We start from the raw sequence: 55744 nt of genomic DNA, 5'->3' as shown, positions 1-55744 counted from the left end.
GCCACCTGTCACCGCCAGGGCCATGCGCGCGCCTTTACGCGCGTCGGAGCGATAGCCCCAGAAGCCGATCAGCAGGAACGACGACAAACTGGTCAGTTCCCAGAACACCAGCATCAGCAGCAGGTTCTCGGACAGCACCACGCCGAGCATCGCGCCCATGAACAGCAACAGGAAAGCGAAGAAGCGCCCCATGGGCTCTTCCTTCGACAGGTAATAGCGGGCGTAGAGGATGACCAGCAGGCCGATGCCGAGAATCAGCAGGGCGAACAGGTAGCCCAGACCGTCAAGGCGCAAGCTGAAACTGAGGCCGAACCCCGGCAGCCAGGGTTGGACGAATGTCAGGGTGTGGCCGGCGAAGACGCTGTCGGTCTGGGCCAGCAGCAGAATGAGGCCGGTCAGTGGCACCAGCGCGGCAACACCCGCGCACACGGAACGGCCAAGGCGCTCGGCCAGTGGTGGAAATAGCGCCCCGAGAAAAGGCAGCGCGACAATGAGCGCCAGGATCATCCATATCTCCCCTAGGTCAGCGCCATTTCCTTCCAAGTTACGGAAATGGCAAGCGAAAAACCCAGCGATTATCCATTACTATCGATTCGCCGCGATAGATTGAATTATTTCAAAACGCTAGCAATGCCGGAAAGCGCCCAGACCAGAAGGCGACAGGCCAATGGCACTGTCGCCTTCTTTTTTCGGGACTTGACAGGAACGAACAAGCTGTCCCGATTGGGACAGCTTAGCTTCAGTGGGCGACGCGGCTGGTGCCGTTGACCGTCAAGATTCGCACGCGCTCGCCAACGCGGAAGATTTCGTTGGGCTGGACTTCCTGGACATAGGCACGCATCGAGCCATCGTCTTCACGTACGGTGATTTCTACACCCTGGGTACGGGTAATGCCTTCTTCAGCCGCAGCACCCAACAGGCCACCCGCGACTGCGCCAATCACCGCTGCAACCGCGCTGCCGCGGCCACCGCCGATGGTGCTGCCGCCAATGCCGCCGACCACCGCACCGGCACCGGCGCCGATGGGCGTCTTGGTACCTTCGATCTTCACCGGGCGCAGGGATTCGATCATGCCCATGCGCACGGTCTGCACTTGCCGGGCCTCGTCACGGGAATAGGTGTCACCGGTCAGGCTCGACTGACAGCCACCCAATGCCAGTGCCACTGCCGTGAAAGAGGCGACCAGCAGGACGGGTTTACGCATAGCATTTCCTCCAGGATTGAGTACCTATCCATTAGACTCCGCGCCGCGGAGGCTGTCACTCGAACAGGCAAACTACTCAGGGTTCGTTCAGCCGGAATTCAGTTTTCTGACAGCAGCCTGGGAATATTCCCAAGCCCCATGTAACCCAAGGTTAGCCCATGGACTACTTCATCATCGTGATCACCACCGCCGCCGGGCTGTACTTCCATTGGTGGCTCTATGTGCGCATCAAGCGCTGGATGGATCGCGACCTCGCATTGTCCCTGGCTGAAGGCGACAAGGCCAAGCAGGCCTTTATGCTGGAGCAACTGGCGCTGGCGCGTGAGGCCGGTATCAAGCGGCGCCAGCTTCCGGATTGGCTGCGCCAGGCGGCCGATCGCTACCAGGCGCAGGACTGAGCCTGTTCAGGGGGCCAGGCGCTCACGCACCCAGGCACCGTCGACAAGTCGATAGTTGAGGCGGTCGTGCAGGCGACTTGGCCGCCCCTGCCAGAACTCGATGCGCTCAGGTAGCAGGCGATAGCCGCCCCAATGCGGCGGACAACTGGGCGCCGTGTCGAGGAAACGTTGTTCAGTCTGCGCCAACAGTGACTCAAGCTCGACACGATCGGTGATCACCCGGCTCTGCGGCGAAGCCCAGGCCCCCAGACGGCTACCCAGCGGGCGCACCTGGTAATAGGCGTCGGATTCAGCCGGAGTCACCCGCTCTACCCTTCCCTCGATGCGCACCTGGCGCTCCAGGGCCGGCCAGAAAAAGGTCATGGCAGCGAAGGGGTTGGCCGAGAGCTGCTCGCCCTTGGCGCTATCGTAATTGCTGAAGAAGGTGAAGCCACGCTCATCCAGGCCCTTGAGCAGCAACACTCGGCAATGAGGTCGGGCTTCGGCATCCACCGTGGCGAGGGTCATGGCATTGGGCTCGACTGGCAGTTGCTCGGTCTTCACCGCATCGCCGAACCAGCTCTGGAACAGGCTGAAAGGCTCGGCGGGAGCCTGCTCCTCGCTGAGCCCGTCACGGGTGTAGTCACGGCGCATATCGGCCAGGGTCTGGGTCATGATTGGCGGTCCTGTGTCCGGAAAGCCAATAGCTTACCCAAGCCTGGCCTACTTGGTTTGATCTGCCGCAACTACCTGCTCGGCCTTGCCCGACTGCTCCGGCTTGGCCGGCGTGTTGTACTGGGCGAGCAGCGCAACCAGTGTGGCTTGCGGCGTCAGGACCATCTCGACACGACGATTGAGCGAACGACCTTGCTGGCTGTCATTGGCCGCGCGCGGCATATCCGAACCCAGTCCCTTGAGGGAGAGGCGATCACGCTGCAGGCCGCTCAGGCGGAAGATTGCGGCCACGGACTGGGCACGCTCCTGACTGATCTTGCGGTTGGTCTCATCCTTGCCGGAGGTATCGGCGTGGCCGAGCACCAGCACCGCGGTCTTGGGATCACCTTCCACCAGCTTGGCCACTCTGGTAATCGGGCCCAGGGTAATGGGCAGGAGCATGCTCGGGCGATCCGGATTGAACGATGGGTCCACCGGCAGGATCACCACCAGCACGTTCTCGCGGCGCTCCACCTCCAGCTTGCTGTCTTTCGCGGCTGCACGCAGGCGCGGTTCGTACTGGTCGAGCCATGCCTGGGTGGCCTTGACGTCCACCTTGGCCACCTTCGGTGCCTTGGCTTTTGCATCACCGCCAAACGGCCACCACCCGTGGCTGGCAGAAGCAACCTTCTCGGGTTGGGCGGGGGCTTCGGCCTTCTGGGGGCCAAGCATGCTGCAGCCGGACGCAGATATGCAGAGGATCAAGGTGGAGATCTTGAACAGCTTCATGGGCAGGATTCCGTAGTCGCTGAAGGCCGCACGCCAACACCGGGGTGATGGCGATTTAATTTCACAATCTGGCTTAAATTCTGGCGGCAAGCCTTTAATCAGCAAAGAAAAAAACAGTCTATCTGACGAGTGGCTCAGCCCAGGCAGTCCTTGACCACCCGCGCCAGCTTCTGCGCGCGAGGGTCCATCAGCACATAGGGGCCGAGAGTATTGGTGACGAAGCCGAACGCCAGTTCGCGCTCCGGATCAGCGAAGCCGGTGGAGCCACCCGCACCGGGATGGCCGAAGGCGTAACGGCCCAGGCCGTAAGTGGCGTTGGCCACGTCCGGCTGGTCGAGCATGCAGCCGAGGCCGAAACGGGTGGCAGTCAGCAGGGTCAGGTCTTCGCCCTGGCTGTGTTCCCGAGTCAGCTCGGAGAGCAATTCCGAGTCCAGCAACTGACCGTCCAGCAAGGCGGCGTAGAAGCCAGCCAAGCTGCGCGCATTGCCGTGGCCATTGGCCGCCGGCTGCTGCATGCGCCGCCATTCCGGCTTGTTGGTGCTGGTCATGATGGACGGGGGATTGGTGAAGGCGCGGGTACTGAGTGAATTCGGCTCGGTCATCATGCACTTGAGCAGCCGCTGCGCTGCCGCGTCGCCCAGGTTGCCCTTGGCGCGGGCGATGTGGGCCACGCGGTGGAATTCCTCATCAGCCAGGCCGATGTGGAAATCCAGTCCCAAGGGTTTGGCGACACGCGCCACGATGGATTCCCCCGGACCACGGCCATCGGCACGACGAATCAGCTCGCCTACCAGCCAACCGTAGGTGATGGGTGCATAACCGTGTGCTTGTCCCGGCGTCCACCAGGGCTCTTCAGCAGCCAGGGCGGCGGTCATCGCGTCCCAGTCGTAGAGTGCTTCAGCCGGCAGCGCCGTTCGAATCGCCGGCAAGCCGGAGCGATGACAGAGCAGCTGACGCACACTGATGCCTTCCTTGCCGGCGGCGGCGAACTCGGGCCAATAGCGCGCCACTGGGGCGTCCAGGTCCAGTTTGCCCTCCCCTACCAACTGCAGCAGGGTCACTGACGCAAAGGTCTTGGTGCAAGAGAACAGGTTGAGGATTGTGTCGCTGTGCCAGGCTTCCTGGCCATCCTTGTCGGCCACACCTGCCCAGACGTCGAGTACCGTCTCCCCCCCCACCTGCACACAAAGGGCGGCACCGCGCTCCTGCGGGTCAGCGAAGAGTTCGGCGAACGCGTCTCTCGCCGCCTCGAAGCGCAAGTCGAAATAGCCCTGGGTCTGCACCGGGTTGCTCCTGAAAAACTAATGGAGGCGTCATTGTTCCAGCCTTGCCGCCCCTTGTGAATCGTGCCGAAGACGGGTCGCCCATCAGGGCTTCCCGGCTTCCTCCTGCTGGGGCGCCGCCGGCTGGGCGGGCTCCTCGGCCTTGGGTTGATCCGCCGGTGCGTCCTTGGGTTGACTGGCCTCTTTCACTGGCGCGGCCGGTTTCTGCGTTGCCGCAGGCTTGGCCGGCTCCTTCGGCTCTACCAGCTTGTTGATATCAGCTGCCAGGCCCAGGTTGGCCCTGCGCACTGCATCGACAAATCCCTGCCAGGGACGGTCGGTGATGGCGACGAGCCCCAGGTGACCGTTCTCGCCATCGAGCAGGCGACCTGTAGCAGGCTGATCGAGGTACTGGAACCAGTGAGCGCCGACAATCAGCGGTTCCTCGGCGGCCTTTTTCAGGTAGTTGGCATAGGCCGCGCCGCGTTCTTCTTCCTTGTAGACCTCCGAAACGCCACCCCAGAACGGGCCGCGGTCACGGGAGCCGAAGTGGAATTCGGTGATCATCAGCGGCTTGTCCAGACGACGCAGCAGGTCCATGTCCAGGCCATGCTGCGGCTCGCGGGTGTAGCGGTTGAAACTGATGACATCGCAGTACTGCGCGCAGGACTCGATGGCCTCAGGCACGGTGGCAGCGAAGCGCCCCCCCAGCAGCATGTGATTGGGCGCATGCCACTTCATCGAGTCGGCGATGGTCTTGAAGTAGGTGTCGGCATAGAAGCGCTGGAAACGCTGGAAGTCTTCCTCGATGGCCGGGTGCTCGGGATTCGGCAACGGCGGTTCGAAACCCGGGTCCTCCATCAGCTCCCATGCTTGCAGCTCGATGCCCCAGGCCTTGGAGAGACCCGCCTGATTGCGGTACTTGTCGCGCAATTGCTTGAGGAAGGCGCGTTTGGCGGGCACGTCGGTGGTCAGGCGCAGGGTGCCATAGGCCAGGGCGTAGCGGGCTTTCGGGTCTTCACCGTGGCCGCCCCAAGCCAGTTCGTTATCGGCAAAGAAGCCAAGCAGCCAGGGGTCGTCACGGTGGTCCCGGGCGGCAATGGCAATGGCTCGCTCCGCCGCCATGGCAAAGCGCGGGTCGAAGGGATCGGGCATGCCGCCCCACCAATCGAAACCGGTCTTGATGGTGGCGTAGTCACCATGAATGGAGAGCGGCAAGGTGTAGGGCATGCGCTGGCTGTTGTTGAAGGCCGGATCACTCCAGTTGCCGACAGTATTGAAGCCCCAGGCCTTGAGACGGTCGAGACTGTGGCTGATCCAACGCTGAGGATCATTGCCGCCATAGGTGCGCTCGACGTTCGCGCCATAGAAATCGTACCAACGCCCCTGGTTGAAGGCGCGGCCCTTGTTGGCGTCGGTTTCGGCGCGGTCGTCCCCCTTGCCGAAGTGAGTGGCGAGGGGCTCGTTGTCCTTGGGCAGCGCCTTGAACATGGCTTCGCGGCCCTCGACGTAGGTCTGACTCAGGCCGGGGGTCACCGCGTTCACGCCCAGGGAGAAGAACGGATGGCCTTCCGGCGTCACCAGAAACCAGCGGCCATTGCGCTTCTCCGGCCGGAAAAAGCCGCTGGCTTCGAAGGTTTCACCGCCCAGCCAACCGCCATAGACATCCTGCTGCGGAAGCTTGGCCGTCCAGCCGGCGAGTTGCTTCGCCTCGTCCTCGGCGCCCTTCTTCAGTTGCTCGTCATTCTTCACCTTGCCCGGCCAATCAGCGCGGGCGTACTGGCCATAGGCGTCCATCAGGCCGTCATAGAGGGCATCCTGCTGGTCGTCCTCCACCGTGCCGAAGCGTCCAAGCAGCACGTTCTGGGCGGCGTTCGGCTGGTTCAGGGAAAGGGTCACGGACGCGACCTTGCTGCGATCCAACTCACCATTGACCAACGTGGCAGGCAGCGAGCGCTGGCCGTCGCGGGTCCAGGGCACTGGAGGTGCTGCGCGCATGCCATGGGCATTGGGCGAAGTGGCGGTCAGGGGCACCAGCAGGGTCTGCGCCGGGCCGGCCGGCAGCGCCACCTGGGTGGTCAGGACCTTGCCGTCGGTGCTCTCGATGGCAACGTCCAGGGTGATCGCCCAGTCTTGCGCACTCTGGATACGCAGGCTCATGGCCTCAGCCTTGGACCAGTCCCAGCTGCCGCTCTGCGGAGTCAGGCGCAGGCTGGGCTTCTCGGCGACGTTGAAAGTGAGCCGGCGCAGGATCTCACCATCGGCGGTCGATTCGGCGGTGACGCTCGGCAGGCTGGCGTCCTGGGTGGTCACCTGCACGGCGTCCAGCGGACGGACAAAATTGAACAGGGTCTCTGCCTGGGCAGCCAGGGGGATTCCCGACAGCCCGAGAAGGATGGCCAGCACAAGGGGGTGTTTGGATGTCGAAAGCATCGGACCGGAGTTCCCAAGAGAATGCAGTGCATAGACCGCAGTAAGTTCGTCTCTCGCCATGGGTGCGACAATACGAAGCGGGCGAGGCGGATGCCACGGGGCACCCGCAAAACCCCGGCATCATCGCAGATGGGGGGAGCACAGCGTCAAGGGCGCGCTGTCGAGCTCAGAGCGCTCAGGCGATCTCGCGACGAAACGGCGGCAAGGCATCCAGGATGGCGCGACCGTAACGCTGGGTGACCACTCGACGATCCAGCAGGGTGATAGTGCCGCGGTCTGCCTCGGTACGCAGCAGTCGACCGCATGCCTGTACCAGGCGCAACGAGGCATCGGGCACGGCGATCTCCATGAAGGGGTTGCCGCCTCGAGCCTCGATCCAGTCGGACAGCGCCGCTTCCACCGGATCGTCCGGCACGGCGAAGGGAATCTTGGCGATCACCACGTGCTCGCAATAGGCGCCCGGCAAGTCGACGCCCTCGGCGAAGCTGGCCAAGCCGAAGAGCACGCTGGGCTCGCCATCGTCCACCCGAGCCTTGTGTTTGTTCAGCGTTTCCTGCTTGGACAGGTTGCCCTGGATCAGCACGCGCTTTCGCCAGTCACGCTCAAGGCCTTCGAACACGTCCTGCATCTGCCGGCGCGAGGCGAACAGCACCAGGGTGCCGCGCGCACCCTCTACCAGGCCAGGCAGCTCACGGACGATAGCCGCGGTGTGGACAGCGGCATCGCGGGGGTCGGCCTTGAGATCAGGCACCCGCAGCAAACCGGCATCGGCATGATGGAACGGGCTCGGCACAACGGCGGTGACGGCAACCTTGGGCAGCCCGGCGCGCATGCGGAAGCGGTCGAATTTGCCCAGGGCGGTCAGGGTGGCGGAGGTTACCAAGGCACCGTAGGCCACGTTCCACAGGTTTCGACGCAGGGTCTCCGCCGCCAGGATCGGGCTGGCGTTGACCTCGATATCATGCAATGCACCGCTCTCGGCCAGAGTCAGCCAGCGCGCCATCGGCGGGCTGTCTTCCGGGTCTTCGGCGGTGAAGGCGGTCCACAGCTCCCAGTTGCCCTGGGCGCGGGATAGCAAGCTGCCGAACAGCGGATACCACTCCTCGGCCTGGTGGCTGGCGATGCCGATGCTGGCTTCACCGTCCATGGCTTCCTTGAGCAGTTCGGTGAGCCGCGTAAAGACGTCGTGCAGCCTGGAGAAGCCCTTCTTCAACTCGATGCCCAGTTCCCGCAGGTGCTCGGGTACGACGCCAGCCTCGAATCGGTGCCGCGGGCGGTCGCGACCTTCCATGTCCTCACCGGCACGGAAGTCGGCGATTTCCTCGCAGGCGTTGAACATGAACTGCTGGTGGGTACGGATCTCCCGCGCCAGTTCCGGCAGGCCTTCCATCAGGCGGCCGAAGTCACCCGGCAAGGGGTTCTGCGCCAACAGCTTGGTCAGGTTCTTGGCTACTTGCTCCAGCCAGTCGGCGGTGGAGCGCAGGCGGGTGTAATGGGCGAAGTGGCCAATGGCCTTGTCCGGCAGGTGGTGGCCTTCGTCGAATACATAAAGCGTGTCGCGCGGGTCCGGCAGCACGGCACCGCCGCCCAGGGCCAGGTCCGCCAGCACCATGTCGTGGTTGGTGACGATCACATCCACCTTGGTCATGCCTTCCCGCGCCTTATAGAAGGCGCATTGCTGAAAGTTCGGGCAATGGCGCTTGGTGCATTGGCTATGGTCAGTGGTGACACGGGCCCAATCCGGGTCCTCGATGGCTTCAGGCCAGGAATCGCGATCACCGTCCCAGCGATTGCCGGCGAGGCGCTCGATCATCTGGTTGAGCAGCTTCTGGCCCTTCTCATCGACGTCGATCCTGAAACCTTCGTCTTCGAACAACTGCGCCGTGGCGCTCTGCGCCTGGCCTTCCTGGAGCAGCATGTCGAGCTTGGACAGGCAGAGGTAGCGACCACGGCCCTTGGCCAGGGCGAAGCTGAAGTTGAGGCCGCTGTTGCGCATCAGGTCGGGCAGGTCCTTGTGGACGATCTGCTCCTGCAGGGCCACGGTGGCGGTGGCAATCACCAGGCGCTTGCCCGCAGCCTTGGCGGCAGGAATGGTCGCCAGGCTGTAGGCCACCGTCTTGCCGGTACCCGTCCCCGCCTCCACCGCTACCACGGCGGGCTCGCCCTCGCGATGCCCTTCGTCGTCGACGGGGATAGCGCCCAGCACCTTGGCCACCTCGGCGATCATCAGGCGCTGGCCATAGCGGGCCTTGAGCCCCTTGGCTTCGAGAAAACGGCTGTAGGCGCCCTGGATCTGGGACTTGAGTTCGGTGCTGAGCATGGACAGTGATGAAGGCGGGAGCTGGATAAATTTTCAGTACTTTAACAGGGCAGCTATGATAGCGCGCCTTATTTTGCCCGCCGAATGGAGTTCACCGGATGACTGCCCACGCTGCCCTTTATGCCCTGCACCTGCTGGCCGCCCTGATCTGGGTCGGCGGCATGTTTTTCGCCTGGATGATATTGCGGCCATCCGCCGTCACCACCCTGGAGCCCCCAGCCCGGCTACGCCTGTGGCTGGAAGTGTTCCGCCGCTTCTTCCAATGGGTATGGCCGGCGGTACTGGTACTGCCCTTTACCGGGGTCGGTATGCTGCACCTGTCGTACGCCAGCATGGAAGCGGCGCCGCGCTACGTGCACATGATGATCGGTTTGTACGTGGCGATGCTGGCGCTGTTCCTGCGGGTCAGCGCCCTGCTGCTGCCGCAGCTGCGCACGGCGGTGAATGCCGAGAACTGGCCGGAGGGTGGTGCGGTGCTGGGTCGCATCCGCCGGGTGGTGGGGTTCAATCTGCTGATCGGGCTGGCGCTGGTGACGATTGTCGCCATCCGCCCCAGCTTCTGAATTCCGGCGCACGTCCCTGTGCGCCATCTCTCGTTCAGAAACGTACGACCTTGAGGCTGCCAGTGGCGCCGGCAGCACCGGGGTGGCCGGACTGCCCGGCGCGTCCACTCCTGGCGCCGTCAGCCTTGTACAGCAGACAGCCCTTGCTGGCACCGCCATGCCCACCCGCGCCCCCTTCGCCCGGCGCACCACCGGCGCCGCCTTCCAGTCGGACGCGCACCTGCTCCACCGGGAAGGTTTCAGGCACTTCCAGACGCACCTGGCCACCGGCGCCACCCGTTTCACCATTCTCGCCGGGCTGGCCATCCCAGCCACGCTCTGCCTGGCCCCACAGACAACCGGCCGCATCTCCATTGGCGCCATCCAGCCCCGGACGACCGGGCGCGCCTATGCCGCCACGCACGTCCAGGGTGATCTCGTCCACTCGGACATCCACCAGGCGCAAATCGAGGTTACGGCCAGCGCTGGCCGGCCTGTTCATGCTGCCGGCCGCACCCGATGCCGTGATATGGCTACCCGTACCGATCTCTCCTCGCTGCACTTCCAGGCGGAACGCCTGCGCGGATGGTGCGATGCCGAGACGCGCGTCACGCCCCATGCGCAGTTCACCGATCTTCAGTTCGGTGACACCGGCCGGGATCAGCAGCGTAGCGTGGTCGGCAACCTCGACCTGATCGAGGCTGAGACTGCCTACTCTCTGCGGTAGCTTGAGGAAGTTGTGGGCATCCACTTTCACCTGGCCCTGGGCCAAAGCCATCGGCGCGACAAGGGCCGCCAGCAGGCAAAACTTACGCATGAACGGCCTCCTTGGCGGCGTGACGTGGAATGCTGAGCAGGTGAAAAACTCCGAACAGGAGCAGTTGCATGCGATCCAGCCAGGGACTGGCTCGGCCACGAAGCAGCGAATTGAACAGCATGATTTCCAGCAGGTGTACCAGGATCAACAACCCCCCAGCACCGTTTAGCAGCATCTCGAACGGCCTGGCGAAAGGTGAGATCAGATTGGCAATCACCACCAGCCAGAACAACAGGGCAACCAGCTTGCCCAGCCCCATGATTAGACGCATGCCTTCCCCCTAGCATTGTTTTAGTTTTGCGGAACATACGCCGAAGGCCGGCGGCGCACCAGAGCGTCGCCGGGATAAGCGTGGGGCTGGGGCCGGCCCCTAGGTTTCGGGCGTAAGCGTCATTCAGCGATCAACATGGATTTCCACCCTGCGATTCTGCGCACGTCCGGCATCCGTTCCGTTGTCTGCCACCGGCCGGCTTTCGCCCATGCCCTCAGCCGTCAACTTGCCGGCCGGTACGCCCTCGCTCGCCAGGAAGTCCGCCACACTCTGTGCCCGGCGCTCGGACAATCCCTGGTTGTAAGCGTCGGACCCGGTGCTGTCGGTGTGGCCTACCACCTTGACGCTAAGCAGATTGGCACCGGTCAGGCGGTTGGCAATGGCCACCAGTTGCTCCTTGGCTGTGGAGGTCAGCTCGGCGGAATCGAACGCGAAGAGCACATTGCCCATGTCGCTGAGAACGATCACTTCATCCTGGGGTGGCGGGGCTTCGACAGGCGCTTGCGGGTAGGTCCGTTCCGGGCAACCGCGAGAGTCGACAGTCAAACCGGATGGTGTGTTTGGGCAATTGTCACGGCGATCGAAAACGCCGTCGCCATCGGCATCGCCATCCTGGGCATAACAGATGAGTCCACCGGCAATCGCGCCCGCTGCGGCACCGCCGGCTGCCCATGCGGAACTCTCGATGGCACCCAGGCCACCGCCCACCAGGCCGCCGATCAGACTACAGATTGGCCAATTCCCCTGATTCAACGCCGCACTGCCGTCACTGGACGTAGAGGCGCAACCAGACAGGAAACTGCTGACCAGAAGAACGGAAATCGCAACCCGGGGAAGCTGCTTGCCCATGATGATTCTCCTGTGCCACCGGCCAAACCGGTAACACAGGAGTAAAGACCCGGAGACCGCGGCGCACAAGGCGTACGCCGTGGATGTCCCTGGGGTTTAGCGGTCGATCTGGATTTCCACTCGACGGTTCATCGCACGACCGTCCTTAGTGGCGTTGTCGGCCACCGGCTGACTTTCACCCGCACCACCCACACTGAGGATGTTGGAAGCCGGGATGCCACTGCTCACCAGATAGTCGGCAACCGATTGAGCACGGCGCTCCGAAAGTTTCTGGTTGTAGGCATCAGAGCCAACGCTGTCGGTGTGACCAGTGATGGTCAGCTTGGCGTCGGGGGCTTCGTTCTTCAGGCGACTGGCAACGGTGTCCAGCTTGGCTTCGTCGGCCGGGTCAAGCTTGGCGGAGTCGAATGCGAAAAGCAGGTCGCGGACAACAATGGTTTCGTGCTCGACAACCACCTCTTCGACCACCGGCTCTTCTGCCTTGAGCGGGCAGCCATCGGCGTCTACTTGGGTCCCGGGCGGAGTGCCAGGGCACTTGTCGCGACTATCAAGCACACCATCACCATCTTCGTCGCCATCGCCATGAACCCAGCAATAAGCGGCTGCAGTACCTGCGCCGATCAGGGCGCCCCAGCCGGCATAGGTACTGCTTTCAATCGCACCCAGTCCCGCACCTACCACACCCCCTACTGCAGCACACTTGGGCCAGTCGGTTTTCTGCAAGCCGGCGCAGCCGGTCAGCAAGCTGGTCACAAGAAGCAGGGGTAAAGCTGTCCGTATAATGCTCATAAGCGAGTCTCCTCTTAGAATCGGCCCATACCGACAAATAGGGAGTAAAGACGCCAGCCCCGGAAACCGCCAGCACTAGGCCATGTCTCGCCTTCAGGCTAGTCTTGCCCCACTGGTTCGAGGATTTTCAATGACTGACAGCTTCTCTTCCCGCACGCCCCAGCAAGCCCTCGCGGCTTTGCTCGAACGTTATGCCCCACTCAGCCTGCTTCTGGTCGGCAACAGCCCCCTCCCCGCACTGGAAGCCTTCGCTGCCGCCCACCCGGACTGCCAGGTGATACAGATCCCCGCCGGCCCGTTGCCGCCGGAGCAGGCAGGGTGTCGTTTCGACCTTGCGCTGCTGGCGGACTGCCTGGAACACCTTCCCAAACGCACCGGCCTGCAACTGCTGGGTGGCATTCGCAACCTGAATGCCAGCCGGGTAGCCGTGCTCGCGGACCTCAACGCCTGTGGCTGGCAGGACACCGACTTCTTCTCCCTGGCGCTGCAGGCCAGCGAACGCTTCCGCCGCGACCAGCAGACCCTGACCCTTTTCACCTACGACCTGCGCGAATACAAGCAGGTCCCCGACTGGCTGAACGCCAAGTTCTGGGCCAACCCGGAAAACTTCGGCAAGTACTGGTGGTAAGCCATGAGCACTACGATCTGTCCCTGTGGTAGCGGCAACCTCCTCGAGGTCTGCTGCGGCCGCCATCACGCCGGCCACCCTGCCGCCAGCGCCGAGGCACTCATGCGTTCGCGCTACAGCGCCTATGTGCTGGGGCTGGTGGACTACCTGGTGGAAACCACACTGCCCGCCCAGCGCGCGGACCTGGACGTCGATGCAATTCGCGCATGGAGCCTTTCCAGTACCTGGCTCGGCCTGGAGGTGGAAGGCCATGAGCTCCTTGGCGGCCAGCCAGAGCACGCTTTCGTCACCTTCACCGCGCGCTGGCATGACCAGTCGGGCGAACACAGTCATCGTGAAAAGTCCGCCTTCGTCCAAACGGATGGCCGCTGGTACTTCCTCGACCCGACGGTTGTGGTCAAGGCGGGACGCAACGACCCCTGCCCCTGCGGCAGCGGCCAGAAATTCAAGAAGTGCTGTTCGAGTTACTTCTGAATCACCAACGAAGAGGCCCGCAAACTACGGGCCTCTTGCACTCTATTTGCGCTCTTCCAGGCGCAGATGGGAAGTGTCTGGCGGGGGTATGGCCGGAGGCGACTTTTCCTGGCCCATATCGCTACCGACTGGCGCCAAGCTCAGGTCCGACAGGTCGAAACGCGGGGCCGTAGCCTGCGGCTTGGCGTCCTGTAGGTCCGCGCCGACCGGGGCGATACCAAAGTCCGGTGCATCCACCCCGACAAAGGCGGCCATGTACTCATCGCGCGGCGCCACCTTCAAACGGCCCGACGCGGCGGACTGGACCGGGGAAGGTGCCGGCGCGGACTGGACCTGGGGTTCTGGCGGCGGGGCCAGTTCCACTTCCTCGATTTCCGGCTCCATGGACACCACCTCTACCAGCGCGCCAGCGCGCTCCAGGGTCGAGCGGTACTTCTCTGCTGCGGCTTCATCCAGGTTGTTCTTCAGGACTACGCGCCGCCCGGAGAACAGCATGGCAATCCGCTGGGCATCCGCCTGGAACAATTTGGCGAGGTTGGCCTGCACCAGTTCCAGTCGAGCACCGGATACCAGCTTCCCGGAAAAGGCGATCTCGTAACGCCCCATTGGTCACACTCCTGTCCGAATTGTCCTGCAGTATGGCGCAGGTTTTTTTCGGCCCACAACAGGTTGCGGCCAAGCAGTTGCTTGTTACACTGGAGCGTCACTTGGAGTATTGCAATGTTTTCCCAGGCGCAAATGATAAGAATTCTCAGCCTATTGTTTTCCTTGGCCCTCCCTTTTTCGGGCCTCAGCGGATGTTCCACTTGGATCAGCGACGGCTTCCAGGACCCCGACGTGCGCCTGCTCAAGGTGGACGTGGTACGTGCCAAGCTGCTGGAACAACAGTTCGTGCTGCGTTTTCGCATCGACAATCCCAACGACGTCAGCCTTCCAGTGCGCGGGCTGGTCTATACCGTTCACCTCAATGACGTGAAGCTCGCGTCAGGCGAATCCAGCACTTGGTTCACCGTGCCTGCCCATGGCAGCCAAACGTTCGATGTCCCGGTGCGCACCAACCTATGGCGCCACATGAAGTACATCGTGAAGCTCCTGGAAAAACCCGACGAGCCCATCAAGTACCGCCTCCAGGGTGAAGTGAAGACCGGGTTGATGTTCGGCAAGAGCGTGCACCTCAGCCGCAATGGCGAGATAATCCCCGGCAGTTACATTCCGGAGTAGAACTTTCATGAGTCAAGAACCCCACGTCCATGGTCCGAACTGCAACCACGACCACGACCACGACCACGATCATCAGCACCACGTGCATGGCCCGCATTGCAACCACGGCCACCAGGAGCCGGTGCGCAACCCGCTGAAAGAAGTGGGCCGCAACGATCCCTGCCCCTGCGGCAGTCAGAAGAAATTCAAGAAGTGCCACGGCGCCTGACGCCGGCGCACTTTTCCAGGCCCGCCTAGTGCGGGCCTGTTCGTTTCAGGACCGAGCAAACACCCCTTGGAGACTTCCAGATGATCGACCTGTACTACTGGACCACCCCCAACGGTCACAAGATCAGCCTGTTCCTCGAAGAAACCGGCCTGCCCTACCGCGTCCACCCGATCAACATTGGCAAGGACGAACAGTTCCAGCCGCACTTCCTGAAAATCTCGCCGAACAACCGCATCCCCGCCATCGTCGACCAGGAGCCGGCGGACGACGGCGAGCCGCTGTCGCTGTTCGAGTCCGGCGCCATCCTGCTCTACCTGGCCGAAAAGACCGGCCGCTTCATCCCGCAGGACCTGCGGGGCCGCCAGGAGTGCCTGCAGTGGTTGTTCTGGCAGATGGGCGGACTTGGCCCGATGGCCGGGCAGAACCACCACTTCAACCGCTTCGCCCCGGAGAAGCTGCCCTACGCCATCCAGCGCTATGTGAAAGAGACCGCGCGCCTCTACGGCGTACTCGACAAGCGCCTGGCGGACCGCAGCTACATCGCCGGCAGCGAATACAGCATCGCCGACATGGCCATCTACCCCTGGATCGACCGCCACCTGTGGCAGGAGCAGAACCTGGACGATTTCCCCAACCTCAAACGCTGGTACCTGGACATCCAGGCCCGTCCGGCTACTGTTCGCGCCTATGCGCTGGTGGAACAGGTGAATCCGACTGCGGTGAAAAAGTAGGCTGGACGGCGCTTGCACGGCGCGGGGCGGCTCACTAACGTAGCGCGTTTGATCAGATGCCCCTCTCAGGAGAGCCCGTTCCATGGCTTTGCCAGCCTTCAAGCGCTTCCTTCCCCGGTTCTGCGTTGCCGCCGCCGCTGGCGCCATGATCGGCCTCAGCGGCTGCCAATCCTGGCTGGACAACCGCTACTCCAACAGCCTGCCGCCCACCTCCGGTTTCCAACCGGTCAAGGGACTGGCTCAGAGCGTCTCGATCCGCCGCAACCCGCTAGGCATGCCGCTGATCGAAACCACCACCTTCCACGACGCCCTGTTCACCCTTGGTTACGTCCACGCCTCCGACCGCCTCAGCCAGATGGTCGGCCTGCGTCTGATGGCCGAGGGCCGCCTGGCCGAAATGGCCGGCCCCGGTGTGCTGGAGATCGACCGTTTCATGCGCGCGGTGAACCTGCGCAAGAGCGCCGACATCCTTTACAAGAACGCCTCGCCGCGCCTGAAGGAGTTCTTCGCGGTCTACGCCCGCGGTGTCAACGCCTACCTGTACCGCTACCGCGACAACCTGCCAATGGACCTGGCCGAGTCCGGCTACAAGCCGGCGTACTGGAAGCCGGAGGACTCGGTGCTGGTGTTCAGCCTGCTGAACTTCGGCCTGGCGGTGAACCTGCAGGAAGAAATCGCCTCCCTGGTCATGGCGCAGAAGGTCGGCGCCGACAAGCTGGCCTGGCTGACCCCAATCTACCCGGATGAGCCGCTGCCCTTCGAAGAAGCCGAGAAGCTCAAGGGCCTGCAGCTCGGCGGCCAGATTCCCGGCCTGACCGCGTTGAACGACGCCGCCGGCCAGATCGCCGCGCTGAACATGCTCGGCGTCGCTGCCTCCAACAACTGGGCCATCGCCCCGCAGAAGAGCCGAACCGGCCGCAGCATCCTGGCCAACGACACCCACCTGCCGCTGTCCATGCCCTCGGTGTGGAACTTCGTGCAGATCCGCTCGCCGAAATTCCAGGCCGCGGGCGTTTCCATCGCAGGTGTGCCAGCCGTGGTCGCCGGCTACAACGGCAAACTGGCCTGGGGCATGACCATGGTCATGGGCGACAACCAGGACCTGTTCCTGGAGAAGATCAAGCGCGAAGGCAGCCGCCTCTATTACCAGGCCAATGGCAAATGGGTACCCGCCAGCGAGCGCATGGAAACCTTCTTCATCAAGGGCCAGCGCCCGGTGCGTGAGGTGATCTACGAAACCCGCCACGGCCCGCTGCTGAACTCCGTCCTGGGGCAGCGCAAGCACCCGTTGCAGCCGCTGGAGATCAAGAGCGGCTACGGCATCGCCCTGCAAACCAGCCAGTTCGAGGCCGACCAGTCCCTGGATGCCTTCTTCGCCCTGTCGCGTGCCCAGTCGGTGGAAGAAGCCCATGAAGCGACCCGGAACATCCGCGCTGGGGCCCTGAATATCCTCTATGCCGACGCCAAGCACATCGCCTGGCAGGTCACCGGCCGCTATCCGAACCGCCGCGAAGGTCGCGGATTGCTGCCCTCCCCTGGCTGGGATGGCCGCTACGACTGGGACGGTTACGCCGACCCCATGCTCCACCCCTACGACCAGGACCCGGCCCAGGGCTGGCTCGGCACCGCCAACCACCGCACCGTGCAGGGCGGCTACGGCGTGCAGCTGTCCAACTCCTGGTACTACCCGGAACGCGCCGAACGCATCGCCGAGCTGGCAGGCAGTGGTGGCAAGCACGACTGGCAGAGCATGATCGCCATGCAGTACGACCAGACGAGCCCCTTCCCGGCCAAGCTCAAGACCATGTTGCAAGACCCGGGCATGACCCAGCCGCTCAAGCAGGCCATCAACGCCCTGCCGGCCGCCGACCGCGCCAAAGCCCAGGAAGGGCTCGACCGCCTACTGGCCTTCGACGGCCGTCTCAGCCCCACGTCGGCCGACGCCGCCTACTACGGCGCCTTCCTCCACGAAAGCGCGCGGCAGATCTTCCTCGACGAACTCGGCCCGGAAACCAGCCCGGCCTGGCGCGCCCTGGTGCAGACCGCCGACCTCTCCTACTCGGCCCAGGCCGACCACCTGCTGGGCCGCGTCGACAGCCCGTTCTGGGACGACGTCAGCACCCCGCAGACGGAGGACAAGCCGGCCATCCTCGCGCGCAGCCTGGCTGCCGCCGTCAGCTACGCCGAAAGCCGACTGGGCGCAGACCGCAAGGCCTGGCAATGGGGCAAGCTGCACACCTATGAATGGGTGACCGAAAGCACCCAACTGGCGCCGTACATGAGCGCCAGCCAGCGCACCGGCCTGAATGCCCTGAAGGGCTATCTGGATCGCGGCCCCTACCCGGCCGGCGGCGACCACAGCACCCTCAACGTCTCGGCCTACCACTGGGGACAGGACTTCGACACCTGGCTGATCCCGGCCATGCGCATCATCGTCGACTTCGGCCAGCCCGAACCCATGCTCGGCATGAACAGCTCAGGCCAGTCCGGCAACCCGGCCAGCCCGCACTACGCCGACGGCATCGATGCCTGGCTCAAGGCGCGCTACATGAAGTTCCCCTTCCAGCCGCAGAACCTCGATGCCGTCTACGGCACCAAACGCCTGATGCTGACCCCGCAAAAATGATCGGGCGGTGGCGGAACTTCCCACCGCCCCGTCGCTCTGATCCAGTGGACTTACTCCATAGATCACATTTCAAGGCGCCCCCGGGCGCCTTTTCTTTTGCCCAGGCCTCAGACCCGTAGGGGCGAATTCATTCGCCAACCGGGCCGCAGGTCCGGCCTGCAAGGTCGAAGAGGGATGCTACGCATCCCTTGGCGAATGAATTCGCCCCTACAACGGACTGTCTTGCGCATCGCCGGCACGTTGCCGCATTCTGCGCCCTTTCCACGGTCTGCCCGGAGCGCCGAGAACCAACCATGCCCGACAGTGCCTTTTCCGGCCGCATCGTTCAGAACCTGCTGGACACCGACTTCTACAAGCTGACGATGATGCAGGCGGTACTGCACAATTACCCCAACGCGGAAGTCGAGTGGGAGTTCCGCTGCCGCAACGATGAAGACCTGACGCCCTACCTCGCGGAAATTCGCTACCAGATCGAGCAGTTGGCGGACATCTCCATCACCCCGGACCAGTTGAACTTCCTCGAACGCATCCCCTTCATCAAGCCGGATTTCACCCGTTTCCTCAGCCTCTTTCGCTTCAACCTGCGCTACCTGCAACTGGGCATCGAGGACGGACAGCTCTGCGTGCGCCTGCGCGGCCCCTGGCTGCACGTGATCCTCTTCGAGATCCCGCTACTGGCGATCATCAGCGAGGTGCGCAACCGCTACCGTTATCGAGATGTCAGGCTGATCCAGGCTCGCGAGCAGCTCTACCGCAAACTCGACTGGCTAAAGGCCAATGCCACCGACGAAGAACTGGAAGGCTTCCAACTGGCCGATTTCGGCACTCGCCGGCGCTTCTCCTACCGGGTCCAGGAAGAAGTGGTGCACATCCTCACGCGTGACTTTCCCGGCCGCTTCGTCGGCACCAGCAACGTGCACCTGGCGCGCGAGTACGACCTCAAGCCCATCGGCACCATGGCCCACGAATGGTTGATGGCCCACCAGCAGCTCGGCCCGCGTCTGATCGACAGCCAGATCGCCGCCCTCGACTGCTGGGTACGCGAATACCGCGGCCTGCTGGGCATCGCACTGACCGACTGCATCACCATGCAGGCCTTCCTCAACGACTTCGACCTGTACTTCGCCAAACTCTTCGACGGCCTGCGCCACGACTCCGGCGATCCGTTGGAGTGGGCGGGAAAAGCCATTTGCCATTACGAGAAGCTCGGCATAGACCCGCTGACCAAGACACTCGTATTCTCCGACGGCCTCGACCTGCCCCGCGCGCTCGCGCTCTACCGTGCCTTGCGCGGGCGCATCCACGTCAGCTTCGGCATCGGTACCAACCTGACCTGCGACATCCCCGGCGTCGAGGCCATGAACATCGTGATCAAAATGACCGGCTGCAACGGCCAGCCGGTGGCGAAGATTTCCGATGCACCGGGCAAGACCCAATGCCGAGACGAGAACTTCGTCACCTACCTGAAACACGTTTTCCGCGTCACCGACGCCCAGTAAGGACTCCGCACATGAGCAGCAATCGCCAGCAAGAAATCGCCAAAGCCCTGGACGTTGTTCCGCCCTTCGCCAACGAAGCCGCCCTGGTGGCCGAAATCGAACGCCGCAAGGCCTTCATCAAGGGCTGCCTGCGCTCGTCCGGCCTCAAGGTCCTGGTGCTGGGCATCAGTGGCGGCGTCGACTCCACCACCGCCGGGCGCCTGGCCCAGCTCAGCGTCGAGGAACTGCGCGCCGAGACCGGCGATGCCGGCTACCGCTTCATCGCCGTGCGCCTGCCCTACAACGTCCAGCACGACGAGTCGGACGCCCAGGTGGCGATGAACTTCATCCGCGCCGATGAAGAAGAGACCGTCAACATCGCCGACAGCGTGATCGGCCTGGCCGAACAGGTCACCCACCTGAACCAACTCACCGATGCCCGCCGCGACTTCGTCACCGGCAACATCAAGGCGCGCATCCGCATGGTCGCCCAGTTCGCCATCGCCAACGCCAACAACGGCCTGGTGATCGGTACCGACCACGCCGCGGAGGCGGTGATGGGCTTCTTCACCAAGTTCGGCGACGGTGCCTGCGACCTCGCTCCGCTCTCCGGCCTGGTGAAGAACCAGGTGCGCAGCATTGCCGATTACCTCGGCGCGCCGGACTCCCTGGTACACAAGGTCCCCACCGCCGACCTGGAAGAACTGCGTCCCGGCAAGCCCGACGAAGAGGCCCATGGCGTGAGCTACGTGGAAATCGACGCCTTCCTCCACGGCCAGGAAGTCAGCCCCGAGGCGTACGCCACCATCGTCCGCACCTACGACAACACCCAGCACAAGCGCATCCTGCCGCTGGTGCCCTGATGCGCTGATGGGTGGCTCCCGCCTGATGCTCCTCGCTTACCTGTGGGGGCCCGGCCTGCCCCGTCAGACTGCGCGGTGATGGGCAGACACGTTGGGTTTCGCTCCTCTACCCAACCTACGAAACCGGGCCTGGGATCAGGCTCGGCTCGCGCATCGCCCCCTGGGTGGAGGTGCAGCCCGCGCAGTTGAACGTCTATCGCAGACACAAGAAAGCCGGGCATTGCCCGGCTTCTTCGTTGCGGATCGGCCTCAGGCCTTGGGCAGGGTCACCCCGGTCTGGCCCTGGTACTTGCCACCACGGTCCCTGTAAGACACTTCGCAGGCTTCGTCCGACTGCAGGAAGAGCATCTGCGCCACGCCTTCGTGGGCATAGATCTTCGCCGGCAGGTTGGTGGTGTTGGAGAACTCCAGGGTCACGTGGCCTTCCCACTCGGGTTCCAGCGGGGTCACGTTGACGATGATGCCGCAACGGGCATAGGTGCTTTTGCCCAGGCAGATGGTCAGCACATCGCGGGGAATGCGGAAGTACTCGACCGTGCGCGCCAGTGCGAAGGAGTTCGGCGGGATGATGCAGACGTCGCTGTTGATATCCACGAAGCTCTTCTCATCGAAGTTCTTCGGGTCTACCACGGCGGAATGAATGTTGGTGAACACCTTGAATTCCGCGGCGCAGCGCACGTCGTAGCCGTAGCTGGAAACGCCGTAGGAAATCACTCGGCTATCGTCCGCGCCACGCACCTGGCGCTCGACAAACGGCTCGATCATGCCGTGCTCCAGCGCCATGCGGCGAATCCACTTATCCGATTTGATGGTCATGGCGGGCGTCCTGTCAGGGGCTGAAAAATTGACCGCGAATCTTACAGTCCGGCGCAGGCCTGGGCAAAGGCCCCGCCGGATGGCCGGAACGTCAGTCGTCGCTGATCGTAATGTTCGGCATGGCGGTGGCCGCCTGGTCGGACAGCGCAATGCGCGCCCCGACGCAGCGGGCCATCTGCTGGTAGATCATGGCAATCTGGCTTTCCGGGTCGGCGATGGTGGTGGGCTTGCCGCCATCGGACTGCATGCGGATGGCGATGGACAGCGGCAGCGACGCCAGCAGTTCCACGCCGTACTGTGCGGCCAGCTTCTCGCCGCCGCCCTCGCCGAACAGGTGCTCGGCGTGACCGCAGTTGGAGCAGATGTGCACGGCCATGTTCTCCACCACGCCCAGTACCGGGATGTTCACCTTGCGGAACATCTCCACGCCCTTCTTGGCGTCCAGCAGTGCCAGGTCCTGCGGGGTGGTGACGATCACGCTGCCGGCCACCGGCACCTTCTGCGCCAGGGTCAGCTGGATGTCGCCGGTGCCCGGCGGCATGTCCACCACCAGGTAGTCGAGGTCTTCCCAGGCGGTCTGGGTGATCAGCTGGATCAGTGCACCGGAAACCATCGGGCCGCGCCACACCACCGGGGTGCTGTCGTCGGTGAGAAACGCCATGGACATTACCTGTACGCCATGGGCCTCGATGGGCACGAAGAACTTCTGGTCACGTACCTTCGGCCGGGTGCCTTCGGGGATGCCGAACATGATGCCCTGGCTGGGGCCGTAGATATCGGCATCGAGGATGCCAACCCGCGCGCCCTCGCGGGCCAGCGCCAGCGCCAGGTTGGCGGCGGTGGTGGACTTGCCCACGCCGCCCTTGCCGGAGGCCACGGCGATGATGTTCTTCACGTTGGCCAGGGCCGGCACCTGCTCCTGCGCCTTGTGCGCCTCGATCACGCAATCCACCTGCACGTCCGCGCTGTCCACGCCGTCCAGGTTCTCCAGGGCCATCTTCAGCATCTGCGCCCAGCCGGACTTGAACAGCCCGGCGGCGTAACCCAGCTCCAGGCGCACACGAACCTTGCCGCCCTGAATGTCAACTTCACGCAGGCAACCGGCGCTGACCGGGTCCTGGTCGAGGTGGGGATCGGTGAACTGGCGCAGGGTCGCTTCGACCTGGGCGCGGGAAACGGTGCTCATGGCAGGACTCCAAAATAAAGACCGAGCAAATCAGGCGGCTATCCTACCCGACCACCCGCCCGCTTGGTCCTCCAGGCGTGAAAAAATCGCGCCGGGCCTATATAGTTGCCGACTTCCCTTTTGTTTCGTATCCGGTAGCCGAGCACCATGACCGAGCCCCGCAAAATCCTTGTGACAAGCGCCCTCCCCTATGCCAATGGTTCCATCCACCTCGGGCATATGGTCGAGTACATCCAGACCGATATCTGGGTGCGCTTCCAGAAGATGCGTGGCAACCAGGCTGTTTATGTCTGCGCCGACGACGCCCACGGCTCCGCCATCATGCTGCGCGCCGAGAAGGAGGGCATCACCTCCGAGCAGCTGATCGACAACGTCCGCGCCGAGCACACCACCGACTTCGCCGACTTCCTGGTGGACTTCGACAACTACCACTCCACCCATTCGGAAGAGAACCGCGTACTGTCCAGCAGCATCTACACCAAGCTGCGCGACGCCGGCCACATCGCCACCCGCCCGGTGACCCAGTACTTCGACCCGGACAAGCAGATGTTCCTGGCCGACCGCTTCATCAAGGGCACCTGCCCGAAATGCGCGGCCGACGACCAGTACGGCGACAACTGCGAATCCTGCGGCGCGACCTACTCGCCCACCGAATTGAAGAACCCGAAGTCCGCTATCTCCGGCGCCACCCCGGTGCTCAAGGAATCTCTGCACTACTTCTTCAAGCTGCCGAACTTCGACGCCATGCTGAAAGAGTGGACCCGCAGCGGCGCCCTGCAGGAGTCGGTGGCCAACAAGATCGCCGAGTGGCTGGACGCCGGCCTGCAGGAATGGGACATCAGCCGCGACGCGCCCTACTTCGGGTTCGAGATCCCGGACGCCCCCGGCAAATACTTCTACGTCTGGCTGGACGCCCCCATCGGCTATATGGCCAGCTTCCAGAACCTCTGCGCACGTCGTCCGGAGCTGGACTTCGACGCCTTCTGGAACAAGGATTCCAACGCCGAGCTGTACCACTTCATCGGCAAGGACATCGTCAACTTCCACGCCCTGTTCTGGCCCGCCATGCTCGAAGGTGCCGGCTACCGCAAGCCGACCGCGCTGAACGTACACGGCTACCTGACCGTGAACGGGCAGAAAATGTCCAAGTCCCGCGGCACCTTCATCAAGGCGCGCACCTACCTGGACCACCTGCAGCCGGAATACCTGCGCTACTACTACGCGTCCAAGCTGAGCCGCAGCGTCGACGACCTCGACCTGAACCTCGACGACTTCGTGCAGAAGGTGAACTCCGACCTGGTGGGCAAGGTGGTCAACATCGCCAGCCGCTGCGCCGGGTTCATCCACAAGGGCAACGCCGGCAAGCTGGTGGCCGAGAACGCCGCACCAGAACTGTTCGCCGACTTCAAGGCCGCCGTGCCGAGCATCGCCGAAGCCTATGAGAACCGTGACTTTGCCCGCGCCATGCGCGAGATCATGGCGCTCGCCGACCGTGCCAACGCCTGGATCGCCGACAAGGCGCCCTGGGCCCTGGCCAAGCAGGAAGGCAAGCAGGCCGAGGTGCAAGCCGTATGCGCGGCGGGCGTCAACCTGTTCCGCCAGTTGGTGATCTTCCTCAAGCCGGTACTGCCGCAACTGGCCGCCGCCGCTGAGCAGTTCCTCAATGTCGCCCCGCTGAACTGGGACGACCACGATACCCTGCTCGCCGACCATCAACTGAATGCCTTCAACCCGCTGATGACCCGCATCGAGCCGGCGAAGATCGAAGCCATGGTCGCCGCCTCCAAGGAAGACCTGGCCGCCGCCTCCGCCCCTAAAGGCAATGGCGAGTTGGAGAAAGACCCCCTGGCGGCGGAAATCGCTTTCGACACCTTCGCCGCGGTCGACCTGCGCATCGCGCTGATCGAGAAGGCCGAGTTCGTCGAGGGCGCCGACAAGCTGCTGCGTCTGAGCCTGGATATCGGTGATGCCAAGCGCAACGTCTTCTCCGGCATCAAGAGCGCCTACCCGGACCCGAGCAAGCTGGAAGGCCGCCTCACCCTGTACGTGGCCAACCTGGCGGCGCGCAAGATGAAGTTCGGCGTCTCCGAAGGCATGGTCCTGGCTGCCGGCCCCGGCGGCGAGGAAATCTACCTGCTCAGCCCCGACAGCGGCGCCAAGCCGGGTCAGCGCGTCAAGTAACACCGCTGGCTCCAGCAAAAATGCCCGCTCCTGCGGGCATTTTTGTTCAGGAGCACCGAATACGTAGAGTCTGGTGGAGCGAAGCGAGACCCATCACTGGCTTAAGCCCGCCAACCGAATCCGCATGGACCTGAGCTAGCCTTGTATCAGGACACTGGCCCCCTCGGCCGCGCCCCTGTACCGCTGCGGCAGCATTCCGGATAATACGCGGCCCTTTTTCAGCCCGGCGACGCCACGCCTTATGACCGACTTCATCTTTGCCCTGCTCGGTGCAGCGCTGGTCAACAACCTCATTCTCGGCCTGCCCCTGGGTGCCGACAGTCTGCGCCGGCCGCGTAGTCGGGCACTGGCCCTGGCTGGTGGTGCACTGATCGCCCTCACCACGCCGCTTGCCTGGCTGCTCGACCAGTTCATGCTGGCGCCATTGGGCCTCGATTCGTTGCGACTGTTCCTCTTCCTGCCATTGGCGGCACCGCTCGCCTGGCTTTGCCTGCGCCTGCTCGCACGCCTGCGCCCAGCGCTCTCCCAGGACGGCCTCTGGCCCCTGCTGCTGGCCAACGGTGCAGCGCTGGGTGCCATGCTGATCGGCAGCACTGGCAGCTTCAGTGCAGCCCTCGGCCTGGGCCTTGGCGGTGGTCTGGGCTTCTGGCTGGTGTTGACCCTGTTCGACGACCTGCTCGGGCAAGTGGATGAGTCCAGGGTGCCGGCCGCCTTTCGCGGCACGCCCATGTTGCTGGTCTGCGCCGGCCTGATGGGCCTGGCCTTCCTCGGCTTCAACGGCATGGGGGCGCAATGAACCAGGCCAGCCTGATCCAGCGCATCGACGCCCTGCTGCCACAAACCCAATGCGGCAAGTGCGGCCACCCCGGCTGCAAGCCCTACGCCGAAGGCATCGCCCAGGGCGAAGCGATCAACAAGTGCCCGCCCGGCGGCACCGCAACCATCATCGCGCTGGCTGACCTGCTCAGCGTTCAGCCGCTGCCCCTGGAGGCCCCCAATGGCCCGGTGCCGCCGCAGATCGCCTTCATCCGTGAGGCCGAATGCATCGGCTGCACCAAATGCATCCAGGCCTGCCCGGTGGATGCCATCGTTGGCGCCGCCAAGCAGATGCACACCGTCATCACCGATGAGTGCACCGGCTGCGAGCTTTGCGTCGTGCCCTGCCCGGTCGACTGCATCGACATCCTGCCGCTGGCCGAACCGGCCGCCAGCGCGCAGCGTCATCACGCCGACCAGTTCCGTCAGCGCTTCGAATTCCGCAATGCCCGCCTGGCCCGGGAAGAAGCACGCCGCCAGGCCGAACGCGAAGCCCGTGCGGCCCGCGCCGCACAAGCCCAGCAAAGCACCGCTGCTGCTCCAACGGACGCGGTGCAGGCCGCCATCGAACGGGTGAAGGCGCAGAAAGCCGCTACCCCAAGCCTGAGCGACCAGCAGAAGCGCCTGAAGATCGAAGCAGCCATGGCCCAGGTGGCATTGAAGAAGGCCGAGGCCCAGTACGAGGTCTATGGCACCTCCGACTTGCTGGCCCAGGTCACCGAGTTGCGCGCAGCCAATGACCAGGCCCAGGCTGCCCTCAAAGCCGCCATGGAAGCACCGACCCCGCACGTGGACGAAGCGGCCCTCAAGCAAGCGAAGATCGCCGCAGCCATGAGTCGGGCCCAACTGAGCAAGGCCGAAAAAGCCTTCGGTGAATCCCCCACAGCGGAACAGCAAGCCCAACTGGCCGAACTGCGCGCTGCCGTGGACCAGGCCCAACAGCGCCTGGATGGACTCCAGGGCACCCCTGCCGCGCCTGCCAGTGAAGGCGAAGCACGTCTCAAGCAGGCCAAGATCGCCCTCGCCAGCCGTCGCGCCGAACTGAAAAGCGCCGAGCTGCGCAGTGCCGATGAGGCCGAACTGGCGCCGTTGCGCCAGGCCCTGGCCGACGCCGAAGCGGTCCTGCATGCCGCCGAAGACGCCTCGGGCAAGCAGCCGCCCAACCTCCAGCGCATCGACAAGCGCCCGGTGGACCCGGCCGTGCGTGCCATGAAGACCGAACTGGCCTATGCCCGCGCCGACGTCAGCAAGCTGGAGCGCCAGGCCGAAGCCGACCCGGCGGCACTGGCCCAGGCCCGCGAGCGTCTGGCCAAGGCTGAACGCGCCCTCGCCGAGCAGTCGCCGTCGCCATGACCACGCGCCCGGCCTTCGACCCGCGCCCCAGCATGCAGCTGGTGCTGGTCGCCTGCCTGCCGGGCCTGCTCGCACTGTTCTGGCAATATGGCTGGGGCAGTGTGCTGCAACTGATGGTGGCTGTTTCCGTCGCCCTGCTGTGCGAGGCCCTGGTGCGCCGCCAACTGGGGCAGGCCGTCACCACCGAAGCCTCCCTGTTCAACCTGCCGCTGCTGGGTGAAGGCAGCGCTCTGGTCAGCGCTACCCTGCTGGCCCTGGCACTGCCGCCCTACTCGCCCTGGTGGCTGACCGCCAGCGCCTGCGCCTTCGCCCTGCTGTTCGGCAAGGCACTGTTCGGCGGCTTCGGGCAGAACCCCTTCAACCCGGCCATGCTCGGCTACGCCCTGGTGCTGGTGGCCTTCCCCGCCCAGCTCAACCAGTGGCCCACGGCCGGTCATCACCCTGGCCTGGGTGAGTCCCTGCAACAGGTACTGGGCCTTGGCGGCGGGCTGGTGGATGGCTGGAGCCAGGCTACCGCCCTGGACAGCCTCAAGCACAATGATCGCCTGACCATCGACGAACTCTTCTCCAGCCACTCCGCCTTCGGCGGCGTTGGCGGGCGTGGCGCGGAATCGGTCAACCTGGCGTTCCTGCTGGGTGGCCTGTTCCTGCTGCAACGCAAGGTCATCCGCTGGCACGCACCCGTCGGCTTGCTGGCGGGGCTCTTCATCGCCAGCCTGCTGTGCTGGAACGGCTCCGGGTCAGACTCCAATGGCTCGCCGCTGTTCCACCTGTTCAGCGGCGCCACCATGCTCGGCGCCTTCTTCATCGCCACCGAGCCGGTATCCGGCGCCGCCAGCGACCGCGGCCGCCTGCTGTTCGGCGTCGGTGCCGGGTTGCTGGTCTACGTGATCCGTACCTGGGGCGGCTACGCAGACGGCATGGCCTTCGCCATCCTGCTGATGAACCTGCTGGTCCCCACCCTCGACCGCTACGCTCCGCGCAACCAGGAAGCGCAGCCATGAACGGCCGCAGTCTGACGTTGCTAATCCTGCTGGCGATGGCCGGCCTGGCCGTGTTGATCGCAACCGACCGGCTGCTGGCTGGCCGCATCGACGCCGAGCGCCAGGCCGCCGACGAGCGCGCCCTGCTCGATCTGCTGCCCCCCGGCAGCTATGACAACCATCCACTTGCCCACCCCATCGCCCTGCCCGCCAGTGAGCTGCTAGGCAATCCGGCCCCCACGCAAGCCTGGCTGGCCACGCGTGAAGGAACCGCGGTCGCGGTACTGCTACCGGCCACCGCCAAGGGCTACGAAGGACCAATCCACCTGCTGCTGGCCATCCGCCCGGACGGCCGCCTGCTGGCCACCAAAGTACTCGGTCACCGCGAAACGCCGGGTATCGGTGACCGCATCGAGCCATCCCGCAGTGCCTGGTTGCAGGTATTCACCGACGCCTCGCTCACCAACCATCCGGAAGCAGAATGGCGAGTGAAGGCCGACAACGGTCAGTTCGACCAGATCGCCGGTGCCACCATCACGTCCCGCGCGGTGGTCAGCGCCACTCAGCACGCCTTGCAGTTCTTCGACAACCATCGTCCGTTGCTGCTCGGAGGCCAGTCGCCATGAAAGCCAGCCACATAGGCCTGATGGGCGTCGCACTGCTGGTGGGTGCCACCGACCTGTTGATCAAGGGCGTTGGCCTGGCACTCGCCAGCCTGCCCATGTTGCTGCTCTTCGGCCTGGCGCTACCGACGTTACAGCGACAACTGGGCGGTGCCGCTTACTGGCTCGGCGCCCTCCTGCTGGCCGCCCTGCTGGCCAACCTGGCCAACCTGTTGCTGCAAGCCGGCGCCTTTGAACTGCACCGCGCCCTCGGCCCTTACGTCTACTTGTTGGTACTGCCCTGCCTGCAGCTTGCGGCAAAAGAATCCACAGGCGCCCTCGACGGCCTGCGCATGGGGCTGGCGTTCAGCCTGCTCGCCCTGCTGCTGGGCACGCTGCGGGAAGTCCTGGGCCACGCCAGCCTGTTCACCCACTTCGACTGGCTGCTGGGCCCCACCGCCCTGGGCTGGCGCCTGCAGTTCGGCGCCGATGGCATTCCCCTGTTCGCCCTTGCGCCCGGAGCCTTTATCCTGCTCGGTACGCTACTGGCACTGTCGCGCCGCCTGACCAACCGGACCGCTGATTCCTGATGAACGCCGCAAAACGCTACGAAATCTTCCGCCGCCTTCACGACGACGACCCCAACCCCACCACCGAGCTGGCCTACAGCACGCCCTTCGAGCTGCTGATCGCGGTCATCCTCTCCGCCCAGGCCACCGATGTCGGGGTGAACAAAGCCACGGCCAAGCTCTACCCGGTGGCCAACACGCCGGAAGCCATCCATGCCCTGGGTGTCGAAGGTCTGTCCGAGTACATCAAGACTATTGGCCTCTACAACAGCAAGGCGAAGAACGTCATCGAAACCTGCCGCATCCTCATCGAGAAGCACGGCAGCATCGTGCCGGACAACCGCGAAGACCTCGAAGCCCTGCCCGGCGTTGGCCGCAAGACGGCCAACGTGGTGCTCAACACGGCCTTCCGCCAGCCAACAATGGCGGTGGATACGCACATCTTCCGGGTCAGCAACCGCACCGGCATCGCCCCCGGCAAGAACGTGCTGGAGGTGGAGAAGAAGCTGGTGAAATTCGTTCCAAAAGAATTCCTGCTGGACGCCCACCACTGGCTGATCCTGCACGGGCGCTACGTGTGCGTGGCCCGAAAACCCCGCTGTGGCGCGTGTCGCATCGAAGATCTGTGCGAGTACAAGGCGAAGACCTCTGACGATTGAAAACCTATTGATTCACTCAAGTATCCGATTGAAAAAATCTTTTTTACCGGCCTCGGCTTTGCGTTTATAAGGTGCGCCAATAGCGCCCCGCTTTGTGGAGTGACCTTATGAGCACAGCCAAAGACGATATCGAGCTCGAAGAAGAATTCGTTTCCGAGGATGCCGAAGACTCGGAAGCCCCGGCAGAAACCGCGAAAACCAACCTGACCAAGCGCCGCATCATCGACAACTACCTCGAAGAACGACGTTTGCAGAAGCAACTCACCGATTACGACTTCGACCTGTAATCAGCTACTTCCAAAGCCCCGCCGACGCGGGGCTTCTTGTTGGTGCCGTTCGCAAAGTTCACGTGTAGGGGCGAATTCATTCGCCAAGGGACGCGCAGCGGCCCCCGGATATCCAGAGAGGCAGACCTCCGGCCGGCTTGGCGATTGAAATCGCCCCTTCAAAAAGAAGCCGGCACGAGGCCGGCTTTATAAGGACGCACAACAAATCGATCAGCGCAGCTTTTCCAGCATCTGGTAGTACCACATGCCCACCGCCAGCATGTGGTTGCCCAGGCGCTCGCTCAGCGGCACGCGGATGTGCTGGCACTGGGCGAAGGTGTCGAACTTCTCCAGGCTGCCGCTCATGGCGTTGGCCATGACCTCGCCCATGATGTGGGTGGTCGCCACGCCGTGGCCGGAGTAACCCTGGCAGTACCAAACGTTCTTCGACAATTTGCCGAGCTGCGGGATGCGGTTGATCACGATGCCCATGGCGCAGCTCCACTTGAAGTCGATCTCCACGCCCTTGAGTTTCGGGAAGGTGCGCTCGATGCACGGGCGCAGCTCGGCCTCGATGTCACGAGAGTCGCGCCCTGAATAGTTGGCACCACCGCCGAACAGCAGTCGGCCATCGCCAGTCATGCGGTAGTAATCGAGCACGAAGCGGCAGTCGTAGACGGCCAGGTCCTGCGGGTTGAGCTCTTTCGCCAGGTCGCCCAGGGGCTTGGTGGTGACGATACCGCCCATGGCCGGGAAGATCATGCCCTTGAGCTTCTTGCGCTCCAGCTTGTGGTAGACGTCGCCGGCCAGCAGCACCTGCTGGGCATTGATCCGGCCGCGGCTGGTGATCACCGCTGGGCGATCACCGTGGATGATGTCCTGCACCTCGGAGTGCTCGAAGATCAGCGCACCCAGGCTGGCGGCGGCCTTGGCCTCACCAATGCACAGGTTCAGCGGGTGCAGGTGCATGTTGCGGGTGTTCTTGATGGCGCCGACATAGAGGTCGGAATCCAGATGCTCACGCACGCCGGCGGCGTCCAGCAGGGTGACGTCGTCGCCCATGCCACGGCGCACCGCTTCTTCGTAAGAGGCCTTCAGCTCAGCCATGTGCGAAGGCTTCATCGCTGCGTGCAGGTGGCCGTGCTTGAGGTCGCACTGAATGCCGTACTTGGCGACGCGGTTCTTGATGATCTCGTGGCCGCGCCAGCGCAGGTACCAGATGAAGTCGTCCACGTCCTTGCCAAGGAAACCGCTCATCTGTTTACGCATGGCCGCGTCACCCGACAGGCTGCCGGTGACCTGTCCCCCGTTGCGGCCGGTGGCGCCCCAGCCGATCTTGTGGGTTTCCACCAGCGCCACCTTGTAGCCGCGTTCGGCCATCTCCACTGCCGTGGCAACCCCGGTGAAGCCACCGCCGATGATGGCGACGTCAACGTTCACCTCCCCTTCGAGTGTGGGATAGGCAGTCTCCTCGTTGAGGCTCGCGGAATAATAGGAAGGCGCGCGCTCGGCGGCAGGAAGCGGGTGTTTGATTGCAGCGGTCATGGTAGATCCTTTGGAAAAAATGTCCGGGGCTGTCAGGGCAGGCACTTGGCCTGCTTGGCGAATGAATTCGCGCCTACAGGAACAGTCTCGGATCGATACGTGATATCCGGTTCAAGCCTGGTTCAGGTACCAGCGCCAGTCCTGCTCGCCGACTTCCGACATGAACTGGCGGTATTCGGCGCGTTTCACCGCCAGGTAGACGCCGAGGAAGGCGGTACCAAAGGCATCGCGGGCCCAGCTGGATTGCTCCAGCGCGCGCAGCGAGGTGAGCCAGTCGGTGGGCAGCAGCTCCTTGGCCTGGGCGTAGCCATTGCCCTCTACCGGGTTACCCGGATCGAGGTTCTCGCGGATGCCACGGTGGATACCGGCGAGGATGGCGGCCGCCGCCAGATAGGGGTTGGCGTCGGCGCCGCAGATGCGGTGTTCGATATGCCGGCTATTGGCCGGGCCACCCGGTACGCGCAGGCTCACGGTGCGGTTATCCACACCCCAGGTCGGCGCCAGCGGTGCATAGCTGTTGGCCTGGAAGCGGCGATAGGAGTTGGCGTTGGGGCAGAACAGCAGCAGCGAATCCAGCAGGCACTTGAGCATGCCGCCCACCGACTGGCGCAACAGCGGGGTGCCGGCCGGGTCTTCGCTGGCGAACAGGTTGCGCCCTTCGGCATCGGCCAGGCTCACGTGCATGTGCATGCCGGTGCCGGCAATCTCGGAGAAGGGCTTGGCCATGAAGCAGGCCTGCATGCCGTGGGCATGGGCCACGCCCTTGACCAGGCGCTTGTAGCGCACGGCCTGATCCATGGCTTGCAGTGCGTCGCCGTGTTCCAGGGTGATTTCCACCTGGCCAGGGGCGTACTCGGAGATCGCGGTGCGCGCCGGAATGCCCTGTGCCTTGCAGGCGGCGTAGAGGTCTGCCAGGAAGGGTTCGATCTGTTCCAGCTCACGCAAGCCATATACCTGGGTACCGCGCGGGCGGTGGCCATCGGCGTCCAGCGCTGGCTGCGGACGGCCGTCGGCATCGCGTTTCTGATCCAGCAGATAGAACTCCAGTTCGCAGGCCATCACCGGGTGGAAACCGTCGGCCTTGAGACGATCGATCACCTCCACCAGCACCTGGCGCGGATCAGCGATGGCTGCGGGCATGCCCTCCTGCGGATGCATGCAGACCTGCACGGCGGCGGTGGGCATCTTGCGCCACGGCAGACGCACCAGGCTGCCCGCCAGCGGGTAAGCGCGGCAGTCGATATCGCCCACTTCCCAGACCAGGCCGGAATTCTCCACATCCTCACCGTGCATGGTCAGGCCGAGGATGGTACTCGGTAGCGGACGGCCGGTTTCGTACACGGCCAGCAACTCGTCGCGGTGCAGCAGCTTGCCGCGCGGCACGCCATTGGCGTCGAGAATGAAAAGTTCGAAGGCATCGATATCCGGGTTCTGCTCGAGGAAATCCCGGGCTTCCTGCACGCTGGCAAAATTCATGGCGCTCTCTTTAGTGCCCGTGGGCACGCACACTGCCCTTGTCGCTCGGATCAAGGGACGACTTTCTCGTTCTGGGTGAGGTTGGCCGCGACACTGGCGACCATGAGTCAGGCGAGTGCGCTATCCGGCGGACGGGCGTGGCGGCAATGCCAGAGCGCCCAGAAGGCAAGTTCGAGCGGCAGGGAGATCAGGAGATTGACGGCCCACTTGCGGGAGAACAGGACCGAGGGAGCGACTCCAGGGGCACGGCGGGCGGCGCGGACCTGACCGAGGGTCAGAGCGCGGAGCGGCGATGTGTGCGGAGCCGGACAACCCATGAGGAAGCATCGTGTTATTGGAATGGGTAGCAGGCTCGCACGGCGCCATGTGTCAATAAAATTCAGGTTTTCCTATCTTTGGTTAATCAACGACTAAACATTAACCCTGCCTGATGGAGATTCCATGGAAACGCCATAGCCCCGTACGATCCAGCAGCGGCGCTATGCCGGGCCTCGAATGGTGGACCGGTGAAGCGTGGTCCACCCTACGGCTGAATCCCATCCTGGGCACACAGGTTCTGCCTAGCGCAGTTTCAGAGGGTCCACCAGCCCCGCCACCACCGCCATGCCCACCAGGTCCGGCAGGCGCTCGGCCTGCATGCGCTTCATCACCCGGGCGCGGTAGAGGTCGACCGTCTTCACGCTGATATCCAGCTGCTCGGCGATCTCGCGATTGGTGTACCCCTGCACCAGCGGCAACAGCACATCGCGCTCGCGGGGCGTGAGGCTATCGAGGCGCTCCTGCAACTGGCCCTGGCCTCCACTGCCGGTGCGGCGCTGATCGCAGCTGCCGAGGGCCTGCTGCACGCTGTCCAGCAGCAACTGTTCGTTGTAGGGCTTCTCGATGAAGTCGCGGGCGCCGGCCTTGAAGGCGCGCACGACGATGGGCACGTCAGCATGGCCGCTGACGAAGATGATCGGCAGGTCGAGGCCGCGGCTGCGCATTTCTTCCTGCACATTGAGGCCACCCATGCCGGGCATGCGCACATCCAGCAAGACACAGGCGTCCAGGCCGGCATCGCAGGCATCGAGGAAGGCCCGGCCGCTGGTAAACGGCAGCGCCTTGAGGCCCACCGATTCCAGTAACCAGACGGTGGAGTCGAGCATGCCCTGGTCGTCATCCACCACGTAGACCACCTGTTCGCCAGCGTTGGACATCAATCCCTCTCCTTTCCTGTTCTTGTTATTGCAGGGGCAGGCGGCAGCGCATCAGCAACCCGCCCTCCTCGCCCGGCATCCCGTCGAGGGAACCCCCGAACCCTTCGACGATGCTGCGGCTCATCGACAACCCCAGGCCCAGGCCATCCGGCTTGCTGGTGTAAAACGGGGTGAAGATACGCGACAGCGCCTCGTCATCGAGGCCGGGGCCCTGGTCACGAACCTCGATGGCCAGGTGGCCGTTGCCCGCATGCGCGGCCAGGCGAATCACCGAACCCTGGCCGGGATGGGCTTCGCGGTTGGCGTCGATGGCGTTGCGCAGCAGGTTGAGCAGCACCTGCTCCAGCAGCACGCGGTCGGCGTAGACCGGCGGCAGATTGTCCGGTAATTGCTCCTCGATCGCCACCTGGCTGGCGCTGGCTTCCCAGGAACAGAGGCGCACCGCCTCGTGGGCGACTTCCGCCAGGTCCAGCGCCTGCATCTTGCGCTGGCCCTTGCGCAGGAAGGCTCGCAGCCGCTTGATCACTTCCGAGGCGTGGTTGGCGTGTTCAGTGATGCGTTCCAGGCCTTGGGCCACTCGCTCTGCCGCCTTCGGGTTGGACCCCAGCGACTGCAGGTAGCGCTGGCTGGCGCTGGCGTAGTTGACCACCGCCGCCAGGGGCTGGTTGATCTCGTGGGCGATGCCGGAGGCCAGTTCGCCCAGCGTCACCAGGCGCGCGGTGTGCGCCAGTTCGTCCTGGTGTCGGCGCTGCTGGGCCTCGCGCAGTTCGCGCTCGGTCATGTCGCGGGCGACCAGCGAGTAGTAGCGCTCGCCACCCGCGCTGGAATGGGCCAGCAACACCATGGAAACCGGCACCGAGGCACCGCCGCCCGGCGGCACCAGCCGCGAATCGAGGCTCCACACGCCCTTGCGCTCGGCGATGCTCCAGCCCTCGCGGTGCAGACGCGCCAGGTCATCGGCGGCAATGACCTCCGCCAGCGCTGGCATGGGCTGCTTGCCTCCCAGGCCAAGGGCACGACGTGCCGCCGGGTTGAGGTAGGTGATGTGCCCGTCCGGATCGACGAAAAGCACCGGGTCGGTATTGGCTTCCACCACCTCGGCCAAACGCCGCTTGTTCTCCTCGGCCTGCACCCGCGCAGTGATATCGCGGGATACGCTCACCACCTCCACCACGGCTCCGGTGTACGTCTCGCGGATGGCACGGCTGGCGGTTTCGAACCAGAGGTAATGCCCCGCGCGATGACGGATGCGGTAGGTCATGGTGTGGTAGCCGTCCTGCTCGAGCGCGTCGCGGGCGCGCTGCACCAGTTGGGCGAGCTCCTGAGGATGGAACAGGCACTGGGCGAGTTGCCCGCGCAATTCTTCCGGCCAGTAGCCGAGCAGCGTCCAGGAGGCCGGTGAAGCATCGAGAAAGCGACCTTCAGGTGTGTGACGGGAAATCAGGTCGGTGGTGTTCTCGGTGATCAGCCGGTACAGCCGCCGTGCTCGCGCCGCCTCACGCTCGGTGAGAATCTGCGCGGTCGCCTCACGGCAACGCGCCAGCACGCGCCGTTCCTGTGGGTCAGGGATATAGGTCCAGATCAGCATGCGCTCGCCACATTGAGCTTCCACCCCTTCGATGGCGCGTGTCTGGGCAAGGCAGGCGTGCACCAGCGAGGCGTGGTTCACCGGCAGGAAGCGCAGCACCTCGACCAGGGGCATTTCCCCGAGCATCGCCAGCAGCGCAGCATTCAACTCCAACGGCCGGGCCTCGGCATCTACCAGCAGGCTCGGCTGCGGATCATGACCAAGCAGTGGCGACGCACGCAGCAAGCCGTTGACGCTGCCGAGCAGGGTCGTGAGCAGTTCGTGGACCCAGCCCAGCCAATCCAGGCTCCCCCCCTCACGCACCTCCACCAGCAGCAGCCCCTGCTGCCCGCTTTCCAGCGCGAGGTCAAAGGCCTGGCCGTGGCTGATGGCGGCGCGACGCAAGCGCCCGGCCAGCCAACAGTCGAGCTGACGCAACTGGTCCAACCCCAGCCGACCCACTTCCGCCAGGCGTGCGGCAAGGACTTCGTCGCTGGCCTGCAGCGGGTCGCCCTGCCCCGGCGGTAGCTGCTGGCCGCTGCCTTCATGACTGTAGATGCGCGCACCGGGCAACCAGCTCAGGTAGTAGGCCTGGCGCACCTCGGGACAACCCCGCAGCGCCCGGCACAGGGCATCGACGCGGGCGGCCAGGGAAACGCCCTCGCGCTGCAAGCGCAGCCAGGTGTGAAGTCGAACCGGAGTCTGGGTCATGGCGAGTCCAGCGGCTGGGGGTGGGCAAGGATAGCGTGGCTAACGAGGGGCCGGAATGTTCGCGAAGGTGCGCCACATCGCTGTAGGAGCCAGTTTGCTGGCGATTGACCGACCCATGTGGATCAGGGCCTGACGTCACGCCCAGGGCATTCGCGGGCAAGCTCGCTCCCATACCCCAAGAATATAGTAGTTTTACTATACTACTCTAGAACTACTTCCATATTATTCCGGTATTGGTATATAAATCACCCCAGAAATCTACCGAACACTCCCAGGTGAGTCGGTGAAGAAGAGCTAATAATCAGCCGCCGGGTATCCAGCATGTCGATCTACGATCAGGGCCTCGCCCCCGCCGCCGTCAACCACATCGCCCTCTCCCCCCTCAGCTTCATCGAGCGCACCGCCGCCGTTTATCCCCACTACCCCGCCGTCATCCACGGTTCCGTCCGCCGCAACTGGGCCGAAACTTATGCGCGCTGCCGGCGCCTGGCCTCGGCCCTGGCCGGCCGTGGCATCGGCAAGGGCGACACGGTGGCGGTGATGCTGCCGAACATTCCGCAGATGCTGGAGGCACACTTCGGCGTGCCCATGATCGGCGCCGTGCTGAATACCTTGAATGTGCGCCTCGATGCCGAAGCCATCGCCTTCATGCTGCAGCATGGCGAAGCCAGGGTGCTGATCACCGACCGTGAATTCCATGAGGTGATCCACGCCGCCATCGGCATGCTCGACCATCCGCCACTGGTGATCGACGTCGACGACCCGGAATACGGCGAAGGCCAGGCGGTGAGCGACCTCGACTACGAAGCGCTGCTGGCCGAAGGCGACCCGGACTTCGCCTGGCAGTGGCCGGCGGACGAGTGGCAAGCCATTTCCCTGAACTACACCTCTGGCACCACCGGCAATCCCAAGGGCGTGGTCTATCACCATCGCGGTGCCTACCTGAACGCACTGGGCAACCAGATGACCTGGAACATGAGTAACCACCCGGTCTACCTCTGGACCCTGCCGATGTTTCACTGCAACGGCTGGTGCTATCCCTGGACGGTCACGGCCCTGGCCGGCGTGCATGTGTTCCTGCGCCGGGTGGACCCGCAGAAGATCCTCACCCTGATCCGCGAACACCAGGTCAGCCACCTGTGCGGCGCACCCATCGTGCTCAACGCCCTGGTGAACATGCCCGAATCAGCCAAGGCCGCCATCGACCACCCGGTAAACGCCATGGTCGCGGGTGCGGCGCCGCCGGCCAAGGTGATCGGCGCGGTGGAAGAGATGGGCATCCGCGTCACCCACGTCTACGGCCTGACCGAGGTCTATGGCCCAGTGACCGTGTGCGCCTGGCATGACGAGTGGGACGAACTGCCCCTGGAAGAGCGCGCCCGCATCAAATCCCGCCAGGGCGTGCGCTACCCCACCCTTGAAGGGGTCATGGTGGCGGACCCGAAGACCCTGGAACCGGTCCCCCTGGACGGCCAGACCATCGGCGAGATTTTCATGCGCGGCAACACCGTGATGAAGGGCTACCTGAAGAACCCCAGTGCCACCAGCGAAGCCTTCGAGGGCGGTTGGTTCCACACCGGCGACCTGGCCGTGTGGCACCCGGACGGCTACGTGGAAATCCGCGACCGGCTGAAGGACATCATCATCTCCGGCGGCGAGAACATCTCTACCATCGAGCTTGAGGGCGTGCTCTATCGCCACCCGGCGGTACTGGAAGCAGCCGTGGTGGCGCGCCCGGACGAGAAGTGGGGCGAAACCCCCTGTGCCTTCATCACCCTCAAGGCCGACCAGCAGGAGACCCGCGAAGCGGAGATCATCGCCTTCTGCCGCGAGCACCTGGCGGGCTTCAAGGTACCCAAGACAGTGGTCTTCACCCAATTGCCGAAGACCTCCACCGGCAAGATCCAGAAATACGTCCTGCGCGACATGGCGAAGAACCTCTAAGAGCCGGACTGAGCAAACAGGCCGGCAGCCCCACGGCTGCCGGGATAGGCCGCTGCATGCCCGAAAAAGCTGCGGCGGCTGGCAACAGGCATCGACAACAACAACAAGCGGAGCCGTCATGAGTACCCAAAACCCAGCCCTCACCCAAAGCTTCGACCGTATCCGGTCCAACCCCAAGTTCCAGAACCTGGCACGCCAGAGAGCCGTACTCGCCTGGTCCCTCAGCGCCATCGTGCTGGGGGTCTACTACCTGTTCATCATGCTGGTGGCCTTCGTGCCCGGCTGGCTGCACCTGCCACTCTACGACGGCAGCAACCTCAGCCGCGGCATCCCGGTGGGCGCCGCCATCATCGTGCTGTCCTGGCTGCTGACCGCCTGGTACGTGCGCAGCGCCAACACCCGCTTCGACAGCCTCAGCGCAGAGATCATCAAGGAGGCCCAGGCATGAAAGCCCTGTTCAGCCTGCTCGCCCTGGCGCCTCTGACCAGCTTCGCCGCCCCCTTGGTGGCGGAGAAACAGGCGCTCAACCTCAACGCCATCGGCATGTTCTTCGTGTTCGTCCTTGGCACCCTGGCAATCACCTGGTGGGCCGCTCGGCGAACCCGTTCTACAGCCGACTTCTATACCGCTGGTGGCGGTATCTCGGGCTTCCAGAACGGCCTGGCAATCGCGGGTGACTACATGTCGGCAGCCACCCTGCTGGGCCTCACCAGCCTGGTGTTCACCAAGGGCTACGACGGTTTCGTCTACATCATCGGCTTCTTCGTCGGCTGGCCGGTCATCACCTTCCTGATGGCTGAGCGCCTGCGCAACCTGGGGCGCTACACCTTCGCCGATATCGTTTCCTACCGCCTGGACCAGACCCGCGTGCGCAGCTTCGCCGCCATCGGCTCGCTGACTGTAGTCTGCTGCTACCTGATCGTGCAGATGGTCGGCGCCGGCCAACTGATCAAGTTGCTGTTCGGCCTCGACTACCAGATGGCCGTAGTGGTGGTTGGCCTGCTGATGTTGGTCTACGTGATTTTCGGCGGCATGATCGCCACCACCTGGGTACAGATCATCAAGGCCGTCCTGCTGCTGGCCGGCGGTACCACCCTGGTGCTGATGGCCATGAGCGAGTTCGGCTTCAGCTTCGAGAACCTCGCCGGCCGCGCGGTGGAAGCTCACGCCATCGGCAACGGCATCATGGGCCCCGGCTCCATGCTGGCAGACCCGATCAACGCCGTGTCGTTGTCCCTGGGCCTGGTGTTCGGCATCGCCGGCCTGCCGCATATCCTGATGCGCTTCTTCACCGTGCCCAACGCCCGGGAAGCACGCCGCTCGGTGCTGTTCGCCACCGGCTTCATCGGTTTCTTCTTCCTGGTGGTCTGCGTGCTCGGCTACACCGCCATCGTCATCGTCGGCACCGATCCTCAGTACTTCGTCGACGGCAAACTGGGCGGCACCCTGGTCGGCGGCGGCAACATGGTCGCCATGCACCTGGCCCAGGCGGTAGGCGGCAACCTGTTCCTCGGCTTCCTCTCCGCCGTGGCCTTCGCCACCATCCTCGCCGTGGTCGCGGGCCTCGCCCTGGCCGGTGCCTCGGCCATCTCCCACGACCTCTACGCCACCGTGCTGAAGAAAGGCCGCGCCAGCGAGCGCGACGAGATGCGCGTCAGCCGCATCGCCACCGTCTGCCTCGGCCTGGTGGCCATCGGCCTGGGGCTGCTGTTCGAGCAGATGAACATCGCCTTCCTCGTGGGCCTGACTTTCGGCGTGGCCGCCTCGGCGAACTTCCCGGTACTGATCATGGCCATGTACTGGCGGGGCCTGACCACCCGTGGTGCGCTCTGGGGCGGTTTCATCGGCCTGGTGTCGGCGCTGGTGTTGGTGATTCTCTCCCCGGCGGTGTGGGTGACCGTGCTGGGTCACGCCAAGGCGATCTTCCCCTACGACCACCCGGCGCTGTTCTCCATGCCGCTGGCCTTCCTGGTGATAGTCGTCGTCTCCAACCTCGACCGCAGCGCCCGCGCCAACCGCGAACGCGCCGCCTACGACGACCAGTTCGTGCGTGCCCAGACCGGCCTGGGAGCGGCAGCGGCCAGCAGCCATTGACCGATGGGGCACGGCTTGCCGCCGCGCCCTCCCCGCTTCGACCTGTCTGAGCGATCCCGCCTGTTGAGCCATGGCGCGGTCTCGGCTCCTTTGGGCCGCGCCCTTTTTCTTCCCGCTGTGCCCTCACAACAAAAACAAGAGGACCCCACCATGTACCGCACGACCCTCACCACCGGCCTACTCCTGGCCGGCGGCGCCCTCGGCTTGTCCACTCCCGCCCTGGCCGACTTCGTCAAGGACGGCAAGGCAAGCCTGGAGCTGCGCAACTTCTACTTCAACCGCGACTTCCGCCAGGACAACGCACCCCAGGCCAAGGCCGAAGAATGGGCCCAGGGCTTCCTGCTGCGCTATGAGTCGGGTTTCACCGAAGGCCAGATCGGCGTTGGCCTGGACGCCATCGGACTGCTCGGCGTGAAGCTGGACTCCAGCCCAGACCGCGCCGGATCCGGCCTGCTCAAGCGCGACCGAGAAGCCCCCAAGCGTGCCCAGGACGAATACGGCGAATTGGGCCTGACCGCCAAGCTGCGTGCCTCGAAAAGCACCCTCAAGCTCGGCACCCTGATGCCCAAAGTCCCCGTGCTGCTGGCCAACGACTCGCGCCTGTTGCCGCAGACCTTCGAGGGCGGCCAGCTCAACTCCCTGGAGATCGACGGCCTGACCTTCGATGCCGGACGCCTCACTCAGGTCAACCAGCGCGACTCCTCCGACTACGAGGACATGGGCATCACCACCGTCGGCGTAAAGAACATCCGCGCACGCCAGACCACCAGCGACGCCTTCGACTTCGCCAACCTCAGCTACAAGTGGAACGACGCCCTCACGACCGGCTACGGCTACGGCCGCCTCGAAGACTTCTACCGCCAGCATTACCTGACCCTGAACCACCTGCTGCCCCTGGGTGACGGCCAGAGCCTGAAGAGCGACCTGCGCTTCGCCCGCTCCACCGACGACGGTGGCAGCAATGTGGATAACAAGGCCTTCGGCGCGATGTTCACCTATGGCTTGGGCGGCCACGCCATCGGCTTGGGCTACCAGCGCATGAGCGGCGACACCGGCTTCGCCTACGTCAACGGCAGCGACGCCTACCTGGTGAACTTCGTGCAGATCAGCGATTTTGCCAACCGCGAGGAGCGCTCCTGGCAAGCGCGCTACGACTACAACTTCGCCGCTGTGGGGATTCCGGGGCTGACCTTCATGACCCGCTACCTCTCGGGCGACGATGTCGAACTGGGCACCGGGCGCGAGGATGGCAAGGAGTGGGAACGCGACACCGACATCGCTTACGTGGTGCAGAGCGGACCACTGAAGAACCTCGGCGTGAAATGGCGCAACGCCACCGTACGCTCGACCAACTTCGGCAACGACCTCGACGAGAACCGGCTGATCCTCAGCTACACGCTGCCACTTTGGTAGCACGGGCCCAGCCCCGTACTTCGGAGATACCCAACGCCGATCCATTCTACGGAGAAGCCGCACGTAGCCTGGATGCAATCCGGGATCGGTGTTGGGCATTTCCCCGAATCGCCAGATACGCCCGGCCTTGCAGCGCTTGGGCGCCTGCCCCTTGAGCTGAGAGTTCACCTCGCCCTCGGTCACGTAGGCGAACACCGACCCCGGATGGCTGTGCGCCAGGGAGCGCTGGCCCGGTGCACAGTTAACCGTCAGCATCAGCCCCTTCTTGCCAGGCACATTGAGCAGAGCGTGCTCCAGCAACGGCTATTTCAGCGGTAGTTTGCTCACCGCTGCCTCCAGGGCGAGCATCGCCTTGAGCGCATCGGGAGAGGAGGCGTAATAGTCCAGGCGCGGGGTCATCAAGGCATCCTCGTGGGGGGAAGGGATGCCTCAAAACTAATGCCGGCGGGGCTTGCGACCTACGGCCAATTGGCCTGATTACGGGGTGGCCAATCCGCTGACACGACCGCGGGAAGGCTGCGACTGTAGGAGCGAATTCATCGCCCCTACAAGAAAATCGGCGCTGGGCGACCGCGAATGAATTCGCCCACGAGGACCAGCGATCAAGCCTTCAGCTTATGAGTCCAGTCCAGCAGGCTGCGCCACAGGCAGATGCCCACGAAGTAGGCCGAGGACAGCCACCAGATGCCCAGCACCAGCGTCTTGTAGAAGGGATGCTGAAGGATCAGGAACATGCTGCTGATCATCCACACGAAGGTGACCACGATGTTCAGCGGCATCAGCTTGCGCACACGGAACGGGTGTAGGAACTTCAATTTGGTCAGCGTCAGGGCCGCAAGGAAGCAGATCAACAACAGGCTGACCACGGGCAGCGGATCGATGATCCAGATGTACAGCGCCACCACGTTCCAGGCTGCGGGGAAGCCGACGAAATAGTTGTCGCTGCTCTTCATATTCAGGTTGCAGAAGCAGAACAGCGACGACACCAGGATCAGGCTCACCGCCACCAGCGCCGTATGCTCGGGCAGGTCGATGTAGCGGTAGATGAAGATCGCGGGGATGAACACGTAGGTGAGGTAGTCGATCACCAGGTCCAGGGTCGAACCGTCGAAGTTAGGCAGCATGGTGCTGGTCTGCACGCGTCGGGCGAGGGTGCCGTCGAGGCCATCTACCAGCAACGCAGCCCCCAGCCACAGGAGGCAGTCACGGGGCTGGTTGTCGAACAGGGCAAGGATGGCCATCAGGGCCAGCACGACACCGGTGGCAGTGACACCGTGCGCGGACCAGGCCTTGGCTTTATTGACGACACTAATGTTGGTGGACACGAGGCAGCTCTGCTCTAAATAGTGGGCGACAGAATCGATAGACCGCGATTATGCGTCAGCTTCTCAAAGGCCTTCAGACATTTGTGAATCCGGCCATGTCGTTTTCAGACATCTTCACCTTGCTTATTCGAGCCTAGGCCATCCGTGCCAGACGGCAACGTCCGCCACCGCGCGATCATCGGGAAACGGCGCCCATCGGCACGCACTTGCACCCCTGTCCGCAAGGCTGCACCCTTGCGCCCTTTCCACCGTGAACTCCCCTCATGAGCGCCCCGTCCGACCCGACCCGCTGCCCACTCTGCGGCCAGAGCAACCAGTGCACCCAGGCCGATCCCGCCCGTGCCGGCCAGGACTGCTGGTGCTTCACGGCAAAGATCGACCCCGCCGTGCTCGAATGCATCCCGCCGCAGGACATCGACCGCGCCTGCCTCTGCCCCCGTTGCGCACAGTCGCTGCCACTTGACGCACCAAACTGATGCGCCTTGATCGATTCTTGAGCAATCTTGCTAAATTCAACCGCCTCGACGCGCGCCGGCTGCTAGCCGCTGGTCGGGTAAGGGTGGATGGACAGACGGTCGTCGATGGCCGCTTCGAGGTCCGCGAGTTCGACCGAATCGAGCTAGATGAACGGCTGCTCCAGGCCGGCAAGCCAGCGCGCTATTTCATGCTCTATAAGCCTTCCGGCCACGTCAGCGCCACCGAGCATCCGGAGCATCCCACCGTGCTCGACCTGCTAGACGAGCCTGACAAGCATGAGCTGCACCTGGGCGGACGCCTGGACCTCACCACCACGGGCCTGCTGCTGATCACCAACGACGGGCACTGGTCGCGCCGCCTCACGCTGCCCGGCAGCAAGCAGCCCAAGGTCTACTACGTGGAAACCGAGCAACCCATCGGTGCCGAGTACATCGACACCTTCGCCCGAGGGCTCTACTTCGCCTATGAGGACCTGACCACCCTCCCCGCCCAGCTGGACATCCTCGACACCCGCGCCGCCCGCCTGACCCTCCACGAGGGCCGCTATCACCAGGTCAAGCGCATGTTCGGCCACTTCCAGAACCGCGTGGTGCGCCTGCACCGCGAAAGCATCGGGCCGCTCAAACTGGACCCTCAGATGCAGCCAGGCGACTACCGGTCACTCACCGATGCAGAAGTGGCCTGCTTTTAGCTAGATCATCTCCGAGTCACATCGGGATCGAATAACCCGACGAACTGCAAGAATTTTTCCTTTCAATGAGCTTGCGAGTGACATGATGCCCTGCTTAAATCGGACACAAGGTCGAAGCGTGACCAAAGAGTCACGCCGACCATCTAAGCGTTCCCTGCGGTCCCTTGTGCTCTGCACTCGTAGGTTCCCTGCCTGGTTAGAAGACCCCTCTGGCGCCCTTCAAAGCGCTGGAGACCGCTGTCTTTTTTCGACCTATCCGCTTGATAAATAAAGAATTTTAAAAATCTTCGCCTGACATTTGATTGTCATCGAAAGGCGCTTTCCTACTGCCAAGACTTAAGCGCGAGCCAAGCCGTTTAGAGGGCTCGCACGACCCATCTGCGCCAGGAGGAAACGACATGAGGCCGGAAACTGCCATCGTCGAGATTCACAGCCAGTACAAGGTTCACACGGAGTTCTACGGCAACCCAGAAGCCAAGGAGACCATCATTCTGGTCAACGGCTCCTTGTCGACGACCGCCTCGTTCGCGCAGACAGTGAAATACCTGCAACCGCACTTCAACGTGGTGCTCTTCGACGAGCCTTATGCCGGGCAGTCCAAGCCGCATAACGACAACACCCGCTTCATCGGCAAGGAGACCGAGGCCGACATCCTCCTCCACCTGATCGAGCACTTCCGGGTGGATTACCTGATGTCCTTCTCCTGGGGCAGCGTCTCCGCCCTGCTCGCCCTGGCCCAATGCCCGGCGCGAATCAAGAAGGCCGTCGTCACCTCCTTCTCGCCCATCCTCAACGCGCCGATGATGGACTACCTCACCCGCGGCATGGACTACCTCTCGGCCATCGACCGCGACAACGTCGGCCACCTGGTGAACAACACCATCGGCAAATACCTGCCGAGCCTGTACCAGCGCTTCAATCACAAGCACTGCAGCAGCCTCGACGATCACGAATACCTGCAGATGCACCACCACGTGTGCCAGGTCCTGAACATGGATTCGCGCTGCTACGTGGATTGCCTGGCCAACGTCGACATCCCGCTGCTGTTCATCAACGGCGACCGAGACGAATACACCTCGGCCGAGGACGCCCGCCACTTCGCCAAGCACGTGCGTGATTGCCAGTTCGAGGTCATCGACAACGCCGGCCACTTCGTCGACGTCGAAACCAAGGCCGCCTGGCTGCAGACCCAGCAAGCCATGCTGGGCTTCCTCAAGACTCCGGCCACCAAGGGCATGGCTCGCCCGCAGGTTGCCGACTACCAGGCAGTTGCCGTTTGAACGCGCGGCCGCCCGGGCAGGTGCAAGTATCTTTCAGTAACTTGTGACTGCCCCGGGCTTCACCTCGCCCGCCTCTTCTGGTAAAAAGAGCACCCTTCGCGGGCGTCGTATAATGGCATTACCTGAGCTTCCCAAGCTCATGACGAGGGTTCGATTCCCTTCGCCCGCTCCAGAATCTTGTGACTAAGCCCCTGATTTAAGGGGTTTTTCGCTTCTGGGGTTTGGCAGTGTCGACGAAGTGTCGAAATCGACCAGCCAACAGCCTCAGTGAGACAGTGCCCGGATGACGTGCTTGGGGTCATTGTGAATGGCACGCAGAAGCGCTTTAGCCGGGCCAGTGGGTTCACGCCGACCCTGCTCCCAGTTACGCAACGTGCCGAGCTGCACATCGATCATGGCCGCGAACTTGGCCTGGGTCAGGCCAGTAGCATTGCGGATTTCCTTCACCTGCCGCGCGTCCACGGTGAACTCCCGTGAGGGATGACGTTCGCCCCGGTGGATTTCGTCCATCTGCTGGACGCTTTCCATCAGGTCTTCAAAGAATTTGCTCATGGCGATTTGCAAGCCGCCCTGGGTCATTTTTCAATCGGCAGGGTGGGTCAATTTTCAATCAGCGCCGACATGGAGCGCTTACTTTGTGGCTACCGACCCCATCCACAGTAGCCAATCCCGCGCTATTAACTAACGGCTAAACCCGTAGAAGCGGCTACTGGGGCTTCTCTGGGCAATTTTATCGTCAGCACTATCAGCAACACTCCAACTCCGCTTATGACAGCATATATCCCGACAAAGCTGCCGCTGTGATTGGCCAATAGCCCCGCACCATAATTGCCAAGCATGCCGCCAGAGCCTTGCATCACATTGGCGATACCAAAGATGGAGACGGCCATAGCGCTAGATGATGCCAACTTGGAAACGTACGCAGGAATAAGACCGAAAATGGGGTAGAAGGCAGTGGAGAACAGCACTGCGGCAACCAGGGGCCAGTAACCTAAGGGCTGTGCCACGAATATCAGTGCAGCCGTCGCCACGCAGCCATACGCCAGAAACATCGCGGCGCGTAAACCGGTCCGGTCCGAGAGCCAACCGATTGCGAGCCCGGCGAACATGCCGACGAAACCGATCACGGCCCAGACCTGAGCAGTGTATTGCACCTCAAATCCAAGCTCGGTGCGCAGATAAGACGAGAGGTAGGTCTGGAATGGAAAGGTGGCAAAACCTATCAAGAAGTTCATCGACCAGATCAGTAATACCCAAGGTTTTATCAGCTCTGAGCGCAAGCCGGGTAAGGCGACCTCGCCTGTGGTTGCCGCTGAGGCTGGCGACAAGGCTTGGCCGAGCAAGCCTCCCCTCTTGAACACCACCAGCACCAGCACAGCCATTGCCATCGTGAGCAGCCCAACCACCCACCAAACGATGCGCCACTCCCCTTGTGGGGCATAGATGGGCACCAACAGGCTGTTGATAGCTACTCCATAGCTGGTTCCGCTGGATACCAGTCCCATGGCCAAGCCTCGGTAGCGGTAGGCGACCACCCTGGCGATGACATCGACCATGGGCACAAAGACGGTCGCAGCAGTGCCTGCCAACAGGGTCAGCAATACGCCTATAACAAAGGTGTTGTTCGACAACGGAATCAGCAGCAACGCCAGTGCACACAACGCGCCCGACGCCACTATCATCCTGCCGCCGCCGACCTTGGGCGTCAGCCAGACCGCCAACATTGCGCAGAGTAGAAAACCCAGTTGCGCTGAAGCGGTGATAGTACCCACGTAGGAAAAACCGAAACCCAGAGATGCCTGCATATCGGGTACGAGTTGGGCAAACAGGTATATCCCGAAGCCATAGGTCGCCGCCACCAGGCTGGTTAGCAACACTACAACCGCAGCATTTAAATGCATGGCGAGTACCGTATGGGCTGTTGGAATGGACAGCAGCAAGTCAGGACATGGGTACAAAACCTCGGAGCAATTTTCGCGCAGGCAGCTGGCGAGCCCGGCTGCCTTAGTCGGCCAATAGGTTTCTGAGGACAACAGGCCCAACCTTGATCCACCCAACAGCACAGCTGGTTTTCATTGCTCTACAGCAGCCCGACTTTACTTGGCGTGCAATCCGGACGAACGATAGAAACGCCCTCCATATGCTCCATACCGCCATGCTGCATGGCTGTTCGTCGCTCAGGTGCAAAGCAATGGATCGTATGCGTCCGGACAACCCATCTTGCCGAATTAAGCCAGTTGCCACCGATGTAGCAGGAGCCCCGCAATTTCATACGCCCGCTGCGTCGTCAGGCGCGTGAGTACGTCCTTTACAGTCCAGAAGATGTCTATTGCAGTTGATGTTTCACTCCGACCAGAGCAGCCACGGCGGGCTGAATCTGCCCAATACAGCACCCTTGAGTTCTGCCAACTGCCCTGGCGCTATCGCATCGCGCAGTGCATGAGTCGACGGTAAAAATGCTGGGACACGCACCAATGGAGCGTTTCTTCAGGAGCTTGAAGTGGAAGAAGATCCCCCCCGCCTCGGCCTATGCCAACCAGGTCGAAGCGGAGGCCGATGTACTGCGTTACCTGACGGATTACTACAACCACGGGTGCTCACACAGCTACAACCGATACCAAACACCGGTACTGCAGGAAGCCGTGGTCGGATAGACTTAAGCCGGTGTCCGAAATTACTTGACCACTACATCAAGCAAGCCGCGGAACACTGGCGCTACGTTGCTCCACTGCTTACGCCGCCGCATACCGAAGCGACCTACGACGCGCTGGTCGAAAGCCTCGACGAACTGCTCGACGAGATTGCCGGTACCGAAAATCACCCACTTGCCAGTCTGGCCTCGCAGATGGGCGACCTGATCGCTGCCTATGATGCAGAGCACTACGCCATCCCCGATGCCCCGGGGCATGAAGTGTTGCGCTATTTGATGCACGAGCACAGCCTCACCCAGAGCGATCTGCCGGAGATCGGTGCTCAGTCCGTCGTGTCCGAAATCCTCAATGGCAAGCGCCAGCTCAATGTCCGCCACATCCGTGCACTAGCGGAACGCTTCAAGGTACCGGCAGACGTTTTCCTCTGAACGACCCGAGCAACTGCCACCACATGAGAAGCCCTGGTAAATAGCCGGGGCTTTTCTTTCCGTCGAACAATGACTTGGCTGAGCACGCAGGCGACTGAGCAGAAGCACGCCTCGCCGTGCACCGCTGATTATCAGAACCTAGGTTGTGGATGCCAGTTGTGGGCGTGATGAGGCAGTACCGCTCACCAATCGATTGCCGTACCGGTAGATGCTGGCGGGCTGCCACGGGTAGGTTTTCTTTGTCGTAGACGCTGACGCGCTCTTGGGGTGAGCAGACCAGCCAATAGTCGACATGACGTTTCAAGCGTTCCGCGATGCAACCCCTGATCGCCGATTAGGCTGCCGCTCACGACCTTGCTCTCGGCCTGGGGCTGCGCGCTATCCCTGCTCCAATCAGCCCTTTCTCACACGACTAAGGCATTGCCGCTTCCCGGCACCATCCATAGATCAGGGAAGGGACAGGACGATAGGCCTGTCCCTTCCCTGAATCGATGGGCCTCGAAAACGATCAGCGCGGCTCAGCCGTCAGAATCGCCCCCGCTAGCTCCAGGTCGCTGCGCGCTTGCAGCTCAGGATTCTCGCTGCGAAGCCGTTGCAGCTCCGCTTCGAGGTACGGCCCTCGAATCTCGCCCTCACTGGCGATGAAGCTGCTGGCGTCGTCTTGCACCGGACCGACGAGTTTGTCGTCGCCGCCGCTGGTCAGGTAGGTGGAGGCCGTCGTGGCCCCGGTGGAGATGAGGTTGCGCAGCAGGTCATCGTTATGATCCCGTGCCATGGCCGATGTGTAAGGAAGGGCAATGAAGGTGAGGGTTGCAGCGGTGATGCGGAAACGCATGGTGACTCCTTGGTGTTTGCGTTCCCCTCAGAGTGCGGCCTGTGAAACGAGTTCCAGCCTACCTTGACCGGTCACCGCGCTTTTCACCCGCCGTCTGTCCGGTTGCGACATCCGACCTCGGAACCCTGCCACCCACGCTGTACTAGACTGCACCACCACTGCGCACAGGAGCAGCGTTGTTCAGGGCTCCGCGCGCAGCGCATTCAGGGTTTCCAATCACTGCATCCGGTAATTCGCTGGCCAGGAGAGCCGACCTTCCCAGGGGAGCGCGAGCCCAACCATGCCGTACAAAAAGCACTTGATTGCCACTGCCACTTGCCTTTCAGCCATCTATATCTCCAGCGTCCAGGCCAGCGAGTCGGCCATTCAGGCGCATTGCCTGGAGAAATGGAGCGGTGACGCCATGCGCGCCTACTGCCTGGAGGAACAGCGTGAAGCGGCCGATGCGGTTGCCGGCTACAGCGGAGCGATTCGCAGCCGTTGCGAGTCGGAATGGCACGCCGACTTCCATATGGTCCTGTTTTGCATCAAGGAGCAGCAGTCTCCGTCCCAAGCCGTCGTTGCAGATGCGATAGCGGATTAGGCAAGCAAACGTCGTAGGAACGAGCCCTGCTCGCGAAGAGATCCCCGTTCGCGAGCAAGCTCGCTCCTACAGGAATGCCGCCAGCTACTCCAGCAATCCACCCACGCCATACAACTCCGGGCGACGGTCGTCATGCAGGTGGTTGTGCTGGCTGATGCGTTTGTTGCGCGCGTCGTCCAGCTTCAGGGTGGCCATCAGGATCTGTTCCCCGCCCTCCTCGGCCGGCCCGGCCAGCGGGTAGCCGTCCGGGTCGACAATGACCGAGCCTTGCACCCAGCTCACCCCGCGCTCCGTTCCATGACGGTCGCAGGCGGCGATGAAGAGGCGATTGACTGCGGCATTGGCCTGCACGCGCACCACTTCGGCCGGGCGCTCGATGGGCGGGCGCGGACCGTCCGGCCAGTTGACCGGTGCGCAGAGCAGGTCCGCACCGGCCAATGCGGGCAGGCGCACCCATTCGGGGAATTCCAGGTCGTAGCAGACCATCACGCCGATCCGCCCGAAGGCAGTTTCCACCACCGGCGGCGGTTCGCTACCGGCGGTGAAGATGGCGTTCTCGGCGTCCCACAGGTGAGCCTTGCGGTAAATCGCGCGCACACCCGTGGCGTCCACCAGGGCCGCGCTGTTGGCAACCCGCTGTGCATCCAGCCGCTCGCAGAAACCGCCGACGATGACGATCTCCAGCTCGCGGGCAAGGGCCTGCCACAGTTGCAGCGTCGGCCCGTCCAGCGGCTCGGCCAGGGTCAGCGCCTCGGTCAGGTCGTGGAAGACATACCCGCTCTGCACCAGTTCCGGCAGCACCACCACCCGGGCGCCCTGCAGCGCCGCCGCGCGGATGGCCCGCTCGGTGATGCGACGGTTATGGGCGAGGTCGCCGACTTTCGGCGCCAGCTGGCAGCAGGCTACCGAGATGTTTCTGGAGGCGTTCACTGGGTTGTACTCCCTGCTGTTTCAGTCACTGCGCCGGGTCCGCGCCCGGTCGGGCGATGGCGAGGATGTCGCGCTCGCTGAGGCTGTCGATGAGGCGTCGTTCGCCATCCAGGTCGAGCGAGCGGCTGAGGATGAAGTAGGTCAGGCCGGAGACCAGCAGTCCCACCAGCCAGGCGATATCCACGCCGTCCAGCAGGCGCGCCATGGGGCCGACGAAAACCTCCTGGCCGGCGGCGGCATCGAAGATGAAGAAGAACGGGACCATGCAGGCGAAGCCCACCATATAGGCAACGATGCCCCGTAGCTGCCAGGCGCCATACATACCCTTGGGCGTGAAGAAGTGCGGGATCGCATAGCGGCCCCTTCGCACGAAGAAGTAGTCCACCAGGTTCACGGCGGTCCAGGGCACCAGGAAGTAGAGCATCAGCACCAAGAAGGTGTTGAGGATGGAGATGCCGTTACCGCGGATAGACAGCACGCAGGCCAGGACCACCAACGTGATGACGAGTATCGACAGCACCCGTGCACGCGGCGTGGGGTCGATGCGGCGAATGGAATCGATCCCCGTGAGCAGGGTCAGCATGGCGCTGTAGGTGTTGAGCGCGATCACAGGCAGGAAGCCCACCACCGACACCAGTACCAGCACATGACCCAGCCCCGGCATGAGGGCAGTGCCCACGCGGTCCAGCGCCACCAGCGCATCGGACGCCTGCAGCAACTGCGCCAGCCAGGCGCCGAGACCGATCATCCACGCGCCCGACAGAGAGGCACCGAGGAACACCGCTGCGATCAGCTTGGGCCGGCTGGTGTTCTTCGGCAGGTAGCGCGAGTAGTCGGACACATAGGGCGCGTAGGAGATGTTGTAGCTGGCGGCGATGGCGAACTGGGTGGCGAAGGCTACCCAGCTGAAACCGAGGCTGGCCGGCTCGGCCGCCTCCACCTGTCCGGCGCCGAGTATCAGCGCGACGGTCACCAGCGCATAGAGCGGCAGAGTCAGCATCAGCGCCCACTTGAAGGCCTTGTGCATCAGATCGTGGCCGTAAATCGCCAGCAGCGCGCCGATGGCAATCACCGCGCAAGCCACGGGGATGGGGTCCAGCCCGAAGACGTTGTTCAGGCCATCGATGATCAGCGAGACGTTCACCACGTTGAAGCCAACGAACACGAACATGGTCGCCAACAACGCCAGCACCACCCCGCGATAACCGAATTGCGCGCGCGACTGGATCATCTGCGGCAGCCCCATCTCCGGCCCCTGGGAACCGTGGAAGGCCATGAACAGGGTGCCGAACATGATACCCAGTGCTCCGGCCAGGGTTGTCCACAGGGCGGACAGCCCGAGGCTCGGGCCGACGAAGCCGATGGAGATGGTGAAGAAATGGAAGTTGCCGAGGAACCAGAACGGCCCTTGGCTGCTGAGCCGGGCATGGCGCTCGGATTCGGGAATGTAGTCGATCGAGTGGCCTTCGATGGCCAGGCCGCCGTTGACGTCAGCCGCCTGGGCGGGCTGGGTGGACCCTGACATGGGATGCTCCTTCGCTCTCGGTCGAGCGAACTGTTGTTCTTGTGAGGATGTGGCTCGCGGACTACGCAAGGCCCCTGCCATACATCGGCTTCATCTATGTTGGGTGAGGTAGCGCCGCACAAGCCCTGTGGCGAACGCCCCCGAACGCGCCCTATGATGACGCGCCCGCGATCTGGCTCCTGCCCTTATCCCTTCTGGCTATCAGCCCTGCCGCTGAAGCCGCAATCTAGGCGCCCAGGCAGGTGCTTAAAATAGCGCGGGCCAACTGTTCACATAGATTGAACTCTATGTAATGCACTTTCGGAGGCTGCATGCTGGGGAACGTATCCGAGCTGGATATCCGCTTGATCCGCGTCTTCCTCGCCGTTGTCGAGGCGGGCGGTATTTCGGCTGCGCAGACCGCGCTCAACACCTCGCAACCCACCATCAGCGCGCAACTGGCCTCGCTGGAAACCCGCGTGGGATTCCGCCTGTGCCAGCGCGGCCGGGCCGGTTTCGCCCTCACAGCCAAAGGCAGCCAGTTCGTCGAGGCGGCGCGCCGTCTACTGGCCGCAGCCGAAGGCTTCCGCCTGGAGGTGCAACACATCAACCGCACGCTCACCGGCACGCTGAATGTCGGCCTGCTCGGGCAGATCGACCCAACCGCCAACAAGAAAGTCGCCCAGGCCATCGCCCGTCTGCGCGCGCGGAACCAGGGGCTGTATTTCCAGTTCACCGAACTGTCGTCGTCATTCCTCGAAGAAAAACTGGTGAACGGCCACCTCGACCTTGCCATCGGCTACTTCTGGCGGCGGCACGACAGCCTCGACTACTTCTCGCTGTTCTCTGAAACGCAGATTGCCTACTGCGGCTCCTCGCACCCGCTCTACGAACAGGCGGGCTCACTCGCCAGCCAGGACGTGGCCAAGCACGAATGGGTCTGGCCCAGCCACCCGTTGCCGGAAATGCCAGCGCCTGCCGCCATCGACCGCTTGACCGCCCTCACCGACAGCATGGACGGCGCCGCCCTGCTGATTCTCTCCGGCCAGCACCTGGGCTTTCTGCCACAGCACTATGCGGCGCGGCATGTGGAACTGGAGCAACTTCGCGCGCTCGATCCGGCGCAACTGCGCTATGAGGTGCAGTTCCACGTGGCGGTGAGGCGCTCCACCCGGCAGAGCGAGTTGGTGAGCACCTTTCTGGCAGAATTGATGGACGTGTTCAAAGCAGCCTGAGCCCGAACACAGCTCACAAGCCGTACTTCGCCTTCAATGCCTGAATCGCCTGCTGCTCTCGCTGAAGAAAAGCATCGAAACGACGGATCAGCTCCGGATGCCGAATGCTCGACAGGTGATAGAAGCTGTCTCGAAGCGGCAGCAAGCCGGGCTCCACCACCAGGCCGTTCTCCCGCCCCTCACGCTTGAGGTGAAAGTGCGCCACTTGCTGCGCCATGTTGGCGGCGTCTATATGGCCGGCCAGGACCATGTGAATCAGCCCTTCCGGGTTCGGCGCCTCTTCGATGACAACCCGTCCGGCGGCGATGTCGCCCTGGAACTTCCACGGTGTGAAACCGCGAACGAAGCCAAGCCGATGGAAGTTCTCACGCGGCTGGCCCTTGCGCTCGGGCAATACCAGCATGACGTCCTGAAACTGCAGCACCGGCTGTGAATAAGCGATGTGGGAAGGCTTGTGCGCCGCCTCCCAACGCGGATTGTCAGGGAAAACCAGGTCCAGCCGACCCGTCAGGTAGGCATGGGACAAGCGCCGCACCGGCAGCGCCACGTAGGTGAAGTGCAGGTTCTCCCGCGCCGCGAACAGGTCCAGCAGATCGCGGGCGTAGCCACGGTACGGGTAGTCCGGCGCTACGGCGGAGTAGATCGGGTAATAATCCACCTGCTCCACGCCGATGAGGTATTCCGCCGGCTCAGCGGCCAGCCCGGACTGCAGCCAGAAAATAGCGAGCAACAGCGTGACGAAACGCTGTGCTCGACAACGGCATTTGACCAGCGGGATTGGCATAGAAGGGCAAGAGCCTTGCAGAAATGCCCGCCAGTTTAGGCTGGCGGGAAGTCGGCAGTCTCCCCCCCTTTTCAGTCTTTTGGTGGCACCCAGAATTTGACATGGCCGGTGCCTGCCCTGGGGTCTTCCTTGCTTGTTCCTCATGAGATGCGAGCCAGTGTGCCGAGCCCCCGAATGTGGCACTGGATCGTTCTTGCGCGACCGCTTCAGGCGGCGCCCTCGTTTCGGAGTCTCCGCGAAGCGACCGCCTGCGGCGCTGGGCGCATCCACAAACAGAAATGCCCGCTCAGTGCGGGCATTTCTGCTTTACCGCGACGAACTTACTTGGCGTTCAGCGACGAATAGCTCTGCATCAGGTTGGCGTAGGCCGGCAGGTGGCTCGCCAGCAGGCCGCCGAAGCCATCGATGTCGTTGCGCCAGTCACGGTGCAGCTCGCAGCCCACTGCGAACCAGTTCATCAGTTGTGCGCCCGCCTGGCTCATGCGGTTCAGGGCGGCATCGCGCACCACCGGGTTGAAGGTGCCGGAAGCGTCGGTCACCACGAACACGTCGAAACCTTCTTCGATGGCCGACAGGGTTGGGAAGGCCACGCACACGTCAGTCACAACGCCCGCGATGATCAGTTGCTTCTTGCCGGTGGCCTTGACGGCTTTGACGAAGTCTTCGTTGTCCCAGGCGTTGATCTGGCCGGGGCGCGGAATGTAGGGCGCGTCCGGGAACATCGCTTTCAGCTCCGGTACCAGCGGGCCGTTGGGGCCGCTTTCGAAGCTGGTGGTGAGGATGGTCGGCAGGTTGAAGAACTTGGCGATGTCGGCCAGGGCCAGCACGTTGTTCTTGAACTCGTCGGGGGTGAAATCACGGACCAGTGACAGCAGGCCGGCCTGGTGGTCGACCAGCAGTACAGCGGCGTTGTCCTTGTCGAGGCGGTTATAGCGAATTGTCATGGCATTTTTCCTTACTTGGGTGGTGGCGAACTGCTTTTCCGTAGGGGCGAATTCATTGGCTATGTCTGCATGACGTGTTGCAGGTAGCTGCATTGCCCGTAGGAGCTGGCTTGCCAGCGAATGGCGGCGTTTCGCTGGCAAGCCAGCTCCGACAAGGCTCTTGG

At 63.4% G+C, this 55744-nt stretch carries 54 protein-coding genes and 1 tRNA gene (1 of these 55 cut by a window edge); 29 read left to right on the top strand and 26 right to left on the bottom strand.

Going from position 1 to position 55744, the window contains the following annotated elements:
* Positions 1-507: the 5' portion of a monovalent cation/H+ antiporter subunit A gene (locus AAHM40_RS08545; protein ID WP_342244247.1), read on the bottom strand. It extends 2289 nt beyond the left edge of the window; only the first 507 of its 2796 coding nucleotides appear in the window; the start codon lies at positions 505-507; its stop codon lies off the left edge, out of view.
* Between the two features lie 232 nt (positions 508-739).
* Positions 740-1204 (bottom strand): glycine zipper 2TM domain-containing protein, encoded by a 465-nt coding sequence (locus AAHM40_RS08540; protein ID WP_028631013.1) that lies wholly within the window; start codon positions 1202-1204, stop codon positions 740-742.
* A 158-nt stretch (positions 1205-1362) separates the two neighbouring features.
* On the opposite strand from AAHM40_RS08540, the gene AAHM40_RS08535 reads away from it, so the two are divergent.
* A complete protein-coding gene (locus tag AAHM40_RS08535) occupies positions 1363-1602 on the top strand; it encodes a hypothetical protein (protein WP_280283369.1) in 240 nt (79 codons plus the stop codon).
* A 6-nt stretch (positions 1603-1608) separates the two neighbouring features.
* Here the strand turns inward: AAHM40_RS08535 and pdxH are convergent, their stop codons facing one another.
* From pdxH to dinG, 5 genes are all read right to left on the bottom strand, one after another.
* Entirely contained in the window at positions 1609-2256 is a 648-nt protein-coding gene (gene pdxH / locus AAHM40_RS08530; protein ID WP_342244246.1) for a pyridoxamine 5'-phosphate oxidase, read from the bottom strand.
* A gap of 48 nt (positions 2257-2304) precedes the next feature.
* Positions 2305-3024, bottom strand: coding sequence for an OmpA family protein (locus tag AAHM40_RS08525; protein ID WP_342244245.1), 720 nt, complete (start codon positions 3022-3024; stop codon positions 2305-2307).
* Positions 3025-3158: 134 nt separating this feature from the next.
* Positions 3159-4307 carry a serine hydrolase domain-containing protein gene (locus AAHM40_RS08520; protein WP_342244244.1) on the bottom strand — a complete coding sequence of 383 codons (1149 nt, stop codon included), beginning with the start codon at positions 4305-4307 and terminating at the stop codon, positions 3159-3161.
* 84 nt (positions 4308-4391) lie between these two features.
* A complete protein-coding gene (locus AAHM40_RS08515) occupies positions 4392-6719 on the bottom strand; it encodes a beta-galactosidase (protein ID WP_342244243.1) in 2328 nt (775 codons plus the stop codon).
* A gap of 175 nt (positions 6720-6894) precedes the next feature.
* Complete coding sequence (gene dinG / locus AAHM40_RS08510) at positions 6895-9039, bottom strand: ATP-dependent DNA helicase DinG (RefSeq protein WP_342244242.1); 2145 nt, start codon at positions 9037-9039, stop codon at positions 6895-6897.
* 98 nt (positions 9040-9137) lie between these two features.
* Between dinG and AAHM40_RS08505 the strand changes: the two genes are divergently transcribed.
* Positions 9138-9602 carry a CopD family protein gene (locus tag AAHM40_RS08505; protein ID WP_342244241.1) on the top strand — a complete coding sequence of 155 codons (465 nt, stop codon included), beginning with the start codon at positions 9138-9140 and terminating at the stop codon, positions 9600-9602.
* A 34-nt stretch (positions 9603-9636) separates the two neighbouring features.
* On the opposite strand, the gene AAHM40_RS08500 is transcribed toward AAHM40_RS08505, so the two are convergent.
* From AAHM40_RS08500 to AAHM40_RS08485, 4 genes are all read right to left on the bottom strand, one after another.
* A complete protein-coding gene (locus AAHM40_RS08500; RefSeq protein WP_342244240.1) occupies positions 9637-10398 on the bottom strand; it encodes a collagen-like protein in 762 nt (253 codons plus the stop codon).
* On the bottom strand, positions 10391-10669 hold the full coding sequence (locus AAHM40_RS08495; RefSeq protein WP_342244239.1) for a DUF1145 domain-containing protein: 279 nt from the start codon (positions 10667-10669) through the stop codon (positions 10391-10393). The genes AAHM40_RS08500 and AAHM40_RS08495 overlap by 8 nt, the downstream gene beginning before the upstream one ends.
* A gap of 123 nt (positions 10670-10792) precedes the next feature.
* Complete coding sequence (locus tag AAHM40_RS08490; RefSeq protein WP_342244238.1) at positions 10793-11518, bottom strand: OmpA family protein; 726 nt, start codon at positions 11516-11518, stop codon at positions 10793-10795.
* Between the two features lie 96 nt (positions 11519-11614).
* Complete coding sequence (locus AAHM40_RS08485; RefSeq protein WP_342244237.1) at positions 11615-12307, bottom strand: OmpA family protein; 693 nt, start codon at positions 12305-12307, stop codon at positions 11615-11617.
* Positions 12308-12437: 130 nt separating this feature from the next.
* On the opposite strand from AAHM40_RS08485, the gene AAHM40_RS08480 reads away from it, so the two are divergent.
* Complete coding sequence (locus AAHM40_RS08480; protein WP_342244236.1) at positions 12438-12935, top strand: DUF6231 family protein; 498 nt, start codon at positions 12438-12440, stop codon at positions 12933-12935.
* Positions 12936-12938: 3 nt separating this feature from the next.
* The gene (locus AAHM40_RS08475) at positions 12939-13409 is read left to right on the top strand and encodes a YchJ family protein (protein WP_342244235.1); all 471 of its coding nucleotides are present in this window, start codon (positions 12939-12941) and stop codon (positions 13407-13409) included.
* A gap of 42 nt (positions 13410-13451) precedes the next feature.
* On the opposite strand, the gene AAHM40_RS08470 is transcribed toward AAHM40_RS08475, so the two are convergent.
* Entirely contained in the window at positions 13452-14015 is a 564-nt protein-coding gene (locus AAHM40_RS08470) for a hypothetical protein (RefSeq protein WP_342244234.1), read from the bottom strand.
* A 114-nt stretch (positions 14016-14129) separates the two neighbouring features.
* Between AAHM40_RS08470 and AAHM40_RS08465 the strand changes: the two genes are divergently transcribed.
* The 6 genes from AAHM40_RS08465 (at position 14130) to nadE (ending at position 20536) form a co-directional block, all read left to right on the top strand.
* Positions 14130-14630: an LEA type 2 family protein gene (locus AAHM40_RS08465; RefSeq protein ID WP_342244233.1), complete on the top strand. Its 501-nt coding sequence runs from the start codon at positions 14130-14132 to the stop codon at positions 14628-14630.
* 7 nt (positions 14631-14637) lie between these two features.
* On the top strand, positions 14638-14838 hold the full coding sequence (locus tag AAHM40_RS08460; protein ID WP_028631029.1) for an SEC-C metal-binding domain-containing protein: 201 nt from the start codon (positions 14638-14640) through the stop codon (positions 14836-14838).
* A gap of 80 nt (positions 14839-14918) precedes the next feature.
* Positions 14919-15569, top strand: coding sequence for a glutathione binding-like protein (locus tag AAHM40_RS08455; protein WP_342244232.1), 651 nt, complete (start codon positions 14919-14921; stop codon positions 15567-15569).
* 82 nt (positions 15570-15651) lie between these two features.
* Positions 15652-18195, top strand: coding sequence for a penicillin acylase family protein (locus tag AAHM40_RS08450; protein ID WP_342244231.1), 2544 nt, complete (start codon positions 15652-15654; stop codon positions 18193-18195).
* Positions 18196-18488: 293 nt separating this feature from the next.
* Positions 18489-19694, top strand: a complete 1206-nt coding sequence (gene pncB / locus AAHM40_RS08445; protein ID WP_342244230.1) for a nicotinate phosphoribosyltransferase — start codon at positions 18489-18491, stop codon at positions 19692-19694.
* 11 nt (positions 19695-19705) lie between these two features.
* The gene (gene nadE, locus AAHM40_RS08440) at positions 19706-20536 is read left to right on the top strand and encodes an ammonia-dependent NAD(+) synthetase (protein ID WP_342244229.1); all 831 of its coding nucleotides are present in this window, start codon (positions 19706-19708) and stop codon (positions 20534-20536) included.
* A 249-nt stretch (positions 20537-20785) separates the two neighbouring features.
* Here nadE and dcd read toward each other — a convergent pair whose 3' ends face one another.
* Positions 20786-21352 carry a dCTP deaminase gene (gene dcd / locus AAHM40_RS08435; RefSeq protein ID WP_028631034.1) on the bottom strand — a complete coding sequence of 189 codons (567 nt, stop codon included), beginning with the start codon at positions 21350-21352 and terminating at the stop codon, positions 20786-20788.
* Positions 21353-21443: 91 nt separating this feature from the next.
* Positions 21444-22538 carry an iron-sulfur cluster carrier protein ApbC gene (gene apbC / locus AAHM40_RS08430; RefSeq protein WP_342244228.1) on the bottom strand — a complete coding sequence of 365 codons (1095 nt, stop codon included), beginning with the start codon at positions 22536-22538 and terminating at the stop codon, positions 21444-21446.
* A 147-nt stretch (positions 22539-22685) separates the two neighbouring features.
* Here apbC and metG point away from each other — a divergent pair, with 147 nt between their 5' ends.
* The 8 genes from metG to AAHM40_RS08390 all read left to right on the top strand — a co-directional run bounded on the left by metG (position 22686) and on the right by AAHM40_RS08390 (position 29988).
* A complete protein-coding gene (metG, locus tag AAHM40_RS08425; protein ID WP_342244227.1) occupies positions 22686-24719 on the top strand; it encodes a methionine--tRNA ligase in 2034 nt (677 codons plus the stop codon).
* Between the two features lie 241 nt (positions 24720-24960).
* Positions 24961-25515, top strand: a complete 555-nt coding sequence (locus AAHM40_RS08420) for an Rnf-Nqr domain containing protein (RefSeq protein WP_342244226.1) — start codon at positions 24961-24963, stop codon at positions 25513-25515.
* The gene (gene rsxB, locus AAHM40_RS08415) at positions 25512-26888 is read left to right on the top strand and encodes an electron transport complex subunit RsxB (protein WP_342244225.1); all 1377 of its coding nucleotides are present in this window, start codon (positions 25512-25514) and stop codon (positions 26886-26888) included. The genes AAHM40_RS08420 and rsxB overlap by 4 nt, the downstream gene beginning before the upstream one ends.
* Positions 26885-27892, top strand: coding sequence for an RnfABCDGE type electron transport complex subunit D (locus AAHM40_RS08410; protein WP_342244224.1), 1008 nt, complete (start codon positions 26885-26887; stop codon positions 27890-27892). The genes rsxB and AAHM40_RS08410 overlap by 4 nt, the downstream gene beginning before the upstream one ends.
* Entirely contained in the window at positions 27889-28497 is a 609-nt protein-coding gene (locus tag AAHM40_RS08405) for an RnfABCDGE type electron transport complex subunit G (protein WP_342244223.1), read from the top strand. The genes AAHM40_RS08410 and AAHM40_RS08405 overlap by 4 nt, the downstream gene beginning before the upstream one ends.
* Positions 28494-29063, top strand: a complete 570-nt coding sequence (locus AAHM40_RS08400) for an Rnf-Nqr domain containing protein (protein ID WP_342244222.1) — start codon at positions 28494-28496, stop codon at positions 29061-29063. Before AAHM40_RS08405 ends, AAHM40_RS08400 begins: the two co-directional genes overlap by 4 nt.
* Entirely contained in the window at positions 29063-29701 is a 639-nt protein-coding gene (nth, locus tag AAHM40_RS08395; protein ID WP_342244221.1) for an endonuclease III, read from the top strand. The genes AAHM40_RS08400 and nth overlap by 1 nt, the downstream gene beginning before the upstream one ends.
* Positions 29702-29808: 107 nt before the next feature.
* Positions 29809-29988, top strand: a complete 180-nt coding sequence (locus AAHM40_RS08390) for a PA3496 family putative envelope integrity protein (RefSeq protein WP_342244220.1) — start codon at positions 29809-29811, stop codon at positions 29986-29988.
* Positions 29989-30198: 210 nt separating this feature from the next.
* Here AAHM40_RS08390 and AAHM40_RS08385 read toward each other — a convergent pair whose 3' ends face one another.
* From AAHM40_RS08385 to AAHM40_RS08370, 4 genes are all read right to left on the bottom strand, one after another.
* Positions 30199-31512 (bottom strand): NAD(P)/FAD-dependent oxidoreductase, encoded by a 1314-nt coding sequence (locus tag AAHM40_RS08385; RefSeq protein WP_280286670.1) that lies wholly within the window; start codon positions 31510-31512, stop codon positions 30199-30201.
* Positions 31513-31623: 111 nt separating this feature from the next.
* Positions 31624-32988, bottom strand: coding sequence for a glutamine synthetase family protein (locus AAHM40_RS08380; protein ID WP_342244219.1), 1365 nt, complete (start codon positions 32986-32988; stop codon positions 31624-31626).
* Positions 32989-33548: 560 nt separating this feature from the next.
* A complete protein-coding gene (locus AAHM40_RS08375) occupies positions 33549-34184 on the bottom strand; it encodes a response regulator transcription factor (RefSeq protein ID WP_342244218.1) in 636 nt (211 codons plus the stop codon).
* A gap of 25 nt (positions 34185-34209) precedes the next feature.
* Complete coding sequence (locus AAHM40_RS08370) at positions 34210-36462, bottom strand: PAS domain-containing sensor histidine kinase (protein ID WP_342244217.1); 2253 nt, start codon at positions 36460-36462, stop codon at positions 34210-34212.
* A gap of 321 nt (positions 36463-36783) precedes the next feature.
* On the opposite strand from AAHM40_RS08370, the gene AAHM40_RS08365 reads away from it, so the two are divergent.
* The 4 genes from AAHM40_RS08365 to AAHM40_RS08350 all read left to right on the top strand — a co-directional run bounded on the left by AAHM40_RS08365 (position 36784) and on the right by AAHM40_RS08350 (position 41913).
* Positions 36784-38406, top strand: a complete 1623-nt coding sequence (locus AAHM40_RS08365) for an acyl-CoA synthetase (protein ID WP_342244216.1) — start codon at positions 36784-36786, stop codon at positions 38404-38406.
* 118 nt (positions 38407-38524) lie between these two features.
* On the top strand, positions 38525-38854 hold the full coding sequence (locus tag AAHM40_RS08360; RefSeq protein ID WP_280286665.1) for a DUF485 domain-containing protein: 330 nt from the start codon (positions 38525-38527) through the stop codon (positions 38852-38854).
* Positions 38851-40500 (top strand): cation acetate symporter, encoded by a 1650-nt coding sequence (locus AAHM40_RS08355; protein WP_342244215.1) that lies wholly within the window; start codon positions 38851-38853, stop codon positions 40498-40500. The genes AAHM40_RS08360 and AAHM40_RS08355 overlap by 4 nt, the downstream gene beginning before the upstream one ends.
* Before the next feature lie 150 nt (positions 40501-40650).
* Positions 40651-41913, top strand: coding sequence for an OprD family porin (locus AAHM40_RS08350; RefSeq protein WP_342244214.1), 1263 nt, complete (start codon positions 40651-40653; stop codon positions 41911-41913).
* A 602-nt stretch (positions 41914-42515) separates the two neighbouring features.
* Here the strand turns inward: AAHM40_RS08350 and pcsA are convergent.
* On the bottom strand, positions 42516-43238 hold the full coding sequence (gene pcsA / locus AAHM40_RS08340; RefSeq protein ID WP_342244213.1) for a phosphatidylcholine synthase: 723 nt from the start codon (positions 43236-43238) through the stop codon (positions 42516-42518).
* Positions 43239-43501: 263 nt separating this feature from the next.
* On the opposite strand from pcsA, the gene AAHM40_RS08335 reads away from it, so the two are divergent.
* The 4 genes from AAHM40_RS08335 (at position 43502) to AAHM40_RS08320 (ending at position 45858) form a co-directional block, all read left to right on the top strand.
* Positions 43502-43714 (top strand): cysteine-rich CWC family protein, encoded by a 213-nt coding sequence (locus AAHM40_RS08335; protein ID WP_342244212.1) that lies wholly within the window; start codon positions 43502-43504, stop codon positions 43712-43714.
* Positions 43714-44406 carry a pseudouridine synthase gene (locus tag AAHM40_RS08330; RefSeq protein WP_342244211.1) on the top strand — a complete coding sequence of 231 codons (693 nt, stop codon included), beginning with the start codon at positions 43714-43716 and terminating at the stop codon, positions 44404-44406. Before AAHM40_RS08335 ends, AAHM40_RS08330 begins: the two co-directional genes overlap by 1 nt.
* A 398-nt stretch (positions 44407-44804) precedes the next feature.
* On the top strand, positions 44805-45686 hold the full coding sequence (locus AAHM40_RS08325; protein ID WP_028628847.1) for an alpha/beta fold hydrolase: 882 nt from the start codon (positions 44805-44807) through the stop codon (positions 45684-45686).
* A 98-nt stretch (positions 45687-45784) separates the two neighbouring features.
* Positions 45785-45858: transfer RNA gene (locus tag AAHM40_RS08320), tRNA-Gly, on the top strand.
* A gap of 92 nt (positions 45859-45950) precedes the next feature.
* Here the strand turns inward: AAHM40_RS08320 and nadS are convergent.
* On the bottom strand, positions 45951-46238 hold the full coding sequence (nadS, locus tag AAHM40_RS08315) for a NadS family protein (protein ID WP_342244210.1): 288 nt from the start codon (positions 46236-46238) through the stop codon (positions 45951-45953).
* Positions 46239-46363: 125 nt separating this feature from the next.
* A complete protein-coding gene (locus tag AAHM40_RS08310; protein ID WP_342244209.1) occupies positions 46364-47719 on the bottom strand; it encodes an MFS transporter in 1356 nt (451 codons plus the stop codon).
* 656 nt (positions 47720-48375) lie between these two features.
* Between AAHM40_RS08310 and AAHM40_RS08300 the strand changes: the two genes are divergently transcribed.
* On the top strand, positions 48376-48765 hold the full coding sequence (locus AAHM40_RS08300) for a helix-turn-helix domain-containing protein (RefSeq protein ID WP_446731551.1): 390 nt from the start codon (positions 48376-48378) through the stop codon (positions 48763-48765).
* Positions 48766-49273: 508 nt separating this feature from the next.
* Here the strand turns inward: AAHM40_RS08300 and AAHM40_RS08295 are convergent.
* Complete coding sequence (locus tag AAHM40_RS08295; protein ID WP_342244208.1) at positions 49274-49600, bottom strand: DUF2388 domain-containing protein; 327 nt, start codon at positions 49598-49600, stop codon at positions 49274-49276.
* Positions 49601-49880: 280 nt separating this feature from the next.
* On the opposite strand from AAHM40_RS08295, the gene AAHM40_RS08290 reads away from it, so the two are divergent.
* Complete coding sequence (locus tag AAHM40_RS08290) at positions 49881-50183, top strand: hypothetical protein (RefSeq protein ID WP_342244207.1); 303 nt, start codon at positions 49881-49883, stop codon at positions 50181-50183.
* An 84-nt stretch (positions 50184-50267) separates the two neighbouring features.
* Here the strand turns inward: AAHM40_RS08290 and AAHM40_RS08285 are convergent, their stop codons facing one another.
* Positions 50268-51113, bottom strand: coding sequence for a nitrilase family protein (locus AAHM40_RS08285; RefSeq protein WP_342244206.1), 846 nt, complete (start codon positions 51111-51113; stop codon positions 50268-50270).
* A 25-nt stretch (positions 51114-51138) separates the two neighbouring features.
* Positions 51139-52638: a purine-cytosine permease family protein gene (locus tag AAHM40_RS08280; protein ID WP_342244205.1), complete on the bottom strand. Its 1500-nt coding sequence runs from the start codon at positions 52636-52638 to the stop codon at positions 51139-51141.
* A gap of 311 nt (positions 52639-52949) precedes the next feature.
* On the opposite strand from AAHM40_RS08280, the gene AAHM40_RS08275 reads away from it, so the two are divergent.
* Complete coding sequence (locus AAHM40_RS08275; protein ID WP_342244204.1) at positions 52950-53852, top strand: LysR family transcriptional regulator; 903 nt, start codon at positions 52950-52952, stop codon at positions 53850-53852.
* 13 nt (positions 53853-53865) lie between these two features.
* Here the strand turns inward: AAHM40_RS08275 and AAHM40_RS08270 are convergent, their stop codons facing one another.
* Together AAHM40_RS08270 and ycaC are read right to left on the bottom strand one after the other, a co-directional pair.
* Entirely contained in the window at positions 53866-54636 is a 771-nt protein-coding gene (locus AAHM40_RS08270; protein ID WP_342244203.1) for a substrate-binding periplasmic protein, read from the bottom strand.
* A 320-nt stretch (positions 54637-54956) separates the two neighbouring features.
* Positions 54957-55580 (bottom strand): isochorismate family cysteine hydrolase YcaC, encoded by a 624-nt coding sequence (gene ycaC, locus AAHM40_RS08265; RefSeq protein WP_342244202.1) that lies wholly within the window; start codon positions 55578-55580, stop codon positions 54957-54959.
* Positions 55581-55744: the final 164 nt, after the last annotated feature.

It is taken from the genome of Pseudomonas sp. OTU5201 (assembly GCF_038440135.1).
GTDB lineage: Bacteria > Pseudomonadota > Gammaproteobacteria > Pseudomonadales > Pseudomonadaceae > Metapseudomonas > Metapseudomonas resinovorans.
This window is presented reverse-complemented; position numbering and strand designations above follow the sequence as displayed.

Bases quoted from the DNA above. Each gene is read 5' to 3' on its own strand.
- AAHM40_RS08540 (WP_028631013.1), bottom strand. From the start codon at position 1,204: ATGCGTAAACCCGTCCTGCTGGTCGCCTCTTTCACGGCAGTGGCACTG.
- AAHM40_RS08535 (WP_280283369.1), top strand. From the start codon at position 1,363: ATGGACTACTTCATCATCGTGATCACCACCGCCGCCGGGCTGTACTTC.
- pdxH (WP_342244246.1), bottom strand. From the start codon at position 2,256: ATGACCCAGACCCTGGCCGATATGCGCCGTGACTACACCCGTGACGGG.
- AAHM40_RS08525 (WP_342244245.1), bottom strand. From the start codon at position 3,024: ATGAAGCTGTTCAAGATCTCCACCTTGATCCTCTGCATATCTGCGTCC.
- AAHM40_RS08515 (WP_342244243.1), bottom strand. From the start codon at position 6,719: ATGCTTTCGACATCCAAACACCCCCTTGTGCTGGCCATCCTTCTCGGG.
- dinG (WP_342244242.1), bottom strand. From the start codon at position 9,039: ATGCTCAGCACCGAACTCAAGTCCCAGATCCAGGGCGCCTACAGCCGT.
- AAHM40_RS08505 (WP_342244241.1), top strand. From the start codon at position 9,138: ATGACTGCCCACGCTGCCCTTTATGCCCTGCACCTGCTGGCCGCCCTG.
- AAHM40_RS08500 (WP_342244240.1), bottom strand. From the start codon at position 10,398: ATGCGTAAGTTTTGCCTGCTGGCGGCCCTTGTCGCGCCGATGGCTTTG.
- AAHM40_RS08495 (WP_342244239.1), bottom strand. From the start codon at position 10,669: ATGCGTCTAATCATGGGGCTGGGCAAGCTGGTTGCCCTGTTGTTCTGG.
- AAHM40_RS08490 (WP_342244238.1), bottom strand. From the start codon at position 11,518: ATGGGCAAGCAGCTTCCCCGGGTTGCGATTTCCGTTCTTCTGGTCAGC.
- AAHM40_RS08485 (WP_342244237.1), bottom strand. From the start codon at position 12,307: ATGAGCATTATACGGACAGCTTTACCCCTGCTTCTTGTGACCAGCTTG.
- AAHM40_RS08480 (WP_342244236.1), top strand. From the start codon at position 12,438: ATGACTGACAGCTTCTCTTCCCGCACGCCCCAGCAAGCCCTCGCGGCT.
- AAHM40_RS08475 (WP_342244235.1), top strand. From the start codon at position 12,939: ATGAGCACTACGATCTGTCCCTGTGGTAGCGGCAACCTCCTCGAGGTC.
- AAHM40_RS08470 (WP_342244234.1), bottom strand. From the start codon at position 14,015: ATGGGGCGTTACGAGATCGCCTTTTCCGGGAAGCTGGTATCCGGTGCT.
- AAHM40_RS08465 (WP_342244233.1), top strand. From the start codon at position 14,130: ATGTTTTCCCAGGCGCAAATGATAAGAATTCTCAGCCTATTGTTTTCC.
- AAHM40_RS08460 (WP_028631029.1), top strand. From the start codon at position 14,638: ATGAGTCAAGAACCCCACGTCCATGGTCCGAACTGCAACCACGACCAC.
- AAHM40_RS08455 (WP_342244232.1), top strand. From the start codon at position 14,919: ATGATCGACCTGTACTACTGGACCACCCCCAACGGTCACAAGATCAGC.
- AAHM40_RS08450 (WP_342244231.1), top strand. From the start codon at position 15,652: ATGGCTTTGCCAGCCTTCAAGCGCTTCCTTCCCCGGTTCTGCGTTGCC.
- pncB (WP_342244230.1), top strand. From the start codon at position 18,489: ATGCCCGACAGTGCCTTTTCCGGCCGCATCGTTCAGAACCTGCTGGAC.
- nadE (WP_342244229.1), top strand. From the start codon at position 19,706: ATGAGCAGCAATCGCCAGCAAGAAATCGCCAAAGCCCTGGACGTTGTT.
- dcd (WP_028631034.1), bottom strand. From the start codon at position 21,352: ATGACCATCAAATCGGATAAGTGGATTCGCCGCATGGCGCTGGAGCAC.
- apbC (WP_342244228.1), bottom strand. From the start codon at position 22,538: ATGAGCACCGTTTCCCGCGCCCAGGTCGAAGCGACCCTGCGCCAGTTC.
- metG (WP_342244227.1), top strand. From the start codon at position 22,686: ATGACCGAGCCCCGCAAAATCCTTGTGACAAGCGCCCTCCCCTATGCC.
- AAHM40_RS08420 (WP_342244226.1), top strand. From the start codon at position 24,961: ATGACCGACTTCATCTTTGCCCTGCTCGGTGCAGCGCTGGTCAACAAC.
- rsxB (WP_342244225.1), top strand. From the start codon at position 25,512: ATGAACCAGGCCAGCCTGATCCAGCGCATCGACGCCCTGCTGCCACAA.
- AAHM40_RS08410 (WP_342244224.1), top strand. From the start codon at position 26,885: ATGACCACGCGCCCGGCCTTCGACCCGCGCCCCAGCATGCAGCTGGTG.
- AAHM40_RS08405 (WP_342244223.1), top strand. From the start codon at position 27,889: ATGAACGGCCGCAGTCTGACGTTGCTAATCCTGCTGGCGATGGCCGGC.
- AAHM40_RS08400 (WP_342244222.1), top strand. From the start codon at position 28,494: ATGAAAGCCAGCCACATAGGCCTGATGGGCGTCGCACTGCTGGTGGGT.
- nth (WP_342244221.1), top strand. From the start codon at position 29,063: ATGAACGCCGCAAAACGCTACGAAATCTTCCGCCGCCTTCACGACGAC.
- AAHM40_RS08390 (WP_342244220.1), top strand. From the start codon at position 29,809: ATGAGCACAGCCAAAGACGATATCGAGCTCGAAGAAGAATTCGTTTCC.
- AAHM40_RS08385 (WP_280286670.1), bottom strand. From the start codon at position 31,512: ATGACCGCTGCAATCAAACACCCGCTTCCTGCCGCCGAGCGCGCGCCT.
- AAHM40_RS08380 (WP_342244219.1), bottom strand. From the start codon at position 32,988: ATGAATTTTGCCAGCGTGCAGGAAGCCCGGGATTTCCTCGAGCAGAAC.
- AAHM40_RS08375 (WP_342244218.1), bottom strand. From the start codon at position 34,184: ATGTCCAACGCTGGCGAACAGGTGGTCTACGTGGTGGATGACGACCAG.
- AAHM40_RS08370 (WP_342244217.1), bottom strand. From the start codon at position 36,462: ATGACCCAGACTCCGGTTCGACTTCACACCTGGCTGCGCTTGCAGCGC.
- AAHM40_RS08365 (WP_342244216.1), top strand. From the start codon at position 36,784: ATGTCGATCTACGATCAGGGCCTCGCCCCCGCCGCCGTCAACCACATC.
- AAHM40_RS08360 (WP_280286665.1), top strand. From the start codon at position 38,525: ATGAGTACCCAAAACCCAGCCCTCACCCAAAGCTTCGACCGTATCCGG.
- AAHM40_RS08355 (WP_342244215.1), top strand. From the start codon at position 38,851: ATGAAAGCCCTGTTCAGCCTGCTCGCCCTGGCGCCTCTGACCAGCTTC.
- AAHM40_RS08350 (WP_342244214.1), top strand. From the start codon at position 40,651: ATGTACCGCACGACCCTCACCACCGGCCTACTCCTGGCCGGCGGCGCC.
- AAHM40_RS08335 (WP_342244212.1), top strand. From the start codon at position 43,502: ATGAGCGCCCCGTCCGACCCGACCCGCTGCCCACTCTGCGGCCAGAGC.
- AAHM40_RS08330 (WP_342244211.1), top strand. From the start codon at position 43,714: ATGCGCCTTGATCGATTCTTGAGCAATCTTGCTAAATTCAACCGCCTC.
- AAHM40_RS08325 (WP_028628847.1), top strand. From the start codon at position 44,805: ATGAGGCCGGAAACTGCCATCGTCGAGATTCACAGCCAGTACAAGGTT.
- nadS (WP_342244210.1), bottom strand. From the start codon at position 46,238: ATGAGCAAATTCTTTGAAGACCTGATGGAAAGCGTCCAGCAGATGGAC.
- AAHM40_RS08295 (WP_342244208.1), bottom strand. From the start codon at position 49,600: ATGCGTTTCCGCATCACCGCTGCAACCCTCACCTTCATTGCCCTTCCT.
- AAHM40_RS08290 (WP_342244207.1), top strand. From the start codon at position 49,881: ATGCCGTACAAAAAGCACTTGATTGCCACTGCCACTTGCCTTTCAGCC.
- AAHM40_RS08280 (WP_342244205.1), bottom strand. From the start codon at position 52,638: ATGTCAGGGTCCACCCAGCCCGCCCAGGCGGCTGACGTCAACGGCGGC.
- AAHM40_RS08275 (WP_342244204.1), top strand. From the start codon at position 52,950: ATGCTGGGGAACGTATCCGAGCTGGATATCCGCTTGATCCGCGTCTTC.
- AAHM40_RS08270 (WP_342244203.1), bottom strand. From the start codon at position 54,636: ATGCCAATCCCGCTGGTCAAATGCCGTTGTCGAGCACAGCGTTTCGTC.
- ycaC (WP_342244202.1), bottom strand. From the start codon at position 55,580: ATGACAATTCGCTATAACCGCCTCGACAAGGACAACGCCGCTGTACTG.